General features: G+C 58.9%; 55 protein-coding genes, 1 other RNA gene and 1 pseudogene (2 of these 57 running past the window's edge). 35 read left to right on the top strand and 22 right to left on the bottom strand.

Annotated elements, in window-relative coordinates:
- A protein-coding gene (gene dibA, locus BLW11_RS03470) for a phosphodiesterase DibA (RefSeq protein WP_048360603.1) crosses the window boundary here: on the top strand, positions 1-1,195 show its 3' portion. 728 nt of this gene lie to the left of the window's left edge; 1,195 of the gene's 1,923 nt are visible here — the last part of the coding sequence; its start codon lies off the left edge, out of view; it ends in the stop codon at positions 1,193-1,195.
- 8 nt (positions 1,196-1,203) lie between these two features.
- Here the strand turns inward: dibA and BLW11_RS03465 are convergent, their stop codons facing one another.
- Positions 1,204-1,488 (bottom strand): hypothetical protein, encoded by a 285-nt coding sequence (locus BLW11_RS03465; protein ID WP_048360602.1) that lies wholly within the window; start codon positions 1,486-1,488, stop codon positions 1,204-1,206.
- A gap of 126 nt (positions 1,489-1,614) precedes the next feature.
- Here BLW11_RS03465 and BLW11_RS03460 point away from each other — a divergent pair, with 126 nt between their 5' ends.
- Positions 1,615-2,274, top strand: coding sequence for a glutathione S-transferase family protein (locus BLW11_RS03460; RefSeq protein ID WP_048360601.1), 660 nt, complete (start codon positions 1,615-1,617; stop codon positions 2,272-2,274).
- 68 nt (positions 2,275-2,342) lie between these two features.
- Here BLW11_RS03460 and argH read toward each other — a convergent pair whose 3' ends face one another.
- Positions 2,343-3,737 (bottom strand): argininosuccinate lyase, encoded by a 1,395-nt coding sequence (argH, locus tag BLW11_RS03455; protein ID WP_048360600.1) that lies wholly within the window; start codon positions 3,735-3,737, stop codon positions 2,343-2,345.
- Between the two features lie 258 nt (positions 3,738-3,995).
- Between argH and BLW11_RS23720 the strand changes: the two are divergent.
- The 8 genes and pseudogenes from BLW11_RS23720 to BLW11_RS03420 all read left to right on the top strand — a co-directional run.
- A pseudogene (locus BLW11_RS23720) lies at positions 3,996-4,127 on the top strand (sensor histidine kinase); the annotation flags it as partial.
- Entirely contained in the window at positions 4,124-4,870 is a 747-nt protein-coding gene (locus BLW11_RS03450; RefSeq protein ID WP_048360599.1) for a LytR/AlgR family response regulator transcription factor, read from the top strand. The pseudogene BLW11_RS23720 and the gene BLW11_RS03450, both read left to right, overlap by 4 nt.
- Before the next feature lie 126 nt (positions 4,871-4,996).
- Complete coding sequence (gene hemC, locus BLW11_RS03445; RefSeq protein ID WP_048360598.1) at positions 4,997-5,938, top strand: hydroxymethylbilane synthase; 942 nt, start codon at positions 4,997-4,999, stop codon at positions 5,936-5,938.
- On the top strand, positions 5,935-6,702 hold the full coding sequence (locus BLW11_RS03440) for a uroporphyrinogen-III synthase (RefSeq protein ID WP_048360597.1): 768 nt from the start codon (positions 5,935-5,937) through the stop codon (positions 6,700-6,702). Before hemC ends, BLW11_RS03440 begins: the two co-directional genes overlap by 4 nt.
- A gap of 16 nt (positions 6,703-6,718) precedes the next feature.
- Positions 6,719-7,846 (top strand): uroporphyrinogen-III C-methyltransferase, encoded by a 1,128-nt coding sequence (locus BLW11_RS03435; protein WP_048360596.1) that lies wholly within the window; start codon positions 6,719-6,721, stop codon positions 7,844-7,846.
- On the top strand, positions 7,843-9,084 hold the full coding sequence (locus tag BLW11_RS03430) for a heme biosynthesis protein HemY (protein WP_048360595.1): 1,242 nt from the start codon (positions 7,843-7,845) through the stop codon (positions 9,082-9,084). Before BLW11_RS03435 ends, BLW11_RS03430 begins: the two co-directional genes overlap by 4 nt.
- Positions 9,085-9,309: 225 nt before the next feature.
- Positions 9,310-9,837 (top strand): disulfide bond formation protein B, encoded by a 528-nt coding sequence (locus BLW11_RS03425; RefSeq protein WP_048360594.1) that lies wholly within the window; start codon positions 9,310-9,312, stop codon positions 9,835-9,837.
- A 191-nt stretch (positions 9,838-10,028) separates the two neighbouring features.
- A complete protein-coding gene (locus tag BLW11_RS03420; RefSeq protein WP_048360593.1) occupies positions 10,029-10,499 on the top strand; it encodes an Rsd/AlgQ family anti-sigma factor in 471 nt (156 codons plus the stop codon).
- A gap of 58 nt (positions 10,500-10,557) precedes the next feature.
- Here BLW11_RS03420 and BLW11_RS03415 read toward each other — a convergent pair whose 3' ends face one another.
- A complete protein-coding gene (locus tag BLW11_RS03415; RefSeq protein ID WP_048360592.1) occupies positions 10,558-11,223 on the bottom strand; it encodes an FKBP-type peptidyl-prolyl cis-trans isomerase in 666 nt (221 codons plus the stop codon).
- A gap of 248 nt (positions 11,224-11,471) precedes the next feature.
- Between BLW11_RS03415 and BLW11_RS03410 the strand changes: the two genes are divergently transcribed.
- Positions 11,472-12,383 carry an AlgP family protein gene (locus BLW11_RS03410; protein WP_048360591.1) on the top strand — a complete coding sequence of 304 codons (912 nt, stop codon included), beginning with the start codon at positions 11,472-11,474 and terminating at the stop codon, positions 12,381-12,383.
- Here the strand turns inward: BLW11_RS03410 and BLW11_RS03405 are convergent.
- Positions 12,380-12,844 (bottom strand): TIGR02444 family protein, encoded by a 465-nt coding sequence (locus BLW11_RS03405; protein WP_048360590.1) that lies wholly within the window; start codon positions 12,842-12,844, stop codon positions 12,380-12,382. The two genes, BLW11_RS03410 and BLW11_RS03405, sit on opposite strands and share 4 nt — an antisense overlap.
- Positions 12,845-12,894: 50 nt before the next feature.
- Between BLW11_RS03405 and BLW11_RS03400 the strand changes: the two genes are divergently transcribed.
- The 4 genes from BLW11_RS03400 to BLW11_RS03385 all read left to right on the top strand — a co-directional run bounded on the left by BLW11_RS03400 (position 12,895) and on the right by BLW11_RS03385 (position 18,137).
- Positions 12,895-14,805, top strand: coding sequence for an ATP-binding cassette domain-containing protein (locus tag BLW11_RS03400; RefSeq protein ID WP_048360589.1), 1,911 nt, complete (start codon positions 12,895-12,897; stop codon positions 14,803-14,805).
- Entirely contained in the window at positions 14,805-15,362 is a 558-nt protein-coding gene (locus BLW11_RS03395; protein WP_048360588.1) for a mechanosensitive ion channel family protein, read from the top strand. Before BLW11_RS03400 ends, BLW11_RS03395 begins: the two co-directional genes overlap by 1 nt.
- A gap of 177 nt (positions 15,363-15,539) precedes the next feature.
- A complete protein-coding gene (locus tag BLW11_RS03390) occupies positions 15,540-16,172 on the top strand; it encodes a LysE family transporter (protein ID WP_048360587.1) in 633 nt (210 codons plus the stop codon).
- A gap of 66 nt (positions 16,173-16,238) precedes the next feature.
- Positions 16,239-18,137, top strand: coding sequence for a cytochrome c/FTR1 family iron permease (locus BLW11_RS03385; RefSeq protein WP_048360586.1), 1,899 nt, complete (start codon positions 16,239-16,241; stop codon positions 18,135-18,137).
- A 110-nt stretch (positions 18,138-18,247) separates the two neighbouring features.
- Here the strand turns inward: BLW11_RS03385 and BLW11_RS03380 are convergent, their stop codons facing one another.
- Complete coding sequence (locus BLW11_RS03380) at positions 18,248-19,237, bottom strand: CgnE/CgnB domain-containing protein (protein ID WP_241486139.1); 990 nt, start codon at positions 19,235-19,237, stop codon at positions 18,248-18,250.
- Positions 19,238-19,658: 421 nt separating this feature from the next.
- Here BLW11_RS03380 and srmL point away from each other — a divergent pair, with 421 nt between their 5' ends.
- Both srmL and BLW11_RS03370 read left to right on the top strand, forming a co-directional pair.
- Positions 19,659-20,798 carry a PheS-related mystery ligase SrmL gene (srmL, locus tag BLW11_RS03375; protein WP_048360585.1) on the top strand — a complete coding sequence of 380 codons (1,140 nt, stop codon included), beginning with the start codon at positions 19,659-19,661 and terminating at the stop codon, positions 20,796-20,798.
- Positions 20,799-20,863: 65 nt separating this feature from the next.
- The gene (locus BLW11_RS03370) at positions 20,864-21,316 is read left to right on the top strand and encodes a YaiI/YqxD family protein (RefSeq protein WP_048360584.1); all 453 of its coding nucleotides are present in this window, start codon (positions 20,864-20,866) and stop codon (positions 21,314-21,316) included.
- On the opposite strand, the gene elbB is transcribed toward BLW11_RS03370, so the two are convergent.
- Positions 21,317-21,982 (bottom strand): isoprenoid biosynthesis glyoxalase ElbB, encoded by a 666-nt coding sequence (gene elbB, locus BLW11_RS03365; protein ID WP_048360583.1) that lies wholly within the window; start codon positions 21,980-21,982, stop codon positions 21,317-21,319. It abuts the gene before it with no gap.
- Between the two features lie 108 nt (positions 21,983-22,090).
- Between elbB and BLW11_RS03360 the strand changes: the two genes are divergently transcribed.
- A complete protein-coding gene (locus tag BLW11_RS03360) occupies positions 22,091-23,329 on the top strand; it encodes a sterol desaturase family protein (protein WP_048360582.1) in 1,239 nt (412 codons plus the stop codon).
- Here the strand turns inward: BLW11_RS03360 and BLW11_RS03355 are convergent.
- A complete protein-coding gene (locus BLW11_RS03355; RefSeq protein WP_048360581.1) occupies positions 23,307-23,927 on the bottom strand; it encodes a DedA family protein in 621 nt (206 codons plus the stop codon). The two genes, BLW11_RS03360 and BLW11_RS03355, sit on opposite strands and share 23 nt — an antisense overlap.
- 459 nt (positions 23,928-24,386) lie before the next feature.
- Between BLW11_RS03355 and ppk1 the strand changes: the two genes are divergently transcribed.
- On the top strand, positions 24,387-26,624 hold the full coding sequence (gene ppk1 / locus BLW11_RS03350; RefSeq protein WP_048360580.1) for a polyphosphate kinase 1: 2,238 nt from the start codon (positions 24,387-24,389) through the stop codon (positions 26,622-26,624).
- Between the two features lie 90 nt (positions 26,625-26,714).
- Here the strand turns inward: ppk1 and ppx are convergent, their stop codons facing one another.
- The 5 genes from ppx to BLW11_RS03325 form a co-directional block, all read right to left on the bottom strand.
- Entirely contained in the window at positions 26,715-28,217 is a 1,503-nt protein-coding gene (gene ppx / locus BLW11_RS03345; protein WP_048360579.1) for an exopolyphosphatase, read from the bottom strand.
- Positions 28,218-28,445: 228 nt separating this feature from the next.
- Positions 28,446-29,177: an amino acid ABC transporter ATP-binding protein gene (locus tag BLW11_RS03340; protein WP_048360578.1), complete on the bottom strand. Its 732-nt coding sequence runs from the start codon at positions 29,175-29,177 to the stop codon at positions 28,446-28,448.
- On the bottom strand, positions 29,164-29,814 hold the full coding sequence (locus BLW11_RS03335; protein ID WP_193790192.1) for an amino acid ABC transporter permease: 651 nt from the start codon (positions 29,812-29,814) through the stop codon (positions 29,164-29,166). The genes BLW11_RS03340 and BLW11_RS03335 overlap by 14 nt, the downstream gene beginning before the upstream one ends.
- Positions 29,811-30,476 (bottom strand): amino acid ABC transporter permease, encoded by a 666-nt coding sequence (locus BLW11_RS03330; protein WP_048360576.1) that lies wholly within the window; start codon positions 30,474-30,476, stop codon positions 29,811-29,813. Before BLW11_RS03330 ends, BLW11_RS03335 begins: the two co-directional genes overlap by 4 nt.
- Before the next feature lie 21 nt (positions 30,477-30,497).
- Positions 30,498-31,283 (bottom strand): transporter substrate-binding domain-containing protein, encoded by a 786-nt coding sequence (locus tag BLW11_RS03325; protein WP_048360575.1) that lies wholly within the window; start codon positions 31,281-31,283, stop codon positions 30,498-30,500.
- Between the two features lie 313 nt (positions 31,284-31,596).
- Here BLW11_RS03325 and trxA point away from each other — a divergent pair, with 313 nt between their 5' ends.
- From trxA to BLW11_RS03305, 4 genes are all read left to right on the top strand, one after another.
- Positions 31,597-31,926 (top strand): thioredoxin TrxA, encoded by a 330-nt coding sequence (trxA, locus tag BLW11_RS03320; RefSeq protein WP_016783018.1) that lies wholly within the window; start codon positions 31,597-31,599, stop codon positions 31,924-31,926.
- A 233-nt stretch (positions 31,927-32,159) separates the two neighbouring features.
- Entirely contained in the window at positions 32,160-33,419 is a 1,260-nt protein-coding gene (rho, locus tag BLW11_RS03315; protein WP_048360574.1) for a transcription termination factor Rho, read from the top strand.
- Between the two features lie 143 nt (positions 33,420-33,562).
- Positions 33,563-35,029, top strand: coding sequence for a 4-hydroxy-3-polyprenylbenzoate decarboxylase (gene ubiD, locus BLW11_RS03310; RefSeq protein ID WP_048360573.1), 1,467 nt, complete (start codon positions 33,563-33,565; stop codon positions 35,027-35,029).
- On the top strand, positions 35,029-35,997 hold the full coding sequence (locus BLW11_RS03305; RefSeq protein WP_048360572.1) for a CDP-6-deoxy-delta-3,4-glucoseen reductase: 969 nt from the start codon (positions 35,029-35,031) through the stop codon (positions 35,995-35,997). The genes ubiD and BLW11_RS03305 overlap by 1 nt, the downstream gene beginning before the upstream one ends.
- Before the next feature lie 37 nt (positions 35,998-36,034).
- Here the strand turns inward: BLW11_RS03305 and BLW11_RS03300 are convergent, their stop codons facing one another.
- Positions 36,035-36,514, bottom strand: a complete 480-nt coding sequence (locus BLW11_RS03300; RefSeq protein ID WP_193790188.1) for a sn-glycerol-3-phosphate transporter — start codon at positions 36,512-36,514, stop codon at positions 36,035-36,037.
- Positions 36,515-36,717: 203 nt separating this feature from the next.
- Here BLW11_RS03300 and BLW11_RS03295 point away from each other — a divergent pair, with 203 nt between their 5' ends.
- The 3 genes from BLW11_RS03295 to BLW11_RS03285 all read left to right on the top strand — a co-directional run bounded on the left by BLW11_RS03295 (position 36,718) and on the right by BLW11_RS03285 (position 38,396).
- A complete protein-coding gene (locus BLW11_RS03295; RefSeq protein WP_048360571.1) occupies positions 36,718-37,365 on the top strand; it encodes a gamma-glutamylcyclotransferase in 648 nt (215 codons plus the stop codon).
- A gap of 144 nt (positions 37,366-37,509) precedes the next feature.
- Complete coding sequence (locus tag BLW11_RS03290; protein ID WP_048360570.1) at positions 37,510-37,890, top strand: hypothetical protein; 381 nt, start codon at positions 37,510-37,512, stop codon at positions 37,888-37,890.
- 101 nt (positions 37,891-37,991) lie between these two features.
- Entirely contained in the window at positions 37,992-38,396 is a 405-nt protein-coding gene (locus tag BLW11_RS03285) for a flagellar basal body-associated protein FliL (RefSeq protein WP_048360569.1), read from the top strand.
- 51 nt (positions 38,397-38,447) lie between these two features.
- On the opposite strand, the gene BLW11_RS03280 is transcribed toward BLW11_RS03285, so the two are convergent.
- From BLW11_RS03280 to BLW11_RS03265, 4 genes are all read right to left on the bottom strand, one after another.
- On the bottom strand, positions 38,448-39,566 hold the full coding sequence (locus tag BLW11_RS03280; protein WP_048360568.1) for an ABC transporter permease: 1,119 nt from the start codon (positions 39,564-39,566) through the stop codon (positions 38,448-38,450).
- Positions 39,566-42,298: a ribosome-associated ATPase/putative transporter RbbA gene (gene rbbA, locus BLW11_RS03275; protein WP_048360567.1), complete on the bottom strand. Its 2,733-nt coding sequence runs from the start codon at positions 42,296-42,298 to the stop codon at positions 39,566-39,568. The genes BLW11_RS03280 and rbbA overlap by 1 nt, the downstream gene beginning before the upstream one ends.
- Positions 42,295-43,260 carry an HlyD family secretion protein gene (locus BLW11_RS03270; protein WP_048360566.1) on the bottom strand — a complete coding sequence of 322 codons (966 nt, stop codon included), beginning with the start codon at positions 43,258-43,260 and terminating at the stop codon, positions 42,295-42,297. Before BLW11_RS03270 ends, rbbA begins: the two co-directional genes overlap by 4 nt.
- A 132-nt stretch (positions 43,261-43,392) precedes the next feature.
- Positions 43,393-43,842: an EVE domain-containing protein gene (locus BLW11_RS03265; protein ID WP_048360565.1), complete on the bottom strand. Its 450-nt coding sequence runs from the start codon at positions 43,840-43,842 to the stop codon at positions 43,393-43,395.
- A gap of 196 nt (positions 43,843-44,038) precedes the next feature.
- On the opposite strand from BLW11_RS03265, the gene BLW11_RS23965 reads away from it, so the two are divergent.
- A complete protein-coding gene (locus BLW11_RS23965; RefSeq protein WP_088500154.1) occupies positions 44,039-44,188 on the top strand; it encodes a hypothetical protein in 150 nt (49 codons plus the stop codon).
- A gap of 43 nt (positions 44,189-44,231) precedes the next feature.
- Here BLW11_RS23965 and BLW11_RS03260 read toward each other — a convergent pair whose 3' ends face one another.
- The 4 genes from BLW11_RS03260 to BLW11_RS03245 all read right to left on the bottom strand — a co-directional run bounded on the left by BLW11_RS03260 (position 44,232) and on the right by BLW11_RS03245 (position 45,656).
- Positions 44,232-44,837, bottom strand: a complete 606-nt coding sequence (locus tag BLW11_RS03260; RefSeq protein WP_048360564.1) for a 5-formyltetrahydrofolate cyclo-ligase — start codon at positions 44,835-44,837, stop codon at positions 44,232-44,234.
- 86 nt (positions 44,838-44,923) lie between these two features.
- Positions 44,924-45,101, bottom strand: a non-coding RNA gene (gene ssrS / locus BLW11_RS03255) — 6S RNA.
- Between the two features lie 31 nt (positions 45,102-45,132).
- On the bottom strand, positions 45,133-45,450 hold the full coding sequence (locus tag BLW11_RS03250; protein ID WP_048360563.1) for a cell division protein ZapA: 318 nt from the start codon (positions 45,448-45,450) through the stop codon (positions 45,133-45,135).
- Positions 45,447-45,656 carry a TIGR02449 family protein gene (locus BLW11_RS03245; RefSeq protein WP_048360562.1) on the bottom strand — a complete coding sequence of 70 codons (210 nt, stop codon included), beginning with the start codon at positions 45,654-45,656 and terminating at the stop codon, positions 45,447-45,449. The genes BLW11_RS03250 and BLW11_RS03245 overlap by 4 nt, the downstream gene beginning before the upstream one ends.
- A gap of 183 nt (positions 45,657-45,839) precedes the next feature.
- Here BLW11_RS03245 and BLW11_RS03240 point away from each other — a divergent pair, with 183 nt between their 5' ends.
- From BLW11_RS03240 to gcvH, 8 genes are all read left to right on the top strand, one after another.
- Positions 45,840-46,397, top strand: coding sequence for a YecA/YgfB family protein (locus BLW11_RS03240; protein WP_048360561.1), 558 nt, complete (start codon positions 45,840-45,842; stop codon positions 46,395-46,397).
- A gap of 29 nt (positions 46,398-46,426) precedes the next feature.
- Positions 46,427-47,761, top strand: coding sequence for a Xaa-Pro aminopeptidase (gene pepP, locus BLW11_RS03235; protein WP_048360560.1), 1,335 nt, complete (start codon positions 46,427-46,429; stop codon positions 47,759-47,761).
- Positions 47,758-48,945 (top strand): 2-octaprenyl-6-methoxyphenyl hydroxylase, encoded by a 1,188-nt coding sequence (ubiH, locus tag BLW11_RS03230; RefSeq protein WP_048360559.1) that lies wholly within the window; start codon positions 47,758-47,760, stop codon positions 48,943-48,945. Before pepP ends, ubiH begins: the two co-directional genes overlap by 4 nt.
- An 86-nt stretch (positions 48,946-49,031) precedes the next feature.
- A complete protein-coding gene (locus tag BLW11_RS03225; protein WP_162837866.1) occupies positions 49,032-50,249 on the top strand; it encodes a 2-octaprenyl-3-methyl-6-methoxy-1,4-benzoquinol hydroxylase in 1,218 nt (405 codons plus the stop codon).
- Positions 50,250-50,377: 128 nt separating this feature from the next.
- Positions 50,378-51,379, top strand: coding sequence for an extracellular solute-binding protein (locus tag BLW11_RS03220; RefSeq protein ID WP_048360557.1), 1,002 nt, complete (start codon positions 50,378-50,380; stop codon positions 51,377-51,379).
- Positions 51,380-51,538: 159 nt separating this feature from the next.
- Positions 51,539-53,155 carry an ABC transporter permease gene (locus tag BLW11_RS03215; protein WP_048360556.1) on the top strand — a complete coding sequence of 539 codons (1,617 nt, stop codon included), beginning with the start codon at positions 51,539-51,541 and terminating at the stop codon, positions 53,153-53,155.
- Positions 53,156-53,308: 153 nt separating this feature from the next.
- A complete protein-coding gene (gcvT, locus tag BLW11_RS03210; protein WP_048360555.1) occupies positions 53,309-54,391 on the top strand; it encodes a glycine cleavage system aminomethyltransferase GcvT in 1,083 nt (360 codons plus the stop codon).
- 62 nt (positions 54,392-54,453) lie between these two features.
- Positions 54,454-54,837, top strand: coding sequence for a glycine cleavage system protein GcvH (gene gcvH, locus BLW11_RS03205; protein WP_019824507.1), 384 nt, complete (start codon positions 54,454-54,456; stop codon positions 54,835-54,837).
- Positions 54,838-54,918: 81 nt separating this feature from the next.
- Here the strand turns inward: gcvH and BLW11_RS03200 are convergent, their stop codons facing one another.
- Positions 54,919-55,679 carry the 3' portion of a DegT/DnrJ/EryC1/StrS family aminotransferase gene (locus BLW11_RS03200; protein ID WP_048360554.1) on the bottom strand. It continues 382 nt past the right edge of the window, so only the last 761 of its 1,143 coding nucleotides appear in the window; its start codon lies beyond the right edge, outside the window — the gene reads right to left on this strand; the stop codon is at positions 54,919-54,921.

Genomic DNA, 55,679 nt, shown 5'->3' with positions numbered 1-55,679 from the left:
CTGCGCGTTGCTGCTGATAGACCTCGATCATTTCAAAATCATCAATGACAGCCTCGGTCACAACGTGGGGGACCTGCTGCTCAAGGCCGTCGCCGATCGTTTGCACCGCGTGTTTGGCAAAGGCTTTACGGTGGCCAGGCTTGGGGGGGATGAGTTTGGCGTGCTGATTGAGAGCTGCGGGCAAGTGAGCCAGGCCGCGGCCCTGGCGCAGCAAGTGCTGGAGCTTATGAAAGGCGCATTCGATATCGACAGGCATCAGCTGTTTATCAGTGCCAGTGTCGGTATCAGCGTGTTCCCCAGCGATGCATTGAACGCTGAACAATTGCTGCGCAATGCTGACTCTGCCCTGTTCAAGGCCAAAAGTGCCGGGCGTGAAGGTTACGCGTTGTACACCGAAGAGCTGACAGCCCATGCGCAGTACCGTATCGAGGTGGCCAGCGATTTGCGCCGCGCGCTGGAGCAGCAAGAGTTGCGGGTGTACTACCAGCCGGTACACGACCTGCAAACCAGCCGCTTGATTGGTGTTGAAGCGCTGGTGCGCTGGCAGCATCCGCTGCGGGGGCTGGTGTCTCCGGGGGAATTTATCCCGATCGCCGAACGCACCGGCCTGATTGCTGAAATCGATGCCTGGGTGCTGGAGCAAGCCTGTTGGCAGATGTGTCAGTGGCAAGCCGCAGGCGTGGAGCTGTCGTTCGTAGCGGTGAATATTTCCAGCCGGTTGTTTGCCCGCCCTGAGCTGTACCGGCTGGTTTCAACGGTACTGGCAGACACGGGTCTGAACCCGCAATTGCTAGAGCTTGAAGTCACCGAAAGCGCCGTAATGGACAACTCGCAAGTCGCACTGGAGCAAATGCACCGCCTGCGGGCGCTGGGTTTACGCCTGGCCATTGATGACTTTGGAACCGGTTTCTCATCGCTGTTGCGGCTTAAGCAAATGCCCGTGCAGAAGCTGAAAATCGATCAGGGATTTGTGGCGGGCTTGCCCGAGGACAATGATGATGTCGCGATTGTGCGGGCGGTCATCGCGCTCGCTCAAAGCATGGGCCTGCAGGTGCATGCCGAAGGGATAGAGCAAGTCGAGCAGGCGCAATTCCTGCTCGACTTCAACTGCAACCTGGGTCAGGGCTACTGGTTCGGGCGCCCGATGCCTGCCAAGGAGCTGGACTGGCAGCGAGCCCCCGTGATTCGCGCCTGAGCCGTGGCTCAGTTTTTCTCGGGCGGCAGGGTCGGCAGTGCGCGCAGGGCTGCTTCGTACCACTCGGTGTTAAAAGCGCGGTCTTCTTCGAGGATCGCGTCAATTTCCACGGCCAGCACGTGGGCCATCATTTGCAGGATGTCGTCGCGCTCGTAGCCGACCAGGGTCAGCTTGTTGAACGTGGCTTTGGCAGCAGGCGGGTTGTCGCTTTCGATCTGGTTTTCAATGGCCTGAATCAGCGTGGACTCGGCGAACTCTTCTTCTTCGTTATCGATATCAACTGGCTCGCTCATGGCAGGCTCCTTAAGTAAAGGCAGGCAGTCTAACTGTATTCAACTCAGTGATGCTGCTAGCCAGCGTAGACGTGAAGTTCTATAACAGGCACAGCCAACCCCCAACACGGCCTGGAGGCATTTGTAATGCTTAAGCTTTATGGATTTGCAGTCAGCAACTACTACAACATGGTCAAACTGGCGCTGCTGGAGAAGGGCGTACCTTTTGAAGAGGTGCCGTTTTTTGCCGGTCAAACCCCTGAGGCGTTAGCTGTCAGCCCGCGTGGCAAAGTCCCTGTTCTGGGCGTTGATCAAGGTTTTATCAACGAAACCAGCGTGATCCTGGAGTACATCGAGCAAACTCAGCCAGGCCCGAAATTGCTGCCGGTTGATCCGTTCGAGCGCGCGCAAGTGCTGGCGCTGGCCAAAGAAATCGAGCTGTATATCGAATTGCCTGCCCGTGCTTGCTACGCCGAAGCATTTTTCGGCATGCCTGTGCCGGACGCGATCAAGGCCAAAGCCCGTACCGAGTTGCTGGAAGGCATGGCTTCGCTGGGTCGCCACGGCAAGTTCGCACCCTTTGTGGCAGGCGAAACGCTGAGCGTGGCGGATATCTACTTCGCCTACAGCGTCAACCTGGCCTGTGCCGTAGGGCACAAGATATTCGGTCTGGACCTGCTGGCTGACATGCCGGGTGCCAAAGCGCTGCTGGAGCGGCTGGAGCAAAACCCGCACGTGCAGAAAATTGCCGCCGACAAGGAAGCGGCCATGCCGCAGTTTCTGGCCTGGATCAGCAGCAAGAAATAACCGTCGTACTGTCGCTGGATAAAAAACGGGCACCTTTGGGTGCCCGTTTTTGATGGTGCTCGTGCCGCTTAACGGCTGGCCAGCAACGCCTTGCCGCGAACAACAGCCGCTTTCACTTGCGCCGGCGCGGTGCCGCCGATGTGATTACGGGCATTGACCGAGCCTTCCAGTGTCAGTACGGCAAACACATCGTCTTCGATCTGATCGCTGAACTTGCGCAGTTCTTCGAGGCTCATTTCTGCCAGATCCTTGCCCGTCTCTACGCCGTATTTCACAGCATGGCCGACGATTTCGTGGCAATCACGGAACGGCAGGCCACGGCGTACCAGGTAGTCCGCCAGGTCGGTGGCGGTCGAGAACCCGCGCAACGCCGCTTCACGCATGATCGCGTGCTTGGGCTTGATCGCCGGGATCATGTCGGCAAATGCGCGCAACGAATCGCGCAGCGTGTCGGCCGCATCGAACAACGGCTCTTTGTCTTCCTGGTTGTCCTTGTTGTAAGCCAGTGGCTGGCCTTTCATCAGGGTCAGCAGGCCCATCAGTGCGCCGAATACACGGCCACTTTTGCCACGTACCAGTTCTGGCACGTCGGGGTTTTTCTTTTGCGGCATGATCGAGCTGCCGGTGCAGAAGCGGTCCGGCAAGTCGATGAACTGGAATTGCGCACTGGTCCACAGCACCAGCTCTTCGGAGAAGCGCGACAAGTGCATCATCGCAATGCTGGCCGCTGCGCAGAATTCGATGGCGAAGTCGCGATCAGACACGTTGTCCAGCGAGTTGCCGCCCACGGCGTCAAAACCCAGCAATTGAGCCGTGAACTCGCGGTCGATCGGGTACGTGGTACCGGCCAGTGCAGCGCTGCCCAGCGGCATGCGGTTGGTGCGCTTGCGGCAGTCTACGAGGCGCTCGTAGTCGCGGCTGAGCATCTCGAACCAGGCCAGCATGTGGTGACCGAAAGTCACTGGCTGGGCGGTTTGCAGGTGCGTGAAGCCCGGCATGATGGTTTCGGCTTCGCGCTCGGCTTGCTCCAGCAGGCCTTTTTGCAGGCGGGTGATTTCAGCCAGGATTACGTCAATTTCGTCACGCAGCCACAGGCGGATATCGGTGGCCACCTGGTCGTTACGGCTGCGCCCGGTGTGCAGCTTTTTGCCGGTCACGCCGATGCGGTCAGTCAGACGCGCCTCGATGTTCATGTGCACGTCTTCCAGATCGATGCGCCAGTCAAACGTGCCGGCTTCGATTTCGCTCTGGATGGATTTCAGGCCTTCGATGATGCTGTCGCGTTCGGCATCAGTCAGCACGCCGACCTTGGCCAGCATGGTGGCGTGAGCCACGGAGCCCATGATGTCGTGACGATAAAGGCGCTGGTCGAAAGTGACGGAGGCGGTGAAACGCGCAACGAAGGCGTCGACGGGTTCACTGAAGCGGCCGCCCCAGGACTGATTGGTCTTGTCGGTGCTCATGGATTCGCTCGTAATCGGCTGAGGGGGAGTTACACAAAAAGTTACCGCGGATCATAACAGGGTTGCCAATCATGGCGTTGACGCAGCTCGGCAGGTTTTAGTGTGAAGTGCGGTATAAACAAATTTCCGAAACGAAATGTATCGTTTGAATACTTTCGTCTTGGCAACCGTCTACAGTTGGTCGTATGGATCAGTCATAGCAGGTCTTTGTAGATTGCCAGACGTATCCGGTATTAAATCGAGAAACGGATACAGGTGAATTTTGCTGTGCGGCTTGCGGCACTTTTTGGCCTCCGCGCTAGTCTTAGCGTGGATCGCCGTGACAGTCGTCACTTCACTTGTCTACGCTATCCTTGTGCGAGACTCACGCAGGAATACAGCGCTATATGAATGTCCTGATCGTTGATGACGAAACCCTGGCCCGCGAGCATTTGAGCCATTTGCTCAGCACGCTTGGAGGCCATACGTTACTGGAGCCTGGCGCCACTAATGGCGAAGAGGCATTGACCCTGATCGAAAACCTGAAGCCGGATGTCGTTTTGCTCGATATCCGCCTGCCGGGCCTCGACGGGTTGCAGGTTGCGGCCAAATTATGCGAGCGCGAGCTACCTCCGTCGGTAGTGTTTTGCGTGGCGCCTGACGAGTTTTCCGTGCAGGCCTTGCAAGACAGCGGCGTGAGCTATGTGCTCAAACCGGTCAGTGCCGAGGATCTGAGCGCTGCCTTGAAAGAGACTCACCGGCCCAACCGCATCCAGCTGGCCGCGCTCACCCGCCCGGCTGCGCAAACGGGCAGTGGCCCGCGCAGCCATATCAGTGCCAGAACCCGCAAAGGCATTGAGCTGATCCCCATCGACCAAGTGATCTACTTTATTGCTGACCATAAATACGTGACGTTGCGTCACGCGGGCGGCGAAGTCTTGCTCGATGAACCCCTCAAGGCCCTTGAAGACGAGTTCGGTGATCGCTTTGTGCGTATTCACCGAAATGCGCTGGTGGCACGTGATCGGATCGAGCGTCTGCAACGCACGCCGCTGGGGCATTTCCAGCTGTTCCTTCGGGGGCTTAACGGTGATGCACTGATCGTGAGTCGCCGGCATGTAGCGGGTGTGCGCAAGATGATGCAGCAGCTGTAAACGGCGCTGTAAAAGGCGCGGGCGCGCCGTTTTGGGCCAGGGAGGCCGAGGACTTTCTGATACAAGTCAAAGCTGTTTTGGCTGAGCTGTTATTATCAGCCGTATCTTTTCAGTACGGATTGATCCATGTCCTCTCGCGAAATCCGCATCGCTACCCGTAAAAGCGCCCTGGCTCTGTGGCAGGCCGAATACGTTAAAGCCCGTTTAGAACAGGCTCACCCAGGTCTTGTGGTGACGCTGGTGCCCATGGTCAGCCGTGGCGACAAGCTGCTGGACTCGCCGCTGTCGAAAATCGGCGGCAAGGGTCTGTTCGTCAAGGAGCTGGAAACCGCTCTGCTCGAAAACGAAGCTGACATCGCCGTGCACTCCATGAAAGACGTGCCGATGGACTTCCCTGAAGGTTTGGGTCTGTTCTGTATTTGCGAGCGCGAAGATCCGCGTGATGCTTTCGTCTCCAACACCTTTGCCAGCCTCGACGATCTGCCCCAGGGCAGCATTGTCGGCACGTCGAGCCTGCGCCGTCAGGCCCAGTTGCTGACTCGCCGTCCGGATCTGGAAATCCGCTTTCTGCGTGGCAACGTCAATACTCGTCTGGCCAAGCTCGATGCCGGTGAATACGACGCCATTATCCTGGCGGCGGCGGGCCTGATCCGTCTCGGTTTTGAAGACCGCATCACCTCGGCGATCAGTATCGAAGACAGCTTGCCGGCAGGCGGCCAAGGTGCCGTGGGCATCGAATGCCGCAGCGTAGATACCGAAATTCATGCCCTGCTGGCGCCGCTGCACCATGCGGACACCGCCGTGCGCGTCACCGCCGAGCGGGCGCTGAACAAACATCTGAACGGTGGCTGCCAGGTCCCGATTGCCTGCTATGCCGTACTGGAAGGCGAGCAAATCTGGTTGCGCGGCCTGGTGGGTGAGCCCAGTGGTGGTCTGTTGCTGAGTGCCCAGGCTCGCGGGCCACAAAGTGCGGCTGCCGAGCTGGGCGTGCAGGTTGCCGAAGACCTGCTGGCTCAAGGCGCTGGCGCTATCTTGCAAGCCGTTTATGGTGAGGCAGGTCACGAGTGACACGCTGGCGCCTGTTGCTGACCCGGCCCGCTGAAGAGTCGGCGGCGCTCGCGAACGAGCTGTCCGAGGCCGGGATTTTCAGCAGCAGCTTGCCGCTACTGGCGATCCAGCCGTTGGTGTTGACTGACGCACAGCGGGAACCGATCGCCCATCTTGAGCGATATTGCGCCGTGATTGTGGTCAGCAAGCCCGCGGCGCGCCTGGGCCTGGCGCTGGTAAGCCAATACTGGCCGCAATCGCCTGCCCAGAAGTGGTTCAGTGTCGGGGCCGCCACGGCACAGATTCTCGCCGACTACGGTCTTGATGTTAGCTACCCTCAATGCGGGGATGACAGCGAGGCCTTGTTGGCAATGCCGGTGTTTGAGCAGGCGATTCAGGGGGCTGAGCCCAGGGTCCTGATCTTGCGTGGCGAGGGAGGGCGGGAGATGCTGGCCTCGCGCCTTCGCGGTATGGGGGCACAGGTAGACTACCTTGAACTCTATCGTCGCGAGCTGCCTTCTTACCCGGCGGCGATCCTGCCTCAGCGTGTGCAAGCGGAACGCCTGAACGCTCTGGTGGTCAGCAGTGGGCAGGGTTTTGAACATTTACGCCAATTGGCAGGCGATGCCTGGCCCCGGTTGGCCCGTTTACCGTTGTTTGTTCCAAGCCCTCGGGTTGCTGAGATAGCACGCAGCGCCGGGGCACAAAACGTTGTGGATTGTCGTGGCGCGAGCGCCACGGCCTTGCTGGCGGCGCTGCGGGAGCATCCCGCACCTGCTTTTTAATGCAAAGGATGGATTCGTGAGCGAAACAGTCTTGTCCAAAGAACACGTGCAGCCCGCGCCAGAAGCGCCGGCTAAAAAGCCAGACCCTGCGCCGCAGGGTCGTGGCAATGGCCTGGCCGTAGTTGCCCTGTTGCTGGGCGCTGCCGGTGTTGCCGTCGGCGGCTGGAGTGTGTGGCAGATGCGCACTCTGCAAACCACCACCGAACAGCAGTTAAGTGACGTGCCAGCCCTGGCCGCGCAAACGCTGTCGATCAAGCAGGGCGAGCAACAGCTGCTGGCTCGCCTCAATCAACTGCCCTCTGCCAGTGAACTGGATAATCAGCGCCAGTTGGTCGTGCAACTGCAAGGCGATCAGCAGCGTCTGAACCAGCGCCTTGAAACCGTACTGGGCGAAAGCCGCAAGGACTGGCGTTTGGCCGAGGCCGAACACTTGCTGCGTTTGGCGACCTTGCGATTGTCGGCGCTGCAGGACATCACCAGCGCCCAGGCGCTGGTGCAGGGGGCAGATGCCATTTTGCGTGAGCAAAACGATCCGGGCGCTTTCGCCGCGCGCGAGCAGTTGGCTAAAAGCCTGACGGCACTGCGCAGCGTTGAACAGCCGGATCGCGCCGGCCTGTTCCTGCAATTGGCGGCTTTGCGTGATCAGGTCGCACAACTCAGTGCCCTGGCTCCGGCCTATCAGAATCAAGGCGATTCGTTGTCGAGCCTGACGGCAGACGGCGATGGCGCGAGCCGATGGTCGCAGTGGTGGGACGAGATCTCGCACTACATCCGCATTGATTTCAATGCAGACAAAAATGTGCGTCCACTGCTGGCAGGCCAAAGCCTGACCCAAGTTCGCCTGGCGTTGAGCCTGGCGCTGGAGCAAGCCCAATGGGCGGCCCTCAATGGCCAGGAGTCGGTGTACACCCAGGCCTTGGCGCAGGCGCAAGATGTCCTCAAGGGCAACTTCAACGCGGATAACCCGCAAAGCAAAAAAATCCTCGAGCAAGTGGTTGAGCTGAGCAAGCAGCCGGTTACGGTTAAAACGCCGGACCTCGCGGCGACCCTGAGCGCGGTACAGGCTTATCTTGAGCGCCGGCATGTCCGTGCCGACGAGCCGGGTAAAGCGGCGGCCAGCCCTGTTCAGGAGGCCCTTCCATGAAGCGTTTCTATGTGATTGTGTTTTTGTTGATTGCAGCCGCGGCCTGCATCGGCCTGGCAATCGCTGAAGATGCGGGCTATGTGCTGGTGGCCTATAAAAACTTCCGCTACGAATCCAGCGTATGGGCAACCCTCGCACTGCTGGCGGTCCTGTGGTTGCTGCTCTGGGGGATCAAGTTGCTGGTGGAGCTGGTGACGGCCTCTACGGGGTTGGTGAATCCATGGTCGCGCCGCAATCGCAGCCGTCGGGTGCAGCTTGCCATCGAGCAAGGCCAGATGGACCTCGCCGAGGGCCGCTGGGCCAGCGCTCAAAAACACCTGGCCCGTGCTGCCGAAGCCGAGCCTCAGCCGTTGCTCTTCTATCTGGGGGCTGCACGTGCGGCCAACGAGCAAGGGCGTTACGAAGAAAGCGACAACCTGCTTGAACGTGCGCTGGAGCGTCAGCCCCAAGCCGAACTGGCCATTGCCCTGAGCCATGCCCAGTTGCAGGTTGACCGCGCCGACACAGATGGGGCGCTGGTGACATTGCAAACCATGCACGAGCGCCATCCGCATAACGTTCAAGTGTTGCGCCAGTTGCAGCGCTTGCACCAGCAGCGGGGCGACTGGACGGCTCTGATTCGCTTGCTGCCCGAGTTGCGCAAAGACAAGGTATTGCCGGCCAAGGAGCTTGCAGAGCTGGAGCATCGAGCCTGGGGGCAAAATCTGACCCTCGCTGCGCATCGCGAAGCAGAGGGCGAGGCGGGGTTGCAATCACTTCAGCGTGCCTGGCAACAACTCACCTCGGCCCAGCGTCAGGAGCCTGCGCTGGTTTTGGCCTATGCCGAGCAATTGCGTCAGTTGGGCGCGCAAGCTGAAGCCGAAGAAGTCCTGCGTGGAGCGCTCAAGCGCAACTACGACAGCCACCTCGTGCGGCTCTATGGCTTGTTGCGCGGCAGTGATCCGGTGAAGCAGTTGCAGACGGCTGAAGGCTGGCTCAAGGCTCACCCCGGTGACGCGAGCCTGCTGTTAACCCTGGGGCGCCTGTGCCTGCAAAACAGTCTGTGGGGCAAAGCCCGGGACTATTTCGAAAGCAGTCTGAAGGTTGAGCGCAACCCGGAAACCTGTGCAGAGCTGGCGCGACTGCTGGCTCAACTGGGCGATACGGAACGTAGCAATCAACTGTTTCAGGAAGGTTTGAATCTGCTGGATGAGCGCTTGCTGGCCCTGCCTTTGCCAGCGACAGCCACCAGCCTTTAAGCGGCCTGGGCGGGCAGCCGGGTGTGTTATGCACGCGTCCGGTTGCTTCAAACCGCAGCTTGATCGGGCGCGAGTTGCTGTTTCCTACGTGACTGGAACTCAATGCTTCGGGCTTCTGTCGGTAATTCCCTACTTCCTTCAAGACTTATCCGCTCAGGGGCATCTTGAAAGGGCCAATGGCTTTCATCTACCGTAACCAGCTGTCTCTTTTGTTACGGAAAAGCCATGTTCTTGGCAGGCTCACGTTTCGGTTTCTTTTTAGCCTTTCTTGCAGGCACCCTGGTGATGGGCGGCGCTCTTTACCTTCAGTACGGGTCCGGGCTCAAGCCTTGTTCTTTATGCCTGGTGCAGCGCTTTTTCTTGCTGGCTTTCTGTCTCGTCAACCTGGTGGCTTATGTCCATGGTCCGCAGCGCTTTGGTCTGCGGTGCTATTCAATTGCATCCACGTTACTGGCGCTTGGGGGCGCGGCGAGCGCCTTGCGGCAGATGAAGCTGCAACTGTTACCGCCTGAACAATTGATGTTTTGCCAGCCAGATCTGACGTTCCCCTGGCACGATCTGACGCCTGGTGAACTCTTTTCGATGATTTATAAGGGCGGCGAAGACTGCACGCATATTCACTGGAGCGTGTTTGATTTGAGCGCTCCCGAACTCAGCGTGCTGGCCTTTACCGGCCTGCTAGTGCTGAGCATCTTCCAGATTTTTCGCACAGACCACGGCGATAAATTACCCCCCGACTGCGACGCGGTGTAGCAGTCGGGATTAAACGCTTGTATGAACTTTCTCTCGTGCGTACCTTGAAGCAGTTGCCGAGCGGGCATAATCTGGCCCGCACGTATTACTGGAGTTATGCCGCCCAATGCCGGTGCAACCGCGCAGGTTTTGGTTCTCATAGGCCCGGCTAAAGTCGGGTGGCATGGGCCCACAAGGGAAGAGAGATCATCATGCTCGAAAGATGCGAGAGTGCTCAGGAACGTTTCAACGGCGTCCACCAGCTGGTTGATCGCTGGTTGCATGAGCGCCGTAAACTTGTGAAGGCTTATGCTGCTTTGATTGAGCAGCAAAATAACCCCAAGCGGGGACCGCAAAAAGAGTTTTGCCAGATCCTGGTCGACTACGTTTCTGCAGGTCATTTCGAAATTTACGAGCAACTCAATCAGGAGGCCAAAGCCTTCAACGATGAGCGCGGGCTGGCATTGGCTGAGACCATCTACCCGAGAATCAGCGTGATTACTGAAGCCGCTCTGGCCTTTAATGATCATTGCGACGGTAAAGCCCATCGCCCTGACTGCGAAAAGCTCGCAGAAGAAATCAAGATCCTGGGGGCTTTGCTTGACGAGCGCTTTGAGCTTGAAGACTGCTTGATCGAAGTGCTGCACAGTGCGCACAAGCAGAAAGAAGCGGCTCAGGCTTAAGCTGTAGTCGAGTCAAAAAAAGGTACGCCACGGCGTACCTTTTTTCGTTCATGGCCGGTCATTTTTTAACGGACAGCAGCTCGACTTCAAATACCAGCGGCGTGTAGGGGGCAATCAAGTCCCCTGCGCCCTCTGCCCCGTAGGCCTGGCTGGAAGGAAGTGCCAGTCGCCACTTCGCCCCGACAGGCATCTGCACCAGTGCACTGCGCCAGCCTGCGATCACGCTGTCCAGGCGAAACCATTGCGGCTGGGTGCTCTGGTCGAACACCGTACCGTCAGGCAGGCGGCCCACATAGTTTACGTATACCGAATCCTGTGCGTCGGGTTTTGCCCCCGTGCCGGGCTTGAGCTCGGTCAGGATGATGCCGTTTTCCAGTTCACGTGCCCGGGGCTGCTGTTTTTCTTTGAGCAAAAAATCGCGCTCGATACCCAGTGCGATGTCACTGCGGGACGGTTTTTGCGCATTGTCGGCCCGGGCTTGATGTTCGGCCAGAATCTGCTCGATGCGCTCATCACTCAGTGCCAGCGGCTTGCCTTGATAGGCCGTGCGCAGCCCCTCGAGCAATGCCTGGATCTGTAACTGCGGAACCTCTTCGCGCAAGCGCTCACCCAGGCTGGCACCCAGGCTGTAAGCGAGGTCGTGGGCGGTATCGGGGCTTGGGGGCGGGGCAGCCTGAACCCAGGGCGCCAGGCACAACAAGGACAACAAGAGGTAACGCGGCATTGGAGTTCTCCGGCCTGAGGTGCGGGGGATTATGCCAGCGCCCGAGTGTGCGTCGATGATTAAAATCGGGGGTTTAAAGGACGTTGGAGCGCCCGCAGAATTTACAGGGATTGGCGGTTAAAGATTGATCCAGCACAAGTTTTTAGACGACATGCAACCGGCAGCTATCCTTAGTGTCAACATGACCTAGCGGCGGTAGTTGCAGAGGTCTAGTATGAGCCGCACTCACTTCAGCCAGGAGGTAAACCATGTCGGCCAATAAGAAGCCCGTAAATACGCCGTTGCACTTGCTCCAACAACTCTCAGGCAGCCTGCTTGAGCATTTGGAAAACGCTTGCACCCAAGCGTTGGCTGATGCTGAGAAGCTGCTCGCCAAACTTGAAAAGCAGCGTGGCAAAACCCAGGAAAAACTGCACAAGGCTCGCGCCAAATTGCAGGATGCCGCTAACGCCGGCAAATCCAAAGCTCAGACCAAAGCCAAGGCTGTCGTCAAAGAGCTTGAGCAACTGCTCGACTCACTCAAAGACCGCCAGACTGAAACTCGCACCTATATCCTGCAACTCAAGCGCGATGCTCAAGAAAGCCTGAAACTGGCCCAGGGTATTGGCCGGGTCAAAGAAGCAGTGGGCAAGGCGTTGTCATCCCGTGACACCAAGCCTGCGGCAAACGCAAAAAAACCTGCGGCCAAAACAGCTTCCAAAGCACCCGCCAAGGCACCGGCAGCCGCTGCCGCCAAGCCCGCCGCCAAAGTCGCTGCGCCAAAACCGGCAGCAGCCCGCACGGCAAAACCTGCAGCGGCAAAAACCGCAGCGGCCAAACCTGCCGCCAAGCCCGTAGCGGCTAAAACAGCGGCTGCCAAACCTGCCGCCAGGCCCGCGGCGGCTAAACCGGCAGCGGTCAAGGCGCCGGCCAAACCTGCAGCTAAAACCGCAGCAGCCAAACCGGCCGCCAAGCCTGTCGCAGCGAAACCTGCGGTCAGAGCTGCAGCCAAACCGGTTGCAAAACCTGCCGTTAAAAAGCCAGTTGCGGCCAAACCTGCCGCAGCGAAACCTGCTGCGGCACCCGCCAAGCCAGCTGTAACGCCCGCAGCTGCCACACCTGCTGCTGCCCCTGCGCCAACCGCAACAAACTCGGCTACCACCCCAGCCAGCGCTTCCTAAGCATGGTTGATTGCGACGCGCAGCTGGTGCAGCGCGTCGCAATCAGGGTGGTCGGCATCGCTCGCCACCCTCTGCAGCCAATCGCACGTGTCTTGCGGTTGAGCTGTCGGCCAGCCCAGGGTCACTGACTCCAGGCGACGCAGTAACGTCTTCTCTGCTTCCAGCTCCAATGACTTGATCTGCGCGCGCAGCGCTGCAAGTGCATCATCGTGCGCGGCCGTTTTGCGCCAGTGTGTGCGCAGCTGCCGCAACGGTTGCACCACCTCGCGTTGCCAGGGCCCGGCACAGGCGTTCAATTGCCCAAGACGCAACTCGTCACAGGCCACGGCACGCTCTTGCAGCCAGGCCGCGCACAGCAGCAGGCACACATCCAGGCCCTGGTCTTGCAGGTGCAGGCACGCCTGCTCCACCCCTGGGCGGGCATAGAGGTTCAAACAGTAATTCCACAGATCAGTCTGCATAGTGCAATTCGCGCCAGTTGAGAGGGAAGCTGGTAGACTCCGCCGCCATTATGATCCGACTTCTGAACCTGACTTTACAGCGTGGCCCGCAACGTCTGCTAGAAGACGCCGAGCTGATCCTGCACGCCGGCCACAAAGCCGGTCTGGTCGGCGCCAATGGCGCCGGTAAATCCACCTTGTTCGCCTTGTTGCTGGGTGAGTTGACGCCTGATTCCGGGGATTGTCTGCTCCCGGCCGACTGGCGGATTGCCCATATGCGGCAGGAAATCGACACCCTCGACCGCATCGCGATCGACTACGTGCTCGATGGCGACCTGCGCTTGCGCCAAGTGCAAGCTGACCTGGCCAAGGCCGAGGCTGACGAGGACGGTGCCGCTCAGGCGCGCCTGCACTCTGAGCTGGACAGCGCAGACGGTTATACCGCCGATGCGCGGGCCCGCAAAATGCTCGCCGGGCTGGGGTTCACCAACGAACAAATGGACCGCCCGGTTGCCGACTTCTCCGGTGGCTGGCGGATGCGCCTTAACCTGGCGCAGGCCTTGATGTGCCCATCGGACCTGTTGTTGCTCGATGAACCGACCAACCACTTGGACCTCGACGCCATCCTGTGGCTGGAAGACTTCCTCAAGAACTACCCTGGCACCTTGCTGCTGATTTCCCACGACAGGGATTTCCTCGACGCCGTGGTCGACAATATCGCCCACGTAGACCAGCGCAAAATCACCCTCTACCGCGGTGGTTACAGCGCGTTCGAGCGTGCCCGTGCCGAGCGTCTGGCCCAGCAGCAACAGGCCTACGAGAAGCAGCAGGTGCAACGTGCGCACATGGAAAGCTACATCGCCCGCTTCAAGGCCCAGGCCACCAAGGCACGTCAGGCCCAGAGCCGGATCAAGGCCCTGGAGCGCATGGAAGAACTGAGCGCGGCCCATGTGGATTCGCCGTTCGATTTCGTGTTCCGTGAGGCGGTCAAGCTCTCCAGCCCGCTGCTCGATTTGTCCGATGCACGTCTGGGCTATGGCGACAAAACCATCCTGGAGAAGGTCAAGCTGCAGTTGGTTCCGGGGGCCCGTATCGGCTTGCTCGGGCCCAACGGCGCGGGTAAATCGACCCTGATCAAGAACCTGGCGGGTGAGCTTGAGCCGCTGTCGGGCCGTTTGGCCCGTGGCGAAAACCTGGTGGTGGGCTACTTTGCCCAGCACCAGCTCGACTCGCTGGACTCCAAGGCCAGCCCGTTGCTGCACATGCAGCGTCTGGCACCGGCTGAGCGTGAGCAAACGCTGCGCGACTTTCTCGGTGGTTTCGACTTCCGCGGTGCTCGCATCGACGAGCCGGTACTGAATTTCTCCGGCGGCGAAAAAGCCCGCCTGGCGCTGGCTCTGATCGCCTGGGGCCGGCCGAACCTGCTGCTGCTCGACGAACCGACCAACCACCTCGACCTCGAAATGCGTCTGGCACTGACCATGGCGCTGCAAGAGTTCAGCGGTGCGGTACTGGTGGTGTCTCACGATCGGCATTTGCTCAAAAGCACCACAGATGAATTTCTGCTGGTGGCCGACGGCAAGGTGCAGGAATTCGACGGCGACCTCGAAGACTATGCGCGCTGGCTGGCGGACTACCGTTTGCGCAACGCACCGGCGAGCAACACACCGGTTAACCCTGACAAGACCGATAAAAAGGCTCAGCGTCAGGCTGCTGCTGCGTTGCGTCAGCAACTGGCACCGCACAAGCGCGAAGCCGACAAGCTCGAAAGCGAGCTGGGCAAGGTCAACGAAAAACTGGCCAAAATCGAAACTAGCCTGGGCGACAGTGCGGTTTACGAGGCCGCGCGCAAAGACGAATTGCGTGATCTGCTGGCCGAACAGGCCAAGCTCAAAGTGCTGGAAGGTCAGCTGGAAGAGCGCTGGATGGAATCTCTGGAGTTGCTTGAGTCCATGCAAGCGGAACTGGAAGCCCTGTCCTGATGGAAGCTTTGCACTTGCCCTTGCCGGCCGAACTGATCGCACCGCTGTGGATCGGTTTGCAGATTCTGCTGATTCTGTTGGCCGGTTATTTCTCGCAGCGCGTTGTGGCTCGTTTCCTTACGCGTCTGGGTGAGCGTTATCCGTTTCCGCCGCAGCTGATGATGCCGCTGCGGGGCGGTTTGCGCTGGTTCATCATGGGCAGTGCAGTGATTGTCGTGCTGGAACGCCTGGGCGTCTCGGCCACCGTGTTGTGGACGGCGCTCTCGGGGTTTGTGGCGGTGGCGGCGATTGCCTTCTTCGCCATGTGGAGCGTGCTCTCCAACCTGCTTTGCGCGGTGCTGATCTTCACGGTGGGCCCGTTCCGCATTGGCGACGTGGTGGAGCTGCTCGACACCCTCGACAAGCCGGGCGTCAAAGGCCGGGTCGTGGCCATCAACCTGCTTTACACCACCCTGATCGAGCCCGCGGAAGCGGGTAGCGGCAGCAGCATGGTGCAAGTCCCCAACAGCCTGTTCTTTCAGCGTTCGGTACGCCGCTGGCGCGAAAGCGACCTTTAAAGGCACTGCTTATACCTGTAGCCGCTGCCGCAGGCTGCGATAAGGACCGAAGGACCTTCAGGAGGGTCGCTTCGCAACCCCTCGCAGCCTGCGGCAGCGGCTACAAAAAGTAGTGGTCAATTTTCGACCAACACATTAGCTTAAAGGACTTGTTACAGCTTTTGTCCGAGGTGTGCGATGTCGTTGGAAACGTGGTTGGCCTTCTTTGCTGCCTGTTGGGTTATCAGCCTGTCCCCCGGCGCGGGCGCGATTGCCTCGATGTCATGCGGGTTGCAATACGGCTTTTGGCGCGGCTACTGGAACGCCCTAGGCCTTCAACTGGGCCTGGCGTTGCAAATTGCGATTATCGCCGCCGGTGTCGGTGCAGTGCTCGCCGCCTCGTCCACCGCCTTCTATGCCATCAAATGGTTCGGCGTGGCCTACCTGATCTACCTCGCTGTCAAACAATGGCGTGCCCTGCCAGCAGATCTCAGTGATGACGCTGCCGTGCGCCCGATAGGCAAGCCGCTGGCGCTGGTCTTTCGTGGTTTCCTGGTCAACATCAGCAACCCCAAGGCGCTGGTTTTCATGCTCGCCGTGCTGCCCCAGTTTGTAGACCCTAACGCGCCGCTGGTGTCCCAATACCTGACGCTGGGCGTCACCATGATCTGCGTCGACCTGATCGTCATGGCCGGTTACACGGGGCTGGCGTCCAAGGTCCTGCGTTTGCTGCGCACCCCCAAACAACAGCGACGCATGAACCGCACCTTTGCCGGTCTGTTCTTGGGCGCGGCGGGTTTTATTGCGACATTGCACCGCGCCACCACCTAAAAATCTTGAGTCGCGGTCATTGGAAGTGAACAATGTGTTACTTCTCATTTCCATCCGGATTTATTAATGACCGCCCGCCCGCGTTTTTTTGCTTGGCTGATGTTGCCAGTGCTCGCGTTGTGCAGCCTTGTTGTGTCTGCCAACTCCCCGGAAGGCGCCTCACAAGCGCTGCATCTGATCGACTACATCGGCGCGGACTACCCGCCTACGGTTGAAGACGGCAAGGTCATCGATGAAACCGAGTACCGCGAGCAACTGGAGTTCCTGACCGTCCTCAAGGGCTTGATCGCAGGCCTGCCAGAGCGCCCTGAACGTGCCGAGCTGGCCCAAGGCGTGAATGCCTTGCAAACTGCCATCGAACAGCGCAAAGACGGCGCCACCGTTGCCCGTGAAGCGCGGCAGCTGGGAGCCAGGCTGGCTGTGGCCTACGAGGTCAGTCAGGCGCCCGTGATTACCCCCGATCCAACCCGCGGTGCACCGCTGTACGCCCAGCATTGTTCGGTATGCCACGGTGAAACCGGCGCCGGTGATGGCCCGGCCAGTGTCGGCATGACGCCGCCTCCGGCTAACCTGCGCGATGTGCAGCGTCTGGACCGTCTGAGCCTCTACGCGATCTACAACACGTTGGGCCTGGGCGTTGAAGGCACGGACATGCCGTCGTTTGCCGATCAACTGGACGAGCGCCAGCGCTGGGACCTGGCCACCTATATCGCAGGCTTGAGTGCTGATCCTGCGGCGGTAAAAGCGGACAAAACCTACAACCTGGCGGACCTGGCCCGTCAAACCCCGAATGAAGTGCTGGCGGCCGAAGGCCCCGAGGCGACCGCGACCTTCCGTGCCCAGAGGGCTCAACCACCCCAGGTCAAACGCGGCCCGTCGCAGTTGCTCGACTACACCGGCGCCACCCTGGACAAAAGCCTCGCGGCCTATCGCGCCGGCGATCGCGAGCAGGCCTACGACCTGTCGGTAGCGGCTTACCTGGAAGGCTTTGAGCTGGTCGAAAGCTCCCTGGATAACGTCGACGCCAACGTGCGTAAAAACACTGAAAAAGCCCTGATGGCTTATCGGCAATCGTTGCAGGACGGTTTGCCGCTTGAGCAAGTCGAGCAGCGGCTGGACACCGCTAAAGCCTTGCTCAAAGAATCAGCCGGGCTGCTGGGCAGCGATGGCTTGAGCTGGACCTTGAGCTATGTCTCGGGCTTGCTGATTTTGCTGCGCGAAGGCCTGGAAGCGATTTTGGTCCTGGCCGCGATCCTGGCTTTTCTGCGCAATACCGGCCAGCAATCGGCGGTGCGCAGCGTCAACATTGGCTGGGGCCTGGCACTGGTTGCAGGTCTCGCTACGTGGGCGCTGGCCGCTTATGTCATTGACGTCAGCGGCGCCCAGCGCGAACTGCTTGAAGGGTGTACCGCCTTGTTCGCCAGCGTCATGGTGCTGTGGCTGGGCGTATGGATGCACGACCGCCGCCACGCGGCTGCATGGCAGGACTACATCAAAAGCAGTCTGGTCAGCGGTGGCGGGCGCTTTGGTTTTGCGATCCTGGCGTTTTTCTCGGTGTACCGCGAGTTGTTCGAAGTGATCCTGTTCTACGAGACCCTGTGGCTGCAAGCCGGGCCTGCGGGTCATAACGCCGTATTGGCGGGCGGCGCCACGGCGCTGGTGTTGCTGATGGGGCTGGCGTGGATAATCCTGCGCGGCTCGGCCAAGTTGCCATTGGCGCTGTTCTTCAGCATCAACGCGGCGTTGCTGTGCGCGCTGTCAGTAGTGTTCGCCGGGCATGGCGTAAAAGCGCTGCAAGAGGCCGGTATTTTCGGTACGCGGCCGGTGGCGTTCTTCGACTTCGACTGGTTGGGTATTCATGCGGATGCCTACTCGCTGGCTGCACAGGCAGTCGCTATCCTGGCGATTATCGTGCTGTACAGCCGCAGCAAACTGGCGGAAAAGCGCCGGGTGCAGGCTTCGTAAGCATTGAAGCATTTCTGGTAAGCCACATACTTCCTGTGTGGCTTACCAGCGGTTAAAGCAACTCGGCATGACGTGCTTAATCTGTATTTTCGTTGCGCTATTGCGCTTGTTTACCCTGGTGAAGGCCTGAACGCCACACCAGGGCTTAGAAAGTCGATGTGGTAACCCGACGAACCATCGCCTAATGCAACATGCACTCCGCTAATGCCTTCGTTCATTTGAGCGTTGATACGATAATCAATAAACGGCGCTATAGCTTTATTCACCCCGACTGCAAATTCTGTCAGCTTTAATCCCCGAACACCTGCCGCACAGTTCAGTAATTCTTTGTGTTCTGTATCGTTGATCCGGAATGAGGTGAGGATGTTGTTTTCTACCGTCAAGAGTGCGGTGTGTTGTGCAACATTATGGGTGAGTTTTTCAAGGGCTATCTTTAGTGCTATATCTGTTGATGTGGGGGGCTTTCTAAGTACGGTAAGAATGCCAGAGATTGTCAGGTGTCCATTGAACTGGAATGGGCAAGGTGCATGTGCATTCATGTGGGCAAAGTGCACTTCGAAGAACTCAGCTATTGAGTGTATAAAATAACTGTTTATATCTTCTTTGATCATGGCGTATGGGGTGGCTTGCTCTGAAATAGTGACGCGAGCCTGAGAGTTCCCTCCGTCCAAATTGAACTGCCTGCACGAATCAAGCTGCGTCAAGACAAGCCGCTGCTTTTGCAGTGCATCGTCAAAGTCACTCTTCAGGATAAGGTCCAGCCCATAGAGTGCACTCTTGACGGACGCTTCGAAAACGTGGACCGCACAAAAAACACTTTTTTTGGCAGGGGTCTGCTTCGCAATTTCGAAGGTGCGTCTAGCGGCTTCATTGCAAAAGGCAAAGACGAGACTTTGTGCTGGAAGAAACTCTATTTCATTAAGCGATTGTGTCTTAAAGCCCTGGGCAGTACACCTTTGAAGGAAAATAGTATTGTCGGAGACGATCCACGAGTCTTTTAAGTTGAAAGGGACGTTGTTGGCAGGCACAGGCATACCCTCCAAGGGGAAGTGGGCGCCAATTAATATTCTTTCTTTGTCTTGGCGCTCACGTGCATACATGGTCCACTCAATCTGGCTGGTAAGCCCAGGCAAGTGGAGCCCATCCGAAGTTGTCCGGGTCGGATGTGGTTCGGTTTAATTTTGGTTTCGATAGAATTGAGTTAGTCATTATTTGTCCTCGCTGTGTAGGGTAAGAAGTGTATGTTGGATGCCTGAGTGCTTCAGGAGGTCGCTATGTTAGGACTAATGGTCAGCAGGTTGAAGTGGTATTTCTTGTGTTTTTATATTGATTCTCTATTGCGTGATTCTCATTTGGTGAATTTGGATATTAGTGTAGGAGTTGTATGTAGGCATTGTCTGATATTTAACCGCTTTCAGGCTTTTATTGATTTTCTGTTGTGAGTTAAAGCGTATTTGATCTAGATTTTGCTCTCTGTTTAATACTCATTGGTATTTGCCCTGATTCAAGTGAGGAGTCGTTATGCTTTCGTCAAAAAAGTATATTTGCGCACGCTCGGTTAGCAATGCTCTTGAGCTTTGCGATCTCACAGAAGTGGACAACCCAGCGCATGCCATCGGGCTGTTGTTGAGTGAGGTACTTGAGGGCTTGGTGATGCGGGGTTGGCCTGCTGGCCAGATTCTTAGAGGCCCGCGAATTGTTTCTGCCCAAGAGAACTATGGGTTGCTTGGCTATGACCCTGCGGAAGTCACATTAGGCAGTGAGCACACGCGCTGGGTGGATGAGCATTCGCTCTTGCGTACTCAAACTACCAGTCAAATCCCACGGGCTTTGCAGCGTGTCTCGCAGGACCGCAAAGCAGGGGAGATCATCCTGTTGGCGGCTCCCGGTATTACATTCAGGCGAGATAGCCGCGACAGATGGCACTGTGCTGAGCCACATCAGATGGATATTTGGCTACTCGGTGATCCAGCACTTTCAACACGCATGCATTTGCTGAAACTGGTGGGTGACATCCTTGAGTGTTCCGTACCCAACATGGCGTGGGTATACAGTGACAGTCCGCACCACTACACCGAAGGCGGAATCGAGGTAAACCTGATCTCGCAGGAGCAACCGGTCGAAGTGCTTGAGTGTGGGTGTATTGCACCCTCGCTTTTGCAACGACTAGGTATTGATCCTGCCAAGCATGGTGGTTTGGCATTGGGCATGGGCTTGGACCGCCTGACCATGTTACGCAAGGGCATACCCGATATTCGCTTGTTACGCGACCCTGATGATCGTGTTCAGGCCCAGATGCATGATTTGCAACCTTGGCAGGCCGTTTCGCGGTTGCCTTGCATCACGCGTGATATCTCCCTTGCAGTGACGCCGGGCTTGAGTGAAGAGGTTCTGACCGAAAAGATGTTGCTGGCTGCGGGTGATTGCTCGGCCTGGATTGAAGAAATGCAAGTCAAAGGGCGTTGGGCTGTGGATGAGTTGCCCGTACAGGCAATTGAACGGCTTGGGCTTTTACCGGGGCAAGAAAACGTTTTATTGCGGGTTGTACTGCGGGACTGTTCACGTTCCATTACGACGTTAGAAGCCAATGCGTTATATGAGCGTATTCAGTCTGCTTTGCATGAAGGCGTTGAAGGTGGAGGTTACAAGATCAAGGGTTGAGCCAGTACTCCGTTCTGCTTGGCTTGCAGGTGATAGCCTTAGCCCATTTTTCAGGAGTTACCCCCATGCGTGTCTGGATCGACGCCGACGCTTGTCCCAAGGCCGCCAAGGATCAGGTCATCAAGTTTGCGCTAAAGCGTCAGTTCGAGGTGGTGCTGGTGGCGGGGCAGAGTCAGATCAAGCCAACGTACGCGCTGGTCAAATTGATCGTGGTGCCCAGTGGCCCGGATGCGGCAGATGATTATCTAGTGGAACATGCAGTGCCCGGCGAGCTGGTGATTTGCAGCGATGTGCCGCTGGCCGACCGGCTGGTGAAAAAGGGCGTGGCGGCGCTGGACCCGCGGGGCAAGGAGTTTGACCCGCAGAACATGGGGGAGCGCCTGGCGGTGCGCAATCTGTTTACCGACCTGCGTGAGCAAGGCCAGATGGGCGGCGGGCAGGGCGCGTATGGCGAACGCGAAAAGCAGGCGTTCGCCAACTCGCTGGACCGTATCCTGACCCGGTTGTCGCGAGGCTGATCAGGCTTTTTGGGTCAGCTCCAGCACGCGGTCAACCATTTTGTTGATCCCGGATGCCGCCTCGCTGATGGACTGGGCGAGCATGTAGGCCGGGGTGCTCACCAGTTTGCGGGCCTTGTCTTCGACAATTTCCGCCACTTCACAGTCTTCGTGGGTGCCACCCATTTTGATCACGGCCGCGGCGGTATCGGCGTCGTTGCCGATGGTGCAGACCACGCCCGGGCCGTAAATCTTGGCGGCGATGGCGGGGGAGATGCACATCAGGCCAATGGGCTTGCACGCTTGCGCAAAGGCTTCGGCCAGGTTCAGCACATCCGCCTGAACCGAGCACGCGGCGCCTTCAGTGGCAAAGCTGGAGAGGTTTTTGGCTGCGCCAAACCCGCCCGGCACGATCAGGGCGTCAAAGTCCTCGACCCTGGCTTCACGAATATCCTTGATGTCACCTCGGGCAATACGCGCTGATTCCACCAGTACGTTGCGCGTTTCGGGCATCTGCTCGCCGGTCAGGTGGTTGATGACGTGCAGTTGGGCAATGTCGGGGGCAAAGCATTGCACTTTGGCGCCGCGCTGATCGAGGCGCAGCAGGGTGATCACGCTTTCGTGGATCTCTGCGCCGTCATAGACGCCACAGCCAGAAAGAATGACGGCAACTTTTTTGGTGGTCATGTCGGTCTCCTTGTTCATGGCGTTAATGTCGCCTGATTTGGCGCTTGATGCCATAGGGTTTCGTGCGAAGTCGGCCTACGCTTGATGGATCGTCGCTCGGGGTGTGCCATGAAGCTGATTCTGTATGCAGTACCGTTTTTCTTTGTGCTGATTGCTGTCGAGCTGCTGGCCGACCGCTGGCGCGGGATGCGCACCTATCGCCTGGCGGACACCATCAGCAGCCTGAGCGCCGGCGTACTGTCGACCACCACCGGCTTGTTGACCAAGGGCGTGGGTTTGATCTCCTACGCGCTCGCGCTCAAGTACCTGGCATTGCTGCAACTGCCCGAAGACAGCCTGTGGGTCTGGCTGTTTGCTTTCGTGTTCTATGACTTTTGCTACTACTGGCACCACCGTCTCGGGCATGAGCGCAACGTGCTGTGGGCCGCGCATTCGGTGCATCACCAGAGCGAAGACTACAACCTGTCTACGGCCCTTCGGCAAACCAGTACCGGCTTCGTATTTGGCTGGATCTTTTACCTGCCAATGGCGGTGCTGGGTGTGCCGCTGCTGGTGTTTGTCACTGTGGCCACGCTTAACCTGCTCTATCAGTTCTGGGTCCATACCCGGCATGTGCCCAAGTTGGGCTGGTTTGAGTGGTTCTTCGTGTCACCTTCCAATCACCGGGCCCACCATGCGCAAAATGCTCTCTATATGGATCGAAATTACGGCGGGGTGTTCATTTTCTGGGACCGGTTGTTTGGCACGTTTCAGGAGGAGGACGACGCCGAACCGGTGATTTTCGGGGTGACCACACCCCTGCAGAGCTGGAACCCGCTCTGGGCCAATTGGCAGTTCTATGGCCAGTTACTGGCCGATGCGCGACGCGCCGAACGTTGGCAGGACAAGCTGCGGATCTGGTTTATGCCCACGGGCTGGCGCCCGGCGGATGTGGCGGCCAAGTACCCGATGAGTAAGCCGGAGTTGAGCCGGTTCGAGAAATTCGAAGTGGCAATGCCGCTACGCCAACAGCTGTATATCGCAGGGCAATTCACGGTGTATGTGGCGCTGGGCAGTTACCTGCTGAACCTGGGTGAGATGCTGCCGGCCCAGGCATTGACGCTGGGGTGGGGCTACATGGCGTTCGGGTTGTTTGTATTGGGGGCGGGCCTGGAGAACCGGCCCTGGGCGTTGAAGCTTGAGTGGCTGCGCCTGGCGCTGAACGTGCCACTGGTGTGGCTGGCCCCTTGGGTGGGGCTGTGGCCGGCCAGCGCATTGGGCTGGGTCGGCCTGTTCAGTTACACGGCGTTGAGCGTGATGGGTCTGTACGTGTGCAGGAACCGCATCACTCAGCTGGCGGGTTGCTGACTTCGGCGCTGGCCTTGTTCTTCTCTTCGAGAGCGGTCTGTTTGGCCTGTCGCGCGGTCTTGAAGCGTCGACGGGCCCACAGGCCCAGGCCGATCAGCAGCAAGGCACCCAGTACCCACAGCTCATACTTCTTGACGTTGCCCAGCAAGCCTTCGAGCACCGCGCCGAAGTGGTAAGCGGCGGTTGCCAGCGCGATGGCCCAGATGGCAGCACCAATGCCGTTGAGCAGCAAGTAGCGGCCCGGCGGGTAGCCCGACAGGCCAATGGCTACAGGCATGACAGTACGCAGGCCGTAGACGAAGCGGAAACTCAAGACCCAGATGTCCGGGTGCTTGCGGATATGCTCCAGCGCCTTGTCGCCCATGAGTTGCCAGCGCGGTTTGCGCGCCAACAGTTTGCGGCCGTGCTTGCGCCCCAGGAAGTACCACAGCTGGTCGCCGGCATAACTGCCGAGGAACGCCACGATCATGACCAGTTTGAGGTCCATGTATCCGCGGAACGCCAAGAAGCCTGCGAGAACCAGAATGGTCTCACCTTCAAAGAACGTCCCTAGAAACAGGGCGAAGTAACCGAATTCTTGAAGAAATTGTTGGAGCATTGTCTGGATGCTGGCGAAATGAACGCGCAGCCTACGCCTTAAGGGACGTTCGGGAAAGTATCGAAATGTGTCTTTGCGTTAACAAATCCTACAAATCATGTGTATTTGACCTACATCATTAGCGTTGTCATCTAGTGTTCATGGCGAGGCGCTATAAAGGTGCGCGCGCGAAGTTACTGCCCATTGTCACGCGGTGTAGCCGCTGCCGAAGGCTGCGATGGGACGCGCAGCGGCCCCGTGACGTCGAAGGTCCTGCGGCCCTTATCGCAGCCTTTGGCAGCGACTACAGGAGGCGGGCTTCAGAACAAATTCAACAATTGACCCTCTAACCAGGCTCTAGCCCGCATAAAGCGCCTTTGAGCGGTTTAAACCCACAGGCGTTGGTGGCATTCTGGCAGCTTGACTGATGGCACCGCTTAACTGTTACGAGAGTCAAACCCGCTCTTACAGGAACATTCAATGAATACCGAAGGACTTGCAGAAATCGTTGCCACTGAAGCTCAGCCGATTGTTGAGCCGGTCCACGAAACTCCGCCTGTACCGCAAGGCCACGCGCCTGCTGCGGCCGAGACGCACGCGGCGGTGCATCCGGCGATTGCCATTCCTGGCCTAGATGACAGCAGCCTGTATATCCATCGTGAGCTGTCGCAGTTGCAGTTCAACATTCGCGTGCTGGAACAAGCGCTGGACGAGTCCTATCCGCTGCTTGAGCGCTTGAAGTTTCTGCTGATTTTCTCCAGTAACCTGGATGAGTTCTTTGAAATCCGCGTGGCGGGCCTGAAGAAGCAAATCACCTTCGCCCGTGAACAGGCAGGTGCCGATGGCTTGCAGCCGCATCAGGCACTGGCCCGCATCAGTGAGCTGGTCCACGGCCATGTTGATCGCCAATACGCGATCCTCAACGACATTCTGTTGCCAGAGCTTGAAAAGCATCAGGTGCGTTTCATTCGTCGCCGTCACTGGAACACCAAAATCAAAGCGTGGGTACGCAAGTTCTTCCGCGACGAAATTGCCCCGATCATCACCCCGATCGGGCTGGACCCGACGCACCCGTTTCCGTTGCTGGTGAACAAGAGCCTGAACTTTATCGTCGAGCTTGAAGGTATTGATGCCTTTGGCCGTGATTCGGGCCTGGCGATTATCCCGGCACCGCGCCTGTTGCCGCGCGTGATCAAGTTGCCTGAAGAAGTGGGCGGTGCGGGGGACAACTACGTGTTCCTGTCGTCGATGATTCACGCTCACGCCGATGACCTGTTTCAAGGCATGAAGGTCAAGGGTTGCTACCAGTTCCGCCTGACCCGTAACGCTGATCTTGCAGTCGATACCGAAGATGTAGAAGACCTGGCCCGCGCCCTGCGTGGCGAGTTGTTCTCACGTCGATACGGCGATGCCGTGCGCCTGGAAGTGGCTGACACGTGCCCCAAGCATCTGTCCGACTACCTGCTCAAGCAATTCAGCCTGCACGAAACCGAGTTGTATCAGGTCAATGGCCCGGTAAACCTGACGCGGCTGTTCAGCATCACGGGGCTCGACAGCCACCCGGAGCTGCAATACACGCCGTTTACCCCGGCGATCCCCAAGCTGTTGCAGAACAGCGAGAACATTTTCAGCGTGGTCAGCAAGCAGGACATCTTGCTGCTGCACCCGTTTGAATCCTTTACGCCGGTGGTTGATTTGCTGCGCCAGGCGGCCAAGGACCCCCATGTGCTGGCCGTGCGCCAAACCCTGTATCGCAGCGGCGCCAACTCGGAAATCGTGGATGCGCTGGTCGATGCGGCGCGTAACGGTAAAGAAGTCACGGTGGTGATCGAGCTGCGTGCGCGTTTTGACGAAGAGTCCAACCTGCAACTGGCCAGCCGTCTGCAAGCGGCCGGTGCGGTGGTGATCTACGGTGTGGTTGGTTTCAAGACCCACGCCAAGATGATGCTGATCCTGCGTCGTGAGGCGGGGGAGATCGTGCGTTACGCGCACTTGGGTACCGGCAACTATCACGCTGGTAACGCCAAGCTCTACACCGATTACAGCCTGCTGACCTCGGACGACGCGCTGTGTGAAGACGTGGGCAAGTTGTTCAGCCAGTTGATTGGCATGGGCAAGACGCTGCGCATGAAAAAACTGCTGCATGCGCCGTTTACGTTGAAAAAGGGCATGCTCGACATGATTGCCCGCGAGACCCAGTTCGCGGTCGAAGGCAAGCCAGCGCACATCATTGCCAAGTTCAACTCGCTGACCGATCCGAAAATCATCCGTGCGCTGTACAAAGCCAGCCAGGCAGGCGTGCGAATCGATCTGGTTGTGCGTGGGATGTGCTGCCTGCGTCCGGGCATTCCGGGTGTCTCGCACAATATCCACGTGCGCTCGATCATCGGTCGCTTCCTGGAGCACACGCGGGTGTTCTACTTCCTCAACGGCGGCGAAGAGCAGATGTTCCTGTCGAGTGCTGACTGGATGGAGCGCAACCTCGATAAACGCGTCGAGACGTGCTTCCCGGTAGAGGGTAAAAAGCTGATTCTGCGGGTCAAGAAAGAGCTGGAATGCTACCTGACTGACAACACCCATAGCTGGAGCCTGCAGTCGGACGGCCGTTACATTCGTAACACGCCAACCGGCAACCAGAACCCGCGCAGCGCCCAGGCAACACTGCTGGAGCGTCTGAGCCTGCCAGTGCTGACGGTTAGCACCGGGCCTTCGGTGTAACGCAGCTGCCCTTGTGGGAGCGAGCCTGCTAGCGAATAACCTTCGCGAGCAGGCCCGCCCCCACATTTGTCTGGTTTGAGGGGCGTTGCGTCAAGACACCGACAACACAATCCCTACCCGTTCCAGCCATTGTGCTTCTTGTTCGAAGTCGGCCTGGGTCAGCGGGTTTTGTTCAAGCCAGCCCTCCGGGAAGATCACTTCCAGGTGGTCGCCCTCGGCGCGCAGCTTCACCTGCGACGCTTCCTGGTTGCCACGGATGTGGTAGAACAGGATCGCAAAGCGCAGCAGCACGCACAGGCGAATCAGCTTGATCCCGTCCTCGCCAAAGTCGGCGAACTTGTCTTTTGGAATGTTTCGACGATGACCGCGCACCAGCAGCGCGAGCATTTGCTGGTCTTCGCGTGAAAAACCGGCCAGGTCGGAGTGCTCGATCAAGTAGGCGCCGTGCTTGTGGTAGTGATAGTGGGCAATGTCCAGGCCCACTTCGTGCACCTTGGCCGCCCAGCTCAGCAGTTCACGCCACACACCGTCTTTCAGGTCCCACGACTTGGCCACCTGGTCAAAGGCGCGCAGGGCTTTGCGTTCCACCCGGGCCGCTTGCTCGTGGTCGACGTGGTAACGCTCCATCAGCGAGCCGAGAGTGCGCTCACGCACGTCTTCATGGTGGTGGCGGCCCAGCAGGTCGTACAGCACGCCTTCACGCAGCGCGCCGTCACAGTGATCCATGCGCTGGAGTTCAAGGGCGTCGAACACCGCCTCAAGAATCGCCAGGCCGGCCGGAAAGATGGTGCGACGGTCAGGCTTGATGCCTTCAAAGTCGATCTTGTCCGCTTCGCCCAGCTTGAACAGCTTGCGCTTGAGCCAGGACAGGCCTTCGGCGTTCACTTCGCCGTTGCCGTGGCCGCCTGCCTTGAGGGCCAGGCCAATCGCTCGAATAGTGCCCGAGGAGCCGATGGCTTCATCCCAGGTCAAACGGTGCAAGGCGTGCTCAATACTCATGATTTCGAGGCGCGCTGCCGTGTAAGCCTGAGCATAACGGGCGGGTGTGATCTTGCCGTCGCGGAAATAACGCTGGGTGTAGCTGACGCAGCCCATCTGCAGGCTTTCGCGCAGTAGCGGTTCAAAGCGCTGGCCGATGATGAATTCGGTACTGCCGCCGCCAATGTCGGCGACCAGGCGTTTGCCCGGGGTGTCGGCCAGGGTGTGGGACACGCCAAGATAGATGAGGCGCGCCTCTTCACGACCGGAAATGACTTCGACGGTGTGGCCCAGAATCTCTTCAGCGCGCACGATAAATTCGTTACGGTTGCGCGCCTCACGTAATGCGTTAGTCCCCACAATACGCACAGCGCCCAACGGCATGCCGTTGATCAGCTGGGCAAAACGCTTGAGGCAATCGAGCCCGCGCTGCATGGATTCTTCGTTGAGCTTGCGGTCTTCGTCGATGCCGGCAGCTAACTGCACCTTTTCTCCAAGACGCTCAAGAATGCGGATTTCGCCATTCTGGGCCTTGGCCACCACCATGTGAAAGCTGTTAGAACCCAGATCGATGGCGGCGATCAGGGACGGATTCTTGGCTTGGGATTGGGGCATGGTTGAGGGGTCTCGGTCGATAACCTGTTCATCGTGCCACGATCAAACGCTCGCGCCAACGCGCGATGTCAGATGCATTGATATGGAGCACGAAAGCAATAACGTTAGCTGTTCCAGGACAACTCGTATTTTTGTGTGTGAATAAGGGTGAATGGCTGAGAGAGTTTCGTAGCGGCGGCCGAAGGAACGAGGCTGCGTTCCTTAGGCCGCCGCTACGCAAGCGAGGGGTTACTGCTCCACCGTCCCGATAAAGTTCGCCAGCTCCGGGGTTTTCGGATTGGCAAAAAGCACTTTTGGATCGCCCACTTCATGCACCTTGCCCTGGTGCATGAACACCAGCTTGTCGCCGACCTCACGGGCGAAACGCATTTCGTGGGTGACCATGATCAGGGTCATGCCCTCCCTGGCCAGCTGGCGCACCACGCTCAGGACTTCGTTGACCAGCTCCGGGTCGAGTGCCGACGTGATTTCATCGCACAGCAGCACTTTGGGTGACATGGCCAGCGCCCGGGCAATCGCCACCCGTTGCTGTTGCCCGCCGGACAATCGCTCGGGGAACGCATCAAACTTGTCGGCCAGCCCCACCCGCTCCAGCATCTGGCGCGCCAGCCCGGCGGCCTTGGCCTTGGGGACTTTTTGCACCACTTGCGGGGCGAGCATCACGTTTTCGCCCACGCTCAGGTGCGGGAACAGATTGAACTGCTGAAACACCATGCCGACCTTCTGGCGCAGGCTGCGCAAGTCGGCTCGGGCAGCGTCCAGATATTCGTCATCGACTTCAATCACCCCGTCGTTGATGGACTCCAGCCCGTTCAGGGTTCTGAGCAAAGTGCTTTTGCCCGACCCGCTGCGACCGATGATTGCGACCACCTGGCCCTGTTCGACGGTCAGGTCGATGCCTTTAAGTACGTGGTGGTCGCCGTAGTATTTATGCAGGGCGGTAACTCTAAGCAGAGGCATGCAGTCTCCTTTCCAGATAGCGCGCACTGAGCGACAAGGGGTAGCACAAGAGGAAGTACCCGAGCGCCACCAGGCCGTAGACCATGAAGGGCTCAAAGGTCGCGTTGGCCAGCATGCTGCCGGTCTTGGTCAGTTCGGTGAAACCGATGATGGAGGTCACGGCGGTGCCTTTAATGACCTGCACTGAAAAGCCCACGGTCGGCGCGATGGCCACCCGCAGCGCCTGGGGGATGATCACGTAGCGCAACTGTTCCAGCGGGCTGAGGGCCAGACTGGCAGAGGCTTCCCATTGGCCGTGGGCAATCGACTCGACGCACCCGCGCCAGATTTCGGCCAGGTAGGCGCTGGTGAACAGCGTCAGGGCCAGCGCCGCAGCCATCCACGGCGAGATGTCGATGCCCAGCAGGGCGACGCCGAAGAAGATCAAAAACAGCTGCATCAATAACGGCGTGCCCTGGAACAGCTCGATATAGCCGCGCGCCAGAATTCGGGCGAAGCGGCTTTTTGAAATGCGCATCAGCATCACCAGCAAGCCGATCAGGCCGCCGCCGATAAACGCGACAAGTGACAGGGCGGCCGTCCACTGCAAACCGGTCAGCAAATTGCGCACGATGTCCCAGAAAGTGAAATCCATCAGCGGCTCCGGGTCAGGTAGCGGCGGCCGATCCAGTTCAGCAACTGGCGAATCAGCAAGGCCATGCACAGGTAGATCAGTGTGGTCAGGGCATAGGTTTCAAAAGCACGGAAGTTGCGTGACTGTATAAAGTTGGCGAAGAAACTCAGCTCTTCAGTGGCAATTTGCGAACACACCGCCGAGCCGAGCATCACGATGATGATCTGGCTGCTCAGCGCCGGCCAGACCTTGGCCAGCGCCGGTTGCAGCACTACATAACGGAACGCTTCGAACCGGCTCATGGCCAGTGCCGATGCCGCTTCCAGTTGACCTTTGGGGATGGCCTGAATGCCGGAACGAATGATTTCCGTGGAATAGGCGCCCAGGTTGATCACCATTGCCAGCACGGCGGCCTGCCATTCGCTGATGTGCAGGCCCAGGCCCGGCAGGCCAAAGAAGATAAAGAACAACTGCACCAAAAACGGTGTGTTGCGAATCAACTCGACATACAGCCCGAACAGCGCGGCAAAAGGCCGGATGTTCCACGCCCGGACCACGGCGCCGACAATCCCCAGGCTGACCCCGAACAGCGTGCCAATGGCCGTCAGTTCCAGGGTGAACAGAGCGCCGCGCAATAACAGGTCGCTGTTTTGCAGCACCGGTAAAAAGTCGAACTGGTAAGCCATGGGTAGTCTCGTCGCAAACAATCAAAGGTCGGCTGGCAGCGGCTCTTTGAGCCACAGCAACGCGTTTTTCTCCAGGCTGCCGTCAGCTTTGGCCGTGGCGAGAATCTGGTTCACCTTGCCCAGCAACTCGGGCTGACCCTTGTTGACGCCCACGTAGACAGGCGAATCCTTGAGTTTGAGCTTCATCGCCGGAATGCGTTTGGGGTTGCGCTCGCTGATGGTGACCATCACCACGTTGCCGCTGGCGATCAAATCCACCTGGCCTGCCAGGTACGCGGCGATGGTTGAATTGTTGTCTTCGAAGCGTTTGATGGTGACGCCGGCCGGGGCCACGTTGGTCAGCTCGATATCTTCGATGGCGCCGCGGGTGACGCTTATGGTTTTGCCCTTGAGGTCGTCCAGCGTGTTGATCCGGGCGTCCGGCGGGCCAAACACGCCAAGGTAGAACGGCGCGTAAGCGTTGGAAAAATCGATGACTTTCTCGCGGTCCGGGTTTTTGCCGAGGCTGGAAATCACCACGTCGACTTTGCCGGTGGTCAGATAAGGCACGCGGTTGGTGCTGTTGACGGGGGTCAGTTCAAGTTTGACCTTGAGTTGGTCGGCCAGCAGCCTGGCGGTGTCGATATCCAGCCCGCGTGGTTTCATGTCCGGGCCGACCGAGCCGAAGGGCGGGAAGTCCTGGGGCACTGCCACCTTGAGCGTGCCGCGTGCAATCACGTCATCAAGATCGTTGGCGTGGGCCGGTGCCTGCACCAGCATCAGGCTGGCAAACAAGGTGCAAATCAAGGCGCTGTAACGCGGGGTCATGGCAACTCTCCGAAAACGGGCGGGCGGTGATGCCCGGGCTTGAACAGAGCACAGGCCATGCCAACAGCGGTTTTTGGAGGTCGCAGGTCAGGTTCGGGGGTATTCGGCTGTTCGAGTGAACTTCAATGGTGCGCGGAAGTTGTAATGGGTGCCCCGTAATTGAGCGGGCTATGCCGAGGGTTTACATAAAAGAGCGGAGCGATATCAGCACTCATGCACCACTATAGTTAGAGTCAATCATCCCTCAGCTTCCTGAACGCGGTGATGACGGCTATGATGTGCTACGTTTTTGCTTACAACCACGGAGACTTCCATGAGCAGCGATCTTATTAAACACGTCACCGACGCTAGCTTTGAGGCCGATGTTCTCAAGGCTGAAGGCGCTGTACTGGTCGACTACTGGGCTGAATGGTGTGGCCCTTGCAAAATGATCGCGCCGGTTCTGGACGAGATCGCAGAGACTTACAAAGGCAAGCTGACTGTTGCCAAGCTGAACATTGATGAAAACCAGGAAACCCCGGCCAAACACGGCGTTCGTGGTATTCCTACGCTGATGCTGTTCAAGAACGGCAACGTCGAAGCCACCAAAGTCGGTGCGCTGTCGAAGTCGCAGTTGGCTGCATTCCTCGACGCCAATATCTAAGCGTCGATAAAAGCCCCGCTAAATGCGGGGCTTTTTCATGGCTCAAGGACTAGACGCTATGAAACTCAAGTGGTACATTCGGCCCCGCACTGGTTTCTCCACTGCCCCCTGCAAGCCGTCGCCGACGCACTCCTTATCGAATTAGTACGCGATCCTGTCGCCTTCTCTGCGGCGCGGCCTCATTAAGCCAAAAGCTTAATTTCCCCCTCCATAAATGATTACGTCATTCCTATATGAACCTGACTGAACTCAAGCAAAAGCCGATTACCGAACTGCTCGAATTGGCCGAACAGATGGGCATAGAAAATATGGCCCGTTCGCGCAAGCAGGACGTGATTTTCTCCCTGCTCAAAAAGCACGCGAAAAGCGGCGAGGAAATCTCCGGTGATGGCGTGCTGGAGATTCTCCAGGACGGCTTCGGCTTCCTGCGTTCCGCTGACGCTTCTTACCTGGCCGGCCCGGACGATATCTATGTCTCGCCTAGCCAGATTCGACGCTTCAACTTGCGCACTGGCGATACCATCGTCGGCAAAATCCGTCCGCCTAAAGAAGGCGAGCGGTACTTCGCACTGCTGAAAGTCGACACGATCAACTACGATCGTCCAGAGAACGCGAAAAACAAGATTCTCTTCGAGAACTTGACCCCGCTGTTCCCGACTATTCGCATGAAGATGGAAATCGGTAACGGTTCCACCGAAGATCTGACCGGTCGTGTCATCGACCTCTGTGCTCCGATCGGTAAAGGTCAGCGCGGTCTGATCGTTGCTCCGCCAAAAGCGGGCAAGACCATCATGTTGCAGAACATCGCGTCGAACATTTCGCGTAACAACCCTGAAGTGCACTTGATCGTTCTGTTGATCGACGAGCGCCCGGAAGAAGTAACCGAAATGCAGCGTACCGTGCGCGGCGAAGTGGTTGCCTCCACTTTCGACGAGCCGCCAACCCGCCACGTGCAGGTTGCTGAAATGGTGATCGAGAAGGCCAAGCGCCTGGTCGAACACAAAAAAGACGTGGTGATCCTGCTCGACTCCATCACCCGTCTGGCCCGTGCCTACAACACCGTGATTCCGAGCTCCGGCAAGGTATTGACCGGTGGTGTCGATGCTCACGCCCTTGAGAAGCCAAAGCGTTTCTTCGGTGCTGCGCGAAACATCGAAGAAGGCGGCTCGCTGACCATCATCGCTACCGCGCTGGTTGAAACCGGCTCGAAGATGGATGAAGTGATCTACGAAGAGTTCAAAGGCACCGGCAACATGGAACTGCCTCTGGACCGCAAGATCGCTGAAAAGCGCGTCTTCCCTGCGATCAACATCAACCGCTCCGGCACACGCCGCGAAGAGTTGCTGACCGCGGACGACGAGCTGCAACGCATGTGGATTTTGCGCAAGCTGTTGCATCCTATGGACGAAGTCGCAGCTATCGAGTTCTTGATCGACAAGCTGAAACAGACCAAGACCAACGATGAGTTCTTCCTGTCGATGAAGCGCAAGTAAGTTATCGCAGGCTAAGCAAAAGCCGGGGAAACCCGGCTTTTTGCTGTCTGAGCTTTTTTGATCCGGGCAGCTCTCCCTTCTGAACAGACGGCTTGGGCGCTACACTCTGTTTCCCAACGCCACGGCCACTACGAGGCTCAAGCATGCAGTATCGCGACTTACGCGACTTTATCAGCGGCCTGGAAAAGCGCGGTGAACTCAAGCGCATCCAGGTTCCAGTGTCTCCCAAGCTGGAAATGACAGAAATTTGCGATCGCACTTTGCGCGCCAAAGGTCCGGCCTTGCTGTTCGAAAACCCGGTGGGTTACGACATTCCTGTGCTCGGCAACCTGTTTGGTACGCCGGAGCGCGTGGCCTTGGGTATGGGCGCCGAAGCGGTCAGTGAATTACGTGAAATCGGCAAGCTGCTGGCGTTCCTTAAAGAGCCAGAACCGCCTAAAGGTCTCAAAGACGCGTGGTCCAAGTTGCCGATCTTCCGCAAGATCATTGCCATGGCCCCGAAAGTCGTCAAAGACGCGGTGTGCCAGGAAGTGGTCATTGAAGGTGATGACGTCGACCTTGCCCAGTTGCCGGTTCAGCACTGCTGGCCTGGCGACGTGGCGCCCCTGATTACCTGGGGCCTGACCGTGACCAAAGGTCCGAACAAGGAACGTCAGAACCTGGGCATTTATCGTCAGCAGGTGATTGGCCGCAACAAGGTCATCATGCGCTGGCTGAGCCACCGTGGCGGTGCGCTGGACTACCGCGACTGGTGTGAAAAACACCCCGGCCAGCCATTCCCGGTATCCGTGGCTCTTGGAGCAGACCCTGCGACCATTCTGGGCGCCGTGACCCCTGTGCCGGACAGCTTGTCCGAGTACGCCTTTGCGGGCTTGCTGCGTGGCAATCGCACCGAACTGGTGAAGTGCCGTGGCAACGACCTTCAGGTGCCTGCCACCGCAGAAATCATTCTCGAGGGTGTGATTCACCCTGGCGAGATGGCCCCCGAAGGCCCGTACGGCGACCACACCGGTTACTACAACGAAGTCGACAGCTTTCCGGTGTTCACCGTCGAGCGCATCACCCATCGGGTCAAGCCGATCTACCACAGCACCTACACCGGCCGTCCACCTGATGAGCCGGCGATCCTGGGCGTGGCGCTCAACGAAGTGTTTGTGCCGATCCTGCAAAAGCAGTTCCCGGAAATTACCGACTTCTACCTGCCGCCCGAAGGCTGCTCGTACCGCATGGCCATCGTGACCATCAAGAAGCAGTACCCGGGGCACGCCAAGCGCGTAATGCTCGGTGTGTGGTCGTTTTTGCGCCAGTTCATGTACACCAAATTCGTTATCGTCACCGACGACGACATCAATGCCCGCGACTGGAACGACGTGATCTGGGCCATTACCACGCGCATGGACCCCAAGCGCGACACGGTGATGATCGACAACACGCCAATCGATTACCTCGATTTTGCCTCGCCGGTTTCCGGTCTTGGCTCGAAGATGGGCCTTGATGCAACCAACAAATGGCCGGGTGAAACCACCCGTGAATGGGGCCGTGTCATCGTTAAGGACGAGGCGGTCACCCGCCGGATCGATGACATCTGGAATCAATTAGGAATAGATTGATGCGTGTAACCTTGCAGCCTTCAGGTGCGGTGCTGGAAACCTTGCCTGGCGAGCGAATTCTGGATGCGGCGCAACGCCTGGGCTATGAATGCCCGCAGAGCTGCCGCAATGGTAATTGCCACGTGTGTGCGGCCCTGTTGGTTGAAGGCCAGGTGGAGCAGGCGGGTGACGTGCGCGATCACGGCGAGTTTTATACGTGCCTGGCGGCCCCGCTTGAAGACTGTGTGGTGTTGTGGGATGGCGTGCTTGCGTTAGGAGAGTTACCGGTGCGTAGCCTGGCGTGTCAGTTGACCGAATGTGTCGATATGGGCGGCGATGTGTGGCGGGTGCGCTTGCGTGCGCCGGCCGGCAAGCCGCCGCGTTATCACGCCGGGCAATATGTGATGCTGGAGCGTGAAAATGGCGAAAAATCGGCGTTTTCACTCGCCAGCGCACCGCATTCAGGGCGCGACCTTGAGCTGCATGTGCTGGTACGCGAAGACAGCGCCCGGCGCCTGATCGAACAACTGCAACGCAACAAGATGGTTCGCCTTGAGCTGCCGTTCGGTGACACACATTTGTCCGAATTGCCGGACGGGCCGTTGGTATTGATTGCAGCGGGCACCGGCATGGCGCAGATGCACAGCCTGATAGAACATTGCCGCGCAAAAGGCTTCGACCACCCGGTACATTTGTACTGGGGGGTACGTCGCCCCGAAGACTTCTACACCCTGGAAGAATGGGCCGAATGGGAGAAAATCCCCAACCTGTTCCTGCACAAGGTAGTGAGTGACTTGTGTGGCTGGGAAGGGCGGTGCGGCATGTTGCATGAGGCCGTGTGCGAAGACATCAGCGATCTGGCCAATGTGCATGTATATGCCAGCGGCTCGCCTGCGATGATCTACGGCACTCTTGATGCGCTGGTGGCTGCGGGCATGGACGCACACCAGATGCGTGCCGATGTGTTTGCCTACTGCCCGCGCACCTGAACATCCCGTAGCAGCTGACTCGCTGCTACGAGGTGCTTCAAAAACGCAGCCCTGTTGTGATCATTGCCGCATTGAAGCCGAGCAACACCAGCTCGGCAGCCACCGGGCCGTAATGAGCGCCCACCGAAGGAATAATCACTGGCGCCACGCCGAAGCGATTGAGCGGGATCTTGTCCTGATATTCGCCGTGATAGCCCTCGATCAAACCCGCCGTCAGCTTCAAATACACGGGGTACGTATCGCTATCAAAGCGTTTGCCCGCGTAGGCGTAGTACGAGCGCTGGCTGAACGAGTTGCGAAAGGTCGCACCCCCGGCAAGCCATCCTGAGCCATCGTTGTACTCAAGGCCGATCAAGTCCTGATTGTTGTTGTGATCCGGGTCTGGCGAGAAGTGCCGGGTATAGACGCTGGTTTGCAGGTACCAGAAGCCATCGTCTTTTTGTTGCGTGTCATCTTGTGCCAATGCTGAACTGGCATACGCCAATATCAACAGGTAGCAGATCCCAATGTTTTTCATTTCACGACCTCAGAGGGTATGCGCCTGTGGCGGGCAACTATAAAGGGAATGTTTAAAGACTCCCTGAACGAAACCAACATTTTTGGACTGTTACCGAGCCATACGTCTTGCTGCAAGGGTCATTTGATTTTTAGTGCTATAAGATTCAGACCGATATTTTTGTTTGCCGCGTGTAATGCCTGTAGGACCCAATGCCTTCTGCGATGACTACCCGTGAATCTGTCTGCCTGAATCTGGCCTACCCTCCGCGACTCGATCTCGGGGCCGCGTTGACTCCCGAACAGCTCCAGCAATCCTTGCAAACTACCATGGCGCGCCATCAAGGCGGGCCGGTTTGGCTCTTTGCCTATGGCTCACTGATCTGGCGCCCCGAGTGCTCGGCGGTCGAGCGCGTGCGTGGCCGGGTGCATGGCTATCACCGCGGGCTGTATCTGTGGTCCCACGAGCATCGCGGAACGCCGCAGTGGCCGGGGTTGGTGTTTGGTCTGGACCGGGGCGGCTCGTGCAGCGGTTTTGCCTATCGCCTGCCCGAGGACAACCTCGATGCGTCGCTCTACGCCTTGTGGCTGCGCGAAATGCCGGTGCCCTCGTACCGACCTCACTGGCTGACCTGCCGGCTGGAAGATGGCAGTCAGGTGCAGGCCTTGGGGTTTGTACTGGAGCGACATTTGCCCAGCTATGCGGGCAACCTGCCAGATGGCGTGTTGAGCCAGGTACTGGCCAACGCCAGCGGGCGCTACGGTACCACTCGCGATTATGTCGAGCAGACCGTCAGCGCTTTGCGCAGCCACGCCATGCCCGATCGAAACCTGGAGGCGCGGCTCAAGCGTTGCGGCTCGTTCAAGTCCTAGCGTTAGATCCTGCTGTCCGTTTAATCGGATCCGTCCCACGATTGGATCGGAGCCCTTGACCTGAACAATCCGTAAACACACAAATAGTATTTCCCCCTCTGCACCCATGTGGGCGCGGCTTGGTGCAACTCGGGGGAGAAGGCGATGAAGTGGTCAGCGTGGTTTATCGTGATGTTTCTGGTGCTTGAAGCACGAGCAAAGGACCAGCCGCTCAGGCCGGTGCCAGATATCACACGGGCAACTTGCCTTCAGTTCAACCGGGAAGTTAAGCATTACATTCGTCGCGGGGTCGACATACCGCTGGCGCAGCTGACGTTTTTTAAGTTGACCCGCTACCGAATGATTGAAGGATTTGAGGACGGGCGGTACTCCCGCGATCGGTTAGCCACCGGTTTGTACGAGCTTTCACGTGACATCGATAAAGTGACTAAAGCCTGCCAGCGAAAAATCAGCCGCAAATTTGTAGATATGCTGCCCGAAAGCGTCAGGACGCTACTGATGGCGAGCGCAGTTCAACACGAGTAAGACGCTCATGCCTACGGGTTTTCAGGTGCTGGCCGATAACCCTGGAGAGTCTCGCAAGCAGCCCCGTATGCTTGCCCCCAAACCGTACAAAGGAGCGAATTGTGAAAGCGTGGATCATGTTGATGCTGGCCCTGTCCTTGCCGATGGCAGCTGTGGCCGAAGAGGCGCCAGAGGGCGGCGACAAGGTCAGCTATATCACCCTGAGCCCGCCGTTTGTGGGCAACTACGGCCTGGACGGCAGTTCGAGGCTCAAAGTGTACAAGGCCGATATTTCCTTGCGCGTGACGGGCAACGAGGCGGCCAAGGCGGTTAAAGCCAATGACCCGTTGATTCGCAACCAACTGGTGGGCTTGTTTACCCAGCAGACCAGCGAAACCCTGGGCAGCGTCGAGGCCAAGGAGAAGCTGCGTCAGGAAGCCTTGAAGCAGATCCAGCAGGTGATGACCGATGAAACCGGCAAGCCGATGGTGGACGATTTGCTGTTTAACAATTTGATTGTTCAGTAAAGGCTCAAAGCCCCTCACCCCAACCCTCTCCCTTTGGGAGAGGGCTCTACGCTACGACGCCAAACTCTTTCGAAACCGCGCCAGCGCAATGGCAAAGAACACCAGCCCGATGCCGGCCAGTGCCAACAAGTCCGGCCACACCACATTCACGCCCGCATCACGGAACAATATCGCCGCGCTCAGGCTCACGAAGTGGGTCGACGGCGAGCACTGCATCACCCATTGCAGCCACTGGGGCATGCTGTCCAGCGGCGTGCTGCCGCCCGAGAGCAACAGCATCGGGATGATCACCGGGATCGCCAGCAAGCCAAATTGCGGCGTTGAGCGGGCCAGGGTCGCGAGGAAAATCCCCAGCGCGGTGCTGGCAAACAGGTACAGCGCGGTCACCAGCAAGAACAGGGTCAACGACCCCGCCAGCGGCACGCCCAGTGCCCACTTGACCACCACTTCCAGCGATATCCAGGTGCACAGCACCACCACCAGCATATTGCTCCAGATTTTTGCCAGCATGATTTCCAGCGCGGTCAGCGGCAGTACCAGCAAATGGTCGAGGGTGCCGTGTTCGCGCTCGCGCAGCAGGGCGGTGCCCGTCAGCACGATGGCCAGAATGGTGATGTTGTTGACGATCTGGATCACAGCCAGGAACCACCCGCCTTCCAGGTTGGGGTTGAACAGTGCCCGACTGCTGAGCAGCACCGGGGTTTTCGCTGCGGCTTCGCCTTGGCCGGTGTATTCAAGCAGTTCGCGCTGAAAGATCCGCCCGATATACCCCGCGCCCATGAACGCCTGACTCATGGCCGTGGCATCAACGTTGACCTGCACGCTCGGCTCACGACCGGCCAGCAAGTCGGCTTGAAAGTTGACCGGCACGTTGATCACAAAGGTGTATTGGCCGCTGTCCATTGACTGGTCCAGCTGGCTATAGGGCAGGGTTTGCGGGGTTTGAAATTCCGGGGGCAGGAGCGATTCGCCGAGCTTGCGCGACAAGGCGCTGTGGTCTTCATCGACGATGGCAACGCTGGCATTGTGCACACCGATAATCGAGCCGGCAGCGGGCATATAAATGGCCACGGTGAAGGCGTAGAACAAAAACAGCAGCAGCACGCTGTCGTGGCGCAGGCTGGTCAGTTCTTTAAGGCCAAGGCGCAGGATGTGCGAGAGCTTGTGCATCAAACCTCCTGCTTCTTGAGCATGATCAGGCTCAGCCCGGTAAACGCGACAAAGAACCCCAGCAGCGCCAGGCATTGCGGCCACAACTGGCGCAGATCCAGGGCTTTGGTGAAGGTGCCCACGGCAATGTCGAGAAAGTGTCCGGCCGGGAACAGCATGCCCATCAGTGCCGCTGAGCCATCGAGGGAGGAGCGGGGCACGATCAGCCCGGAGAACTGAATGGTCGGCAGGCTGGTGATGATCATGGTTCCCAGGATCGCTGCGATCTGGGTGCGGGTGAAGGCGGAAATCAGCAACCCCATGCTGGTGGTCGCCAGCACATACAACAGCCCGCCCAGTGCCAGCGTGACGCCGCTGCCTTTGAACGGAACGCCGAACAGCCAGCGGTTCATTGCCACCAGCAACGCCAGGTTGACCAGGCTCACGGCCAGATACGGGGCCTGCTTGCCGAGCAGGAATTCGAGCCGGGTCAGGGGCGTGGCGTAGAAGTTGGTAATCGAACCCAGTTCTTTTTCGCGCACAATGCCCAGCGCGGTGAGCATGGCCGGGATAAACGCGAGAATCAGCGCCATCACCCCGGGGCCAATGGCGTTTACGCTGATCACGTCCTGGTTGTAGCGAAAACGGGTTTCGAGCTTGGCCACCCCTTGTTTGCTTTGCGCCGGGCTGCTGTGTGCGGCCAGTTGCTCAAGGTTGGCGGTGTGCACCGCCTCGACATAATTGCGGCTGGTTTCGGCACGGAACGGCATGCCGCCATCCAGCCAGGCGGCGACAGTGGGCTGGCGCCCGGCGTACAGGTCGCGGCCAAACCCCGGCGGGATCTCCAGAGCAATCTTGATTTCGGAGCGTTGCAGGCGTTTGTGCAACTCGTCAGCGCTGCGGATGGGCGCGTGCTCTTCGAAGTAGCGCGAACTGCGGAAGGCTTCCAGGTAGGCGCGGCTTTGCGGGCTCTGGTCCTGGTCGTAGACGGCGAAGGCGAGGTTCTCGACGTCGAGTGAAATGCCGTAGCCGAAAATCACCATCATGAAGACTGCACCCAGCAAGGCGAACGCCATGCGCACCTTGTCACGCAGCAACTCTTTAGACTCGCGGCTGGCCACGGCGATCAGACGGGTCAGGCTGAACCCCTTTTTGCTGACTGGCGGCGGTGCATTGACGGCAGGCGTGGCGACGGGCGCCGCTTCGGGGGCAGGGATGGCGCCCTGATCGTTTTGTGCCTGTTCCAGGCAAGTGACAAACGCCGCTTCCAGGGTGTCGCCCTGGAACTGGCGCTGTAGTGCATCGGGCGTGTCGCAGGCCAGGACCTTGCCCGCGTGCATCAACGAAATACGGTCGCAGCGCTGGGCTTCGTTCATAAAGTGGGTGGACAAAAAGATGGTCACCCCCTGCTCGCGCGACAGTTCGATCAGCAAGCGCCAGAAGTCATCGCGGGCGGCCGGGTCGACGCCAGAAGTCGGTTCGTCGAGGATCAGCACTTCGGGGCGATGCAGCACGGCCACCGCCAGTGACAAACGCTGGCGCAGCCCAAGCGGCAGCTCGCCGGATTGCTGTGTGGCCACCTCGCCCAGGTCGAAACGCGCGATCAGTTCTTCGATGCGGGTCTGGCTTTCGTCCTTGGGCAGGTCGAATAATTGCGCATGCAGCTCCAGGTTTTGCCGCACGCTCAATTCACCGTACAGCGAGAAGCTTTGCGACATGAAACCCACACGCTTGCGGGTGGCCAGGTCTTTTGCATTCACCGGGTTGCCGAGCAATTTGGCACTGCCTTCGGTTGCTGGCATCAGCCCGGTCAGGACTTTCATGGTGGTGGTTTTGCCGCAACCGTTGGAGCCCAGAAAGCCGAAAATCTCGCCCCGGCCGATGGCGAAACTGACGTTGTTGACCGCCGTAAAATCGCCGAATTTGAGCGTCAGGTCGTGGGCTTCAATGGCGATATCGCTGTTGTCGCTGGTGCGAGGCGGGATCACCAGCGGCTCGCTGTTGTGGCCGCTGTCGCCCTGGTAGTGGGTGAAGGCTTCGTCGAGTTTGCCGGTGCCGGTGACGGCCGCCAGTTCCTGGCTTAAACCGGCGGCGATCAACTTGCCGCGGTCGAGCATCAGGCAGTGTTCAAATTGCTCGGCTTCCTCCATATAGGCCGTGGCCACCAGCAACGTCAGTTGCGGGCGCTGGCTGCGCACGTCATCCACCAGCTCCCAGAAGCGCCGCCGCGACAGCGGATCGACGCCGGTGGTGGGTTCGTCGAGGATCAGCAAGTCCGGTTCGTGAATCAGCGCGCAGCACAGCCCCAGCTTTTGCTTCATCCCGCCTGACAGCTTGCCCGCCGGTCGCTCGGCAAAGCGTTCCAGGTCAGTGGCCTTGAGCAACTCGGCCATGCGTTGTTCGCAGTCCTCTTTTGACAGGCCGAACAGGGTGCCAAAAAAGCGGATGTTCTCGCTGATCGACAATTCGGGGTAAAGATTACCGCCCAAGCCCTGGGGCATGAACGCAATCAGCGGGTACAGCGTGTTGCGATGGCGGCGATCGTCAATGGGGCCGCCCAGTACTTCAAGGCTGCCTTGCTGAAGTTTTTTAACCCCGGCAATGAGCCCCAGCAGGCTTGATTTGCCTGCACCGTCCGGGCCGATCAGCCCGCAGCGCGTGCCTTTGGGCAGGCTGAAAGCGATGTCGGTCAGGGCCAGCTGTTTGCCGTACCGGTGGCTGATGCCACTGGCGTTGATCGCCAAGTCGCTCATTGCAGATTAGCCGGCCAAGGCACGTCTGCGGTTCGTACATAACCTGCCCCCGGCATACCCGGTTTGGCCTGAGGCACGGCGCCGGGGTCGGTCAGGCGCAGCTTGACGCGGAACACCAGTTTTTGACGCTCGTCGCGGGTTTCGACTTCTTTAGGGGTGAACTGCGACTTGGCGGCGACGAAAGCGATTTTGGCCGGCAGCGCCCGGTCTGGCAGGGCGTCGAGCACGATGCGGGCGTCAGCGCCGACGGTCAGCTTGCCGACCACCGAAGCGGGCAAGTACAGGTTCATGTACTGGTCGCTCGGGTCGATCATCATGAATACCCGCCCGCCTGCGCCCAGCACTTCGCCGGGCTCGGCCAGGCGCAGCTGGATCACGCCGTTGATGGGCGCGCGCAGGCTGCTGTCATCGATTTCGCTGGTCAGTTGTGCAACCTGAGCCTGGGATGAGCCAATCGCGGCTTTGGCGGCTGCAACCTGGGCCTGTGCTGCGACCACTGCCGCGTTGCTGGTATCGAATCGTGCCTGTTGCTGATCGAGTTGCTGGCCGCTGGCAAAACCGCGTTCGGCCAGTTGGCGGAAGCGCTTGAGTTCCTGGCTGGCCAGCAGTTTTTCGCTTTGGCGCAATTGCACGTTGGCTTCGTTGGCGGCCAGGGTCTGGCGGGCGCGCAGGACTTCGGCTTCGGCTTGCGTGCGGCTGGCTTCCAGGGTGCGGGTGTCCATGCGGGCCAGCAGTTGGCCCTGGGTCACACGATCACCCTCGTCGACCAGCACTTCAGCCAGACGGCCCGGGGTTTTTGCCGCGATCTGCACTTCGGTGGATTCGAGCCGCCCGTTGCCCATGCTGATGCCTTCAGGGAGTCGGTCGTGCAGGGACTTCCAGTAACCGAACCCGCCTGCTGCAACCAGCAGGATGGCCAAAGGAATAACGAAGTAATGGGAAATGCGATGATTCTTGGACATGCCTGCATCCTGTGCCACAGAGCGCTCTAGTTTGATGGTTTCAAGGCCGGAGCAACTTGATGCCAGTCAAAGGAAGACCAGAGCCTAGACGCAAAAACGGGATGCTGCCTGTCACAGGTTTTTGGTAGTGGGTTAAAGCAACCCCATCACCACTGCCCACTGTTGCGGGGTAACGGGCATCACTGAAAGGCGGCTGCCTTTTTGTACCAGCGCCATTTCAGCCAGGGCAGTCTGCTGTTTCAGATAGTCGAGTTTGATCACCTTGGGGAAGGTTTGCTCATGGGCCACTTGCAGTGCGCTCCACGGGTTTTTCTCGGCGCTGGCCTTGGGGTCGAAATAATGGCTTTCGGGGTCGAGGGCGGTGGGGTCCGGGTAAGCGGCCTGAACGATTCGGCCAATCCCGGCAATGCCCGGTTCGGGGCAACTGGAGTGGTAAAAAAAGAATGCGTCACCTACCGCCATGGCCCGCATGAAGTTGCGCGCCTGGTAATTACGCACGCCGTCCCAGCGTGCTTCGCCAAGCTTTTGCAAGTCCTTGATCGAGAACTCGTCTGGCTCGGATTTCATTAACCAAAAGGCCATTTTTACTGCTCCTTACAAACGGTTCGGTAACATTGTCCTGCAACATTTTGTTAAACCGACAGTCGGTTGACGTCAACGTTTGCGTGTCTGTTCGCGTTGCCGCAGAATGCCGGGCTTTTAAGCTTGACGCTGCTGCACGGCCTATAACAAAAACCGTTGCTGTCATCGTGTTGATTTGCCTGAAGGAGGGCAATCGATGAAACGCAAACCGGATTTACTGTGGATGTTGGTTATTTTGTTCGGTTTGGGCGTGGTCACAACGGGTTATGCGCAAAGTCTGTGGTCCAACTCGACCGACGCGCCGGCTGAACTGGCGCAACAGCAAGTACAGCCTTTCAAACGCTAACATTTCCTTCGAAGGTATCGTTTCAACCGCGATGCCTTAGTGTTCAGTGGGCGACGTACCACTGCTTGTCCGAGACCGTGCCTTGTAACGGTACATCCCAACTGGCCTGCGCCAGGCATTCAACTTTCTGACATTCGTGGGCCAGACCCAATAGCGTCGGCTTGCGCCAGCTTTGGCGTCTGGCCTGATACGCCAGGCTGCGGTCATAAAAGCCGCCGCCCATGCCCAGGCGTCCCCCCGTGGCATCAAACCCCACCAACGGCAACAACACCAGGTCGAGTGCCCAGACCTTGCGTTGGAGTGCGCGGTTGATGCGCGGTTCGAGAATGCGAAAACGATTTGGGATCAGCTTTTCGCCGGGAGCAATCCGCTGAAAGACCATCTTGGTTCTTGGCCAGGCGCTGAGGACCGGCAGGTAGGTGATCTTGCCCCGGCGCTGAGCTTCGCGCAGCAGCAGGCGCGGATCGATTTCACCGTCAGTGGGCAGGTACAGCGAGATGTGTTTGGCACGGCGAAACAGCGGATGCTGCGCCAGTTGCCGGTACAGGCCTCGGGCGGCCTGGCGTTGCTCGCACGGCGACAAGTCGCGGCGGGCTTTGCGCAGCATTCGGCGAAGTTGCGGGCGGGTAGGCGGCGCAGGTTCGTTCATATGGCGTGCTGTTCAAAGGCGAGTTCACCGGATGGTGGCTCGTGTAAGCCAATGCCAGCGGGTGGCTGGCATTGCGCTTGGAAATCAGGCTCCCCGACGTACCGCTGTCGGCTTGGCCCTTGAACCCGAAAGTTCAAGGTGGAAGTTGCAGTAGACCTTAAGGCTTTCCGTCTAGCGGACATGCACACCGGCCCAACGTGCAAGCTCCAGGGTAGTGCGAATCGGCTCAGGGACATCGCTAACTGGCGAATACTCCAGGGAGTGACGCGAGTATACCCCAAAGTAACGTTTTGAATCAGCTTTGACGTTCAGCCGGATCAGTGGCCAGCACCAGATCAACACGCTCCAGCAGGTCGCGCACCTGTTCACGGGTGGTGCTGTTGGTCTGTACTTCGGTGACCTCCTGCCTGTGCAGCAGATCATGGGTGATATTCAGCGCGGCCATCACGGCGATGCGGTCGGCGCCAATGACTTTGCCGCTGCTGCGGATTTCACGCATCTTGCCATCCAGATACCGGGCTGCACTCACCAGGTTGGTGCGTTCTTCCTGAGGGCACATGATCGAATACTCTTTATCGAGGATGTGCACGGTAACGCTACTGCTTGAACTCATGAGTCTTGCTCCAGGGCTTTGAGGCGCGAAATCATCGATTCGACCTTGTGTCGGGCGATTTCGTTTTTTTCAATGAGGTGCGCGCGTTCCTCGCGCCAAGTTTTTTCCTGAGCTATTAAGAGTCCGTTTTGACGTTTTAGTTGCTCGACTCGGCTAATCAGCAACTCGAGTCTAGCCATCAGTGCATGCAGGTCGGTGTCTTCCATTGTGTCCTACTGTCTTTTTTCTGATGGATGGTTAGGGTCTGTTGGCGTTTCGTCGCAGCCACAACGAAATGTCCACAGACCCTGCGTCAAACGAGTTGACGCCTCGATGGTCTGGCACGGCTGCCGATGCTAGGATACAAGCCCTCCATTCTAGACATTGCGCCGCTTGGCGCCTAGCTGACCATGCCTATCCAGAATTCCCCGTATCAAGCCTTCGCCACCCTGCTGACCGCCAGCGGCCATAATGTTTCGCCTGCAGAACTGCACGGCCTGTTGCTGGGTCGCAGCGCTGCTGGCGCCGGCTTCGACCACGACGGCTGGTTGGCTGACGCCGCCGATCTGCTCGAAGGCGAAATTCAAGACAACGTACGCAATGCCCTGATCGGTTTGCAAGAGATGGTTAAAGGCGAACTGACCGGCGACGACATGACGGTCGTGCTGTTGTTGCCAACCGATGACGCGCCGCTGACCGAGCGAGCAATCGCGTTGGGCCAATGGTGCCAGGGTTTCCTCTCCGGTTTCGGCCTGAATTATCGCGACAACGCCTTGAGCACTGAAGGCAAGGAAGTCCTGCAAGACCTGGCAGCCATTGCCCAGGTGCAAGATGCCCTGGAAGAGTCCGAAGACGGCGAAAGCGACTACATGGAAGTGATGGAATACCTGCGCGTTGCGCCATTGTTGCTGTTCACTGAAACCAAGAAGCCCGCAGAACCAGCTGCCGCCAAGCCTTCGCTACACTGATTGATCGTCAAGAGGGAACCCGTCTGCCCATGATTCATATCCCGAAATCGGAATACGCACGTCGCCGCAAGGCACTCATGGCGCAGATGGAGCCCAACAGTATTGCGATCCTCCCCGCCGCCGCGGTGGCGATTCGTAATCGCGATGTCGAACATGTTTATCGTCAAGACAGCAATTTCCAGTACCTGAGCGGCTTTCCCGAGCCCCAGGCCGTGATCGTTTTGATCCCTGGCCGGGTGCACGGCGAATACGTGCTGTTTTGCCGCGAGCGCAACGTTGAACGCGAGCTGTGGGATGGCTTGCGTGCCGGGCAAGAAGGCGCGATCAGCGACTTCGGTGCCGACGACGCGTTTCCCATTACCGACATCGACGACATCCTGCCGGGGCTGATCGAAGGCCGTGACCGTGTGTATTCGGCGATGGGCAGCAACCCTGAATTCGACCGCAAGCTGATGGAGTGGATCAACGCGATCCGCTCCAAGGCGAGCCTCGGCGCTCAGCCGCCTGACGAATTCGTTGCTCTGGATCATCTGCTGCATGACATGCGCCTGTATAAATCGGCAGCAGAACTCAAGGTCATGCGCCACGCGGCGCACATTTCGGCTCGCGCCCATGTGCGTGCCATGCAGGCCAGCCGCGTCGGGTTGCATGAGTACAGCCTTGAGGCTGAACTGGATTACGAATTCCGTAAAAGCGGGGCAAAAATGCCAGCCTATGGCTCGATCGTCGCCTCAGGTGATAACAGCTGCATCCTGCATTACCAGGAGAACGACGCCCTGCTCAAGGACGGCGACCTGGTATTGATTGATGCCGGCTGCGAGATCGACTGCTACGCCAGCGACATCAGCCGCACGTTCCCGGTCAATGGCAGGTTTTCGCCGGAGCAAAAGGCCATTTACGAACTGGTGTTGGCGGCGCAGGAAGCCGCCTTCACCCAGATCGCGCCCGACAAGCACTGGAACCAGGCCCACGAAGCCACGGTTCAGGTGATTACCGCAGGTCTTGTGGAACTGGGCTTGCTGCAGGGCGATGTTCAAGAGCTGATTGCCAGCGAGGCCTACAAGGCGTTTTACATGCACCGCGCCGGCCACTGGCTGGGGCTCGATGTGCATGACGTGGGCGAATACAAGGTTGGCGGTGAGTGGCGCGTGCTGGAGGTCGGCATGACCCTGACCGTCGAGCCGGGCATCTATATCAGTCCTAACAACCTGAATGTCGCCAAAAAATGGCGCGGTATTGGTGTGCGGATCGAGGACGACGTTGTGGTCACTAAAAATGGCTGTGAAATTCTGAGCGGCGACGTGCCGAAAGCCGTTGCCGAAATCGAAGCCTTGATGGCTGCTGCGCGATCGAGCGCGGCATGAGCCGCGTCAATCTGGCCATTATCGGTGGCGGTCTGGTGGGGGCTAGCCTGGCGCTGGCGTTGCAGGCCGGGGCCAAGGCCCGAGGCTGGAAGATTGTATTGATCGAGCCGTTTGCGCCCGGCAATAGCTACCAGCCCAGCTACGACGCCCGTTCTTCGGCGCTGAGCTATGGCGCGCGGCAAATTTATGAGCGTTTGGGCCTGTGGTCAGCCATTGCCGAGCGCGGTGAGCCGATCAAGGACATTCATGTGTCCGATCGCGGGCGTTTCTCAACGGCGCGTTTGTCGGCCAGCGAAGAAGGCGTTCCGGCGCTGGGTTATGTGGTCGAAAACGCCTGGCTGGGCCAGTGCCTGTGGAAAAGTCTGGACCCGGACGTGATCAGCTGGCGTTGCCCGGCTGAAGTTATCCACATGCAACCGCTGGAAGACGGCTACCGCCTGACCCTCAACGATGAGACCACCCTGGAGTGCGACCTCGCGGTATTGGCCGATGGCGGCCGTTCAGGCTTGCGCGAGCAGTTGGGCATTCATGTGCGCCAGCAGCCTTATAACCAGAGCGCGCTGATTGCCAACATCACCCCGAGCCGGCCCCATGGCGGGATGGCGTTTGAACGTTTCACCGAAGAAGGGCCGATGGCCTTGCTGCCGTTGCCGGACAACCGCTGCGCACTGGTGTGGACGCGTCTGGGCATGGACGCGCAGCGTCTGGCGGCTTTGGACGAGCGCAGCTTTCTCAGCGAGTTGCAGGGAGTGTTCGGCTATCGCCTGGGCACGCTTAAACAAGTGGGGGCGCGGCATCTGTACCCGCTGACGCTGGTTGAAGCCGAGGAGCAGGTACGCCCGCACCTGACGGTGTTGGGTAACGCTGCCCACAGCCTGCACCCGATTGCCGGTCAGGGCTTTAACCTGTCCCTGCGCGATGCCCAGGCCCTGGCCGATGCCTTGCTGGGCAGTGATAAAAAGCCCGGTGATTTCGCCACGCTGTTGAGTTATCAACAGGCTCAAAAACTCGACCAGCAACTGACCATCGGCTTCTCGGACCAGGTAACGCGGGTCTTTGGCAGCGAGCAGCCGCTGGTGTCCTTTGCGCGAAACCTCGGCTTGCTCGGCCTTGATCTATTGCCACCGGCCAAGCGCTGGTTTGCCCGCCAGGCCATGGGCCTGGGCACCCGCGCAGACAGTTGATGACGACCGGGGCGCTTGCGCTCCGTGTCGATCCATTTTTTCAGGTGCGGCGTACGCCGCTAGCGAGACAGGCTTAAAGCATGGAAATGCGCGCAGATCTGCTGATTGTTGGGGCCGGAATGGTCGGAAGTGCGCTGGCGCTGGCGCTCAAAGAGAGTGGCTTGAAAATCCTGCTGCTCGATGGCAGCCCGCTGAGCGTCAAACCCTTTACAGCCCAGGCGCCGTTCGAGCCTCGGGTCAGTGCCCTGTCGGCCGCCAGTCAGCGCATTTTGCAGCGTCTTGGCGCCTGGGATGGCATTACCCGGCGTCGCGTCAGCCCGTATGCGCACATGCACGTATGGGATGGCAGCGGCACGGGGCAGATCCATTTCTCGGCGGCCAGCGTGCATGCCGAAGTGCTCGGCCATATCGTCGAAAACCGCGTGGTGCAGGACGCCCTGCTTGAATGCTTGCAGGCCAGCAATATCGAACTGCATGCCAATGCGCGGCTGGAACAGATGCGCCGCTCTGGCGACGAATGGCTGCTGACCCTCGCGGATGGCCGCACCGTGCGTGCGCCTCTGGTGATTGCCGCCGATGGCGCCAATTCGGCGGTACGCCGCCTGACCGGCTGTGAGACCCGCGAGTGGGATTACATGCATCATGCCATTGTCACCAGCGTTCGCTGCTCAGAGCCGCACCAACGGACCGCCTGGCAACGTTTTACCGACCACGGCCCGCTGGCGTTTTTGCCACTGGAGCGCGACGGCCGGCAGGACTGGTGCTCGATTGTCTGGTCGACCACCCCCGAACAAGCCGAACACCTGATGGCATTGGACGACGCAGCCTTCTGCCGCGAGTTGGAACTGGCCTTTGAAGGCCGTCTGGGCAGCGTGATAAGTGCCGATCCGCGGGTTTGTGTGCCGCTGCGTCAGCGTCACGCCAAGCGTTACGTGGCCGAAGGCCTGGCGTTGATCGGGGATGCGGCGCACACCATCCACCCGCTGGCCGGGCAGGGCGTGAACCTGGGCTTCCTGGATGCAGCGGTGCTGGCAGATGTGCTGCTGCATGCCGCAGACCGTGGCGAGCGCTTGGCGGACGTGCGTGTGCTCAGCCGCTTTGAACGTCGGCGCATGCCGCACAACCTGGCCTTGATGGCAGCAATGGAAGGGTTTGAGCGCCTGTTCCAGGCTGATTCGCTGACCGCCCGCTTGTTGCGCAACACCGGTTTGAAATGGGTCAACAAAATGCCTGAAGCGAAAGCCATGTTCGTGCGCCAGGCGCTTGGCCTGAGCGGCGACTTGCCGCCGTTGGCCAAGGCCTGAAGTTTTTGCGACGGTGTGGGGCGGCTGCCTGCAACATCTGGTAACTCCTCGAAGGCGAGTTAGGTTGAGCTGTCAAATGTGATTCACTACCATTTACGCCCGATTCGCATTAAGAGAGACCGCCCCTCATGTTGGCACCCAAGCGTCTACTGACTGCCCTGGCCCTAACCGTTTTTGCGAGCAGCGTTTCTGCGGCCGATGAAGTGGTGGTTTACTCCTCGCGTATCGACGAGCTGATCAAACCGGTATTTGACGCCTACACCGCCAAAACCGGGGTCAAGGTCAAGTTCATCACCGACAAGGAAGCGCCGCTGATGCAGCGCATCAAGGCTGAGGGCCAAAACGCCACTGCCGACCTGTTGCTGACCGTGGATGCCGGTAACCTGTGGCAAGCCGAGCAAATGGGCATTCTGCAGCCGTTCACCTCCGCGGTGATCGACAAAAATATCCCGCCGCAATACCGTTCTTCCTCCCATGAGTGGACAGGTTTGAGCCTTCGCGCACGGACCATTGCGTATTCGACTGACCGGGTCAAACCTGAAGAGCTGTCGACCTACGAAGCCCTGGCTGACAAGAACTGGGAAGGCCGTCTGTGCCTGCGCACCGCCAAGAAGGTTTATAACCAGTCGCTGACCGCCACCATGATCGAAGTGAACGGCCCGGAAAAAACCGAAGAAGTCCTCAAGGGCTGGGTGAACAACCTGTCCACCGACGTCTTCTCGGATGACATCGCGGTGCTTGAAGCGATCAATGCCGGGCAGTGCGACGTCGGTATCGTCAACACTTACTACTACGGCCGTCTGCACAAGCAAAAGCCCGATCTGGCGGTGAAGCTGTTCTGGCCTAACCAGGCTGACCGTGGGGTTCACGTCAACCTGTCGGGCATTGGCCTGACCAAGTACGCCCCTCATCCGGAAGCGGCCAAGGCACTGGTGGAGTGGATGACCACCCCTGAAGCCCAGGCGATTTTTGCAGGTGTTAACCAGGAGTTCCCGGCTAACCCGAGCGTTGCACCTTCGGCCGAAGTGGCCAGCTGGGGCAAGTTCAAAGCCGATGCCTTGCCGGTCGAAGTGGCAGGCAAGCGCCAGGCCGAAGCCATCCGCATGATGGATCGCGCTGGCTGGAACTGATAAAAGTCTCTTAACACGATGCTTTTGTAGCCGCTGCCGCAGGCTGCGATAAGGGCCGCAGGACCTTCCATCTTTTGGGGTCGTTGCGCTACCCATCGCAGCCTGCGGCAGCGGCTACATGGTTTCTGCACCTCAATACCCACCTTCCGAGAGTTCTTCGTGGCCCATCCTGCCCAACGCCGCTGGTATCCGCTGGTCTTTGTCATTGCTGCTCTGGTGCTGTTGCCGCTGAGCGTTTTGCTGTTGTCCTGGCAAAGCATTGATGGCCAGATCTGGAGCCATCTGTGGGACACGCAAATGCCGCGTCTGCTGGGCAACACCCTGACTCTGATCGTCGGGGTGGGCGTTGGGGTCACGCTGCTCGGCGTGAGCCTGGCGTGGCTGACCAGCCTGTGTGAGTTCCCCGGCAGGCGTTGGCTGGATTGGGCGCTGATGCTGCCGTTTGCGATTCCTGCTTATGTGTTGGCGTTTGTTTTTGTCGGCCTCCTGGATTTTGCCGGGCCGGTGCAAACCCTGCTACGCGAATGGTTTGGCATGGGCCTGAGGTTGCCACGGGTGCGCTCCACCGGTGGCGTGATCATCGTGCTGGTTCTGGTGTTCTACCCCTATGTCTACCTGCTGGCGCGCACGGCGTTTCTGGCCCAGGGCAAAGGCCTGATGGAGGCTGCCAGGGTGTTGGGCCAAAGCCCGTGGCAGGCGTTCTGGCGGGTGGCGTTACCCATGGCGCGCCCGGCGATTGGTGCGGGTGTGGCGCTGGCGTTGATGGAAACCCTGGCCGACTTCGGCGCCGTGTCGGTGTTCAACTTCGATACGTTCACCACCGCAATCTACAAAACCTGGTACGGCTTTTTCAGCTTGTCGACGGCGGCGCAACTGGCCAGCCTGCTGTTGCTGGTGGTCATGGTGGTGCTCTACGGCGAGCGCCGGGCCCGAGGGGCCAGTCGCGCCAGTAACGAGCGCCCCCGGGTCAGCGCCTTGTATCACTTGCGCGGTCCCAAAGCGTGGCTGGCCAGTGGCTGGTGCTTGCTGGTATTCGCCTGTGCTTTTGTGATCCCGATGCTGCAACTGGTGGTGTGGTTCTGGCAGCGCGGGCGGTTTGACCTGGATGAGCGTTACGCCGGTCTTATCCTGCACACCCTGTATCTGGGGGGCATGGCGGCGCTGATTACAGTGAGCGTGGCGTTGGTGCTGGCATTTGCCCGGCGTCAGGCACCCACCCCGACCATTCGCGCCGGCGTCAGCCTGGCGAACCTGGGCTATGCCTTGCCGGGTTCGGTGTTGGCAGTGTCGATCATGTTGGCATTCAGCTATCTGGACCGCGAACTGGTGATCCCTGTGTCGGGCTGGTTGGGGGGGGCGGGCAAGCCGCTGCTGCTGGGTAGCCTGTCGGCCTTGCTGCTGGCGTATCTGGTGCGGTTTATCGCCGTGGCTTATGGCCCGCTGGAGAACAGCCTGGCGCGCATTCGTCCTTCCTTGCCCGAAGCGGCCCGCAGCTTGGGGGTCAGTGGCCCACGACTGTTTTTCAAAGTGTATCTGCCGTTATTGCTGCCGGGCACCTTGAGCGCTGCGTTGCTGGTGTTTGTCGATGTGCTCAAGGAGATGCCGGCCACCTTGCTGATGCGCCCGTTTGGCTGGGATACGCTGGCTGTGCGTATCTTTGAAATGACCAGTGAAGGCGAATGGGCGAGGGCTTCGTTGCCCGCCCTGACTCTGGTGCTGGTCGGATTGTTACCGGTCATCGGGCTGATTCGACGCTCGGCCCATCGAATCGGTTAGGTGCCAGTCCTCCTTCATGCGGCTACAATGCGCGGCATTCGGTGCGGTCTGTCTGTCAGGCCAGGTTTCTGCGTGATGTAAGAAAGCCTCTTTTTAGGCTTGAAATGCTCCGCAGCCTGTCCGCACCTTCGCCAAGCCCGGAAGGAGAAACCCATGGGACAGCGTACGCCTCTGTATGACCTGCATCTCGCTCTTGGCGCGAAGATGGTCGATTTTGGCGGTTGGGATATGCCTTTGCATTACGGCTCACAAGTCGAGGAGCACCACGAGGTGCGTCGCGACTGTGGGGTTTTTGATGTTTCGCATATGACCGTGATCGACATCTCCGGGGTTCAGGCCAAGGAATGGCTCCAGTATTTACTCGCCAACGATGTCGAGCGCCTTAACAGCCCCGGCCGCGCCTTGTACAGCGCCATGCTCAATGAGCAGGGCGGTGTGGTCGACGACATGATCGTCTACCTGATGCCTACGGGTTATCGGCTTATCGTTAACGCCGCCACCCGTGATCAGGACCTGGCCTGGATGGCCGTTCAGCGCCAGGGCTATGACGTGCAGCTGCAGGAGCGCCCGGAGCTGGCCTTGCTGGCCATTCAGGGGCCACAGGCGCGGCATAAGGTGGCTGAGCTGGTGAGTCAGGCGCGTGGCCAGTTGATCCAGCAGCTCAAGCCTTTTGAAGGGCAGAGCAATGGCGACTGGTTTATCGCCCGCACCGGCTATACCGGTGAAGATGGCCTGGAAATTCTGCTCCCGGCCGATCAGGCACCGGCTTTTTTCAACGACCTGGTGGGTGCCGGTATTTCACCGATTGGTTTGGGCGCTCGCGACACCTTGCGTCTTGAAGCCGGCATGAACCTTTACGGCCAGGATATCCACCTGTCTGTGTCACCTCTTTGCGCCAATATGGCCTGGACCATCGCCTGGGAGCCTGCTTCTCGCAAGTTCGTGGGCCGCGAAGCGCTGGAGGCTGAAAAGGCTGGCGGCGTGCAGCTCAAACTGGTGGGTTTGGTGCTTGAGGAGCGAGGCGTTTTGCGCGCTCACCAAGTGGTTCGCATCGCCAATGTTGGCGAAGGGGAGATCACCAGTGGTAGCTTCTCTCCTACGCTAAGCAAATCGATCGCCTTGGCGCGAGTTCCGATGGCAACGGCCGACCGTGCCGAGGTCGAAATTCGTGGCAAGTGGTACCCGGTTCGCGTAGTCAAACCGACTTTTGTTCGTCTTGGCAAAGCCTTGATCTAACGTTTACTGGCGGGCTTGCTCCCTTTGCGAGCCGCTGACATTTCTTCTTGAGGACACTGAATATGAGCCTGATCCCTGCTGAGTTGCGCTTTGCTGAAAGTCACGAGTGGGCCCGCCTGGAAGCGGATGGCACGGTTACCGTAGGCATCAGCGACCACGCTCAGGAAGCCTTGGGGGATGTGGTGTTTGTTGAGCTGGCCGAAGTCGGCAAAGTGTTCGCCGCAGGCGATACCGCGGGCGTTGTGGAGTCGGTAAAAGCGGCTTCTGACATCTACTCACCGGTGTCGGGTGAAGTGATTGCCGTCAACGAAGCACTGGCTGATAGTCCTGAGTCGCTGAACAGCGATCCGTACACCAGCTGGATTTTCAAGCTCAAGCCAAGCAACACCGCCGAGCTGGAAAAACTGCTGGACGCTGCCGGTTATAAGGCTGCGATCGGCGAGTAACCTGGCTACAAAGAATCTCAACTGTGGGAGCGAGCCTGCTCGCGAACAAGCTTCGCGAGCAGGCTCACTCCCACAGGGAGGTTAGGCGTTTCGCAGAACTGCTTTCACCGCGGCAACCGAACGCTCCACATCCGCCTTGGTCATTGCTGTAAACATCGGCAACGACACAATCAGACGCCCGACACGCTCGGCAACCGGGAACATCCCTTCTTTAAAGCCCAGTGCACGATACAAGCTCAGCAAGTGAATCGGCGGGTAGTGGTAACCCACGCCGACGCCCAGCGCCTGCATCTCTTTCATAAAGGTCGCACGTGCAGGCTGGCCGTCCTTGCGTTCAGGCAGCACAAGCTGGAACAAGTGCCAGTTGGTGTTGTTGAAGTCTGCCACCGGCAGTTGTGCACCGTACTCGGCTTCAAACTCAGGCCCGAAGCATTCGAAATAATGTTTGGCCAATTCCCGGCGATGCGCGGTGATGGTTTCGATATGGGCAAACTGGCCCAGACCAATCGCAGCCGCGATGTCGGTCATATTGAACTTGCCGCCCAGCACGTCGACATCCAGCCCGTCAAAACCGGTGCGGGTCACGCCCTGCAGGCGATATTTTTCGGCCAGTCGCGCTTCGTCTTCATTGTTCAGTACCAGGCAACCGCCCTCGGATGAGGTGATGTTTTTGTTGGCCTGAAAACTGAACGAGACAAAATCACCGCGTGCGCCGATGCGCTCACCTTGCCAGCTGGAACCCAGTGCCTGAGCGGCGTCTTCAACCACGCGCAGATTATGTTTTTTGGCCAGCGCGTAGAGCGCGTCCATGTCCACCGGCAAGCCCGACAGGTACACCGGAA

This window comes from Pseudomonas deceptionensis (assembly GCF_900106095.1).
Taxonomy (GTDB): Bacteria; Pseudomonadota; Gammaproteobacteria; order Pseudomonadales; family Pseudomonadaceae; genus Aquipseudomonas; species Aquipseudomonas deceptionensis.
Note: the sequence above shows the minus strand (reverse complement) of the source record. Positions and strands in the feature narration are given on the sequence as shown.

Coding starts and splice junctions, on each gene's coding strand:
- BLW11_RS03465 (WP_048360602.1), bottom strand. CDS start 1,488: ATGAGCGAGCCAGTTGATATCGATAACGAAGAAGAAGAGTTCGCCGAG.
- BLW11_RS03460 (WP_048360601.1), top strand. CDS start 1,615: ATGCTTAAGCTTTATGGATTTGCAGTCAGCAACTACTACAACATGGTC.
- argH (WP_048360600.1), bottom strand. CDS start 3,737: ATGAGCACCGACAAGACCAATCAGTCCTGGGGCGGCCGCTTCAGTGAA.
- BLW11_RS03450 (WP_048360599.1), top strand. CDS start 4,124: ATGAATGTCCTGATCGTTGATGACGAAACCCTGGCCCGCGAGCATTTG.
- hemC (WP_048360598.1), top strand. CDS start 4,997: ATGTCCTCTCGCGAAATCCGCATCGCTACCCGTAAAAGCGCCCTGGCT.
- BLW11_RS03430 (WP_048360595.1), top strand. CDS start 7,843: ATGAAGCGTTTCTATGTGATTGTGTTTTTGTTGATTGCAGCCGCGGCC.
- BLW11_RS03425 (WP_048360594.1), top strand. CDS start 9,310: ATGTTCTTGGCAGGCTCACGTTTCGGTTTCTTTTTAGCCTTTCTTGCA.
- BLW11_RS03420 (WP_048360593.1), top strand. CDS start 10,029: ATGCTCGAAAGATGCGAGAGTGCTCAGGAACGTTTCAACGGCGTCCAC.
- BLW11_RS03415 (WP_048360592.1), bottom strand. CDS start 11,223: ATGCCGCGTTACCTCTTGTTGTCCTTGTTGTGCCTGGCGCCCTGGGTT.
- BLW11_RS03410 (WP_048360591.1), top strand. CDS start 11,472: ATGTCGGCCAATAAGAAGCCCGTAAATACGCCGTTGCACTTGCTCCAA.
- BLW11_RS03405 (WP_048360590.1), bottom strand. CDS start 12,844: ATGCAGACTGATCTGTGGAATTACTGTTTGAACCTCTATGCCCGCCCA.
- BLW11_RS03400 (WP_048360589.1), top strand. CDS start 12,895: ATGATCCGACTTCTGAACCTGACTTTACAGCGTGGCCCGCAACGTCTG.
- BLW11_RS03395 (WP_048360588.1), top strand. CDS start 14,805: ATGGAAGCTTTGCACTTGCCCTTGCCGGCCGAACTGATCGCACCGCTG.
- BLW11_RS03390 (WP_048360587.1), top strand. CDS start 15,540: ATGTCGTTGGAAACGTGGTTGGCCTTCTTTGCTGCCTGTTGGGTTATC.
- BLW11_RS03385 (WP_048360586.1), top strand. CDS start 16,239: ATGACCGCCCGCCCGCGTTTTTTTGCTTGGCTGATGTTGCCAGTGCTC.
- BLW11_RS03380 (WP_241486139.1), bottom strand. CDS start 19,237: ATGTATGCACGTGAGCGCCAAGACAAAGAAAGAATATTAATTGGCGCC.
- srmL (WP_048360585.1), top strand. CDS start 19,659: ATGCTTTCGTCAAAAAAGTATATTTGCGCACGCTCGGTTAGCAATGCT.
- BLW11_RS03370 (WP_048360584.1), top strand. CDS start 20,864: ATGCGTGTCTGGATCGACGCCGACGCTTGTCCCAAGGCCGCCAAGGAT.
- elbB (WP_048360583.1), bottom strand. CDS start 21,982: ATGACCACCAAAAAAGTTGCCGTCATTCTTTCTGGCTGTGGCGTCTAT.
- BLW11_RS03360 (WP_048360582.1), top strand. CDS start 22,091: ATGAAGCTGATTCTGTATGCAGTACCGTTTTTCTTTGTGCTGATTGCT.
- BLW11_RS03355 (WP_048360581.1), bottom strand. CDS start 23,927: ATGCTCCAACAATTTCTTCAAGAATTCGGTTACTTCGCCCTGTTTCTA.
- ppk1 (WP_048360580.1), top strand. CDS start 24,387: ATGAATACCGAAGGACTTGCAGAAATCGTTGCCACTGAAGCTCAGCCG.
- ppx (WP_048360579.1), bottom strand. CDS start 28,217: ATGCCCCAATCCCAAGCCAAGAATCCGTCCCTGATCGCCGCCATCGAT.
- BLW11_RS03340 (WP_048360578.1), bottom strand. CDS start 29,177: ATGCCTCTGCTTAGAGTTACCGCCCTGCATAAATACTACGGCGACCAC.
- BLW11_RS03330 (WP_048360576.1), bottom strand. CDS start 30,476: ATGGCTTACCAGTTCGACTTTTTACCGGTGCTGCAAAACAGCGACCTG.
- BLW11_RS03325 (WP_048360575.1), bottom strand. CDS start 31,283: ATGACCCCGCGTTACAGCGCCTTGATTTGCACCTTGTTTGCCAGCCTG.
- trxA (WP_016783018.1), top strand. CDS start 31,597: ATGAGCAGCGATCTTATTAAACACGTCACCGACGCTAGCTTTGAGGCC.
- rho (WP_048360574.1), top strand. CDS start 32,160: ATGAACCTGACTGAACTCAAGCAAAAGCCGATTACCGAACTGCTCGAA.
- ubiD (WP_048360573.1), top strand. CDS start 33,563: ATGCAGTATCGCGACTTACGCGACTTTATCAGCGGCCTGGAAAAGCGC.
- BLW11_RS03305 (WP_048360572.1), top strand. CDS start 35,029: ATGCGTGTAACCTTGCAGCCTTCAGGTGCGGTGCTGGAAACCTTGCCT.
- BLW11_RS03300 (WP_193790188.1), bottom strand. CDS start 36,514: ATGAAAAACATTGGGATCTGCTACCTGTTGATATTGGCGTATGCCAGT.
- BLW11_RS03295 (WP_048360571.1), top strand. CDS start 36,718: ATGACTACCCGTGAATCTGTCTGCCTGAATCTGGCCTACCCTCCGCGA.
- BLW11_RS03290 (WP_048360570.1), top strand. CDS start 37,510: ATGAAGTGGTCAGCGTGGTTTATCGTGATGTTTCTGGTGCTTGAAGCA.
- BLW11_RS03280 (WP_048360568.1), bottom strand. CDS start 39,566: ATGCACAAGCTCTCGCACATCCTGCGCCTTGGCCTTAAAGAACTGACC.
- rbbA (WP_048360567.1), bottom strand. CDS start 42,298: ATGAGCGACTTGGCGATCAACGCCAGTGGCATCAGCCACCGGTACGGC.
- BLW11_RS03270 (WP_048360566.1), bottom strand. CDS start 43,260: ATGTCCAAGAATCATCGCATTTCCCATTACTTCGTTATTCCTTTGGCC.
- BLW11_RS03265 (WP_048360565.1), bottom strand. CDS start 43,842: ATGGCCTTTTGGTTAATGAAATCCGAGCCAGACGAGTTCTCGATCAAG.
- BLW11_RS23965 (WP_088500154.1), top strand. CDS start 44,039: ATGAAACGCAAACCGGATTTACTGTGGATGTTGGTTATTTTGTTCGGT.
- BLW11_RS03260 (WP_048360564.1), bottom strand. CDS start 44,837: ATGAACGAACCTGCGCCGCCTACCCGCCCGCAACTTCGCCGAATGCTG.
- BLW11_RS03250 (WP_048360563.1), bottom strand. CDS start 45,450: ATGAGTTCAAGCAGTAGCGTTACCGTGCACATCCTCGATAAAGAGTAT.
- BLW11_RS03245 (WP_048360562.1), bottom strand. CDS start 45,656: ATGGAAGACACCGACCTGCATGCACTGATGGCTAGACTCGAGTTGCTG.
- BLW11_RS03240 (WP_048360561.1), top strand. CDS start 45,840: ATGCCTATCCAGAATTCCCCGTATCAAGCCTTCGCCACCCTGCTGACC.
- pepP (WP_048360560.1), top strand. CDS start 46,427: ATGATTCATATCCCGAAATCGGAATACGCACGTCGCCGCAAGGCACTC.
- ubiH (WP_048360559.1), top strand. CDS start 47,758: ATGAGCCGCGTCAATCTGGCCATTATCGGTGGCGGTCTGGTGGGGGCT.
- BLW11_RS03225 (WP_162837866.1), top strand. CDS start 49,032: ATGCGCGCAGATCTGCTGATTGTTGGGGCCGGAATGGTCGGAAGTGCG.
- BLW11_RS03220 (WP_048360557.1), top strand. CDS start 50,378: ATGTTGGCACCCAAGCGTCTACTGACTGCCCTGGCCCTAACCGTTTTT.
- gcvT (WP_048360555.1), top strand. CDS start 53,309: ATGGGACAGCGTACGCCTCTGTATGACCTGCATCTCGCTCTTGGCGCG.
- gcvH (WP_019824507.1), top strand. CDS start 54,454: ATGAGCCTGATCCCTGCTGAGTTGCGCTTTGCTGAAAGTCACGAGTGG.